The sequence below is a fragment of the Singulisphaera chitinilytica genome (assembly GCF_049331405.1).
GTDB lineage: Bacteria > Planctomycetota > Planctomycetia > Isosphaerales > Isosphaeraceae > PoT.
Window position 1 is genome coordinate 1,782,951 of the sequence record NZ_CP186274.1, and the last position, 57,671, is coordinate 1,840,621.

The 57,671-nt window shown below is 65.2% G+C and carries 47 protein-coding genes and 1 pseudogene (2 of these 48 cut by a window edge); 22 read left to right on the plus strand and 26 right to left on the minus strand.

Translation table 11 applies throughout. The features are described 5' to 3' along the window. Positions 1-139: the 3' portion of a DUF1559 domain-containing protein gene (locus ACOYYX_RS07115; RefSeq protein WP_422929236.1), read on the plus strand. The gene continues 809 nt to the left of window position 1, outside the view; only the last 139 of its 948 coding nucleotides appear in the window; its start codon lies beyond the left edge, outside the window; the stop codon is at positions 137-139. Between the two features lie 262 nt (positions 140-401). Beyond that, the gene (locus ACOYYX_RS07120; protein ID WP_422929237.1) at positions 402-1,343 is read left to right on the plus strand and encodes a DUF1559 domain-containing protein; all 942 of its coding nucleotides are present in this window, start codon (positions 402-404) and stop codon (positions 1,341-1,343) included. Between the two features lie 19 nt (positions 1,344-1,362). Here the strand turns inward: ACOYYX_RS07120 and ACOYYX_RS07125 are convergent, their stop codons facing one another. After that, positions 1,363-1,644, minus strand: coding sequence for a hypothetical protein (locus ACOYYX_RS07125; RefSeq protein WP_422929238.1), 282 nt, complete (start codon positions 1,642-1,644; stop codon positions 1,363-1,365). A 394-nt stretch (positions 1,645-2,038) separates the two neighbouring features. Between ACOYYX_RS07125 and ACOYYX_RS07130 the strand changes: the two genes are divergently transcribed. Both ACOYYX_RS07130 and ACOYYX_RS07135 read left to right on the plus strand, forming a co-directional pair. Then, a complete protein-coding gene (locus ACOYYX_RS07130; RefSeq protein ID WP_422929239.1) occupies positions 2,039-2,569 on the plus strand; it encodes a hypothetical protein in 531 nt (176 codons plus the stop codon). A 76-nt stretch (positions 2,570-2,645) separates the two neighbouring features. Further along, the gene (locus tag ACOYYX_RS07135) at positions 2,646-3,008 is read left to right on the plus strand and encodes a hypothetical protein (protein ID WP_422929240.1); all 363 of its coding nucleotides are present in this window, start codon (positions 2,646-2,648) and stop codon (positions 3,006-3,008) included. Between the two features lie 133 nt (positions 3,009-3,141). Here ACOYYX_RS07135 and ACOYYX_RS07140 read toward each other — a convergent pair whose 3' ends face one another. Both ACOYYX_RS07140 and ACOYYX_RS07145 read right to left on the minus strand, forming a co-directional pair. Further along, positions 3,142-3,648 carry a hypothetical protein gene (locus ACOYYX_RS07140; RefSeq protein WP_422929241.1) on the minus strand — a complete coding sequence of 169 codons (507 nt, stop codon included), beginning with the start codon at positions 3,646-3,648 and terminating at the stop codon, positions 3,142-3,144. Between the two features lie 304 nt (positions 3,649-3,952). Then, positions 3,953-4,405 (minus strand): hypothetical protein, encoded by a 453-nt coding sequence (locus tag ACOYYX_RS07145; protein ID WP_422929242.1) that lies wholly within the window; start codon positions 4,403-4,405, stop codon positions 3,953-3,955. Between the two features lie 152 nt (positions 4,406-4,557). On the opposite strand from ACOYYX_RS07145, the gene ACOYYX_RS07150 reads away from it, so the two are divergent. Both ACOYYX_RS07150 and ACOYYX_RS07155 read left to right on the plus strand, forming a co-directional pair. Then, on the plus strand, positions 4,558-5,388 hold the full coding sequence (locus ACOYYX_RS07150; RefSeq protein ID WP_422929243.1) for a J domain-containing protein: 831 nt from the start codon (positions 4,558-4,560) through the stop codon (positions 5,386-5,388). 155 nt (positions 5,389-5,543) lie between these two features. Beyond that, positions 5,544-5,804, plus strand: a complete 261-nt coding sequence (locus tag ACOYYX_RS07155; RefSeq protein WP_422929244.1) for a hypothetical protein — start codon at positions 5,544-5,546, stop codon at positions 5,802-5,804. Between the two features lie 25 nt (positions 5,805-5,829). Here ACOYYX_RS07155 and ACOYYX_RS07160 read toward each other — a convergent pair whose 3' ends face one another. After that, complete coding sequence (locus tag ACOYYX_RS07160) at positions 5,830-5,934, minus strand: hypothetical protein (RefSeq protein WP_422929245.1); 105 nt, start codon at positions 5,932-5,934, stop codon at positions 5,830-5,832. 147 nt (positions 5,935-6,081) lie between these two features. Further along, positions 6,082-7,137, minus strand: coding sequence for an efflux RND transporter periplasmic adaptor subunit (locus ACOYYX_RS07165; protein ID WP_422929246.1), 1,056 nt, complete (start codon positions 7,135-7,137; stop codon positions 6,082-6,084). Between the two features lie 615 nt (positions 7,138-7,752). Here ACOYYX_RS07165 and ACOYYX_RS07170 point away from each other — a divergent pair. After that, on the plus strand, positions 7,753-8,193 hold the full coding sequence (locus ACOYYX_RS07170; RefSeq protein ID WP_422929247.1) for a DUF4259 domain-containing protein: 441 nt from the start codon (positions 7,753-7,755) through the stop codon (positions 8,191-8,193). 210 nt (positions 8,194-8,403) lie between these two features. Here the strand turns inward: ACOYYX_RS07170 and ACOYYX_RS07175 are convergent, their stop codons facing one another. Then, a complete protein-coding gene (locus ACOYYX_RS07175) occupies positions 8,404-8,592 on the minus strand; it encodes a hypothetical protein (RefSeq protein ID WP_422929248.1) in 189 nt (62 codons plus the stop codon). Between the two features lie 635 nt (positions 8,593-9,227). Beyond that, positions 9,228-10,359, minus strand: a pseudogene (locus ACOYYX_RS07180) (IS701 family transposase); the annotation flags it as partial. 96 nt (positions 10,360-10,455) lie between these two features. On the opposite strand from ACOYYX_RS07180, the gene ACOYYX_RS07185 reads away from it, so the two are divergent. Further along, the gene (locus tag ACOYYX_RS07185; RefSeq protein ID WP_422929249.1) at positions 10,456-11,577 is read left to right on the plus strand and encodes a histidine kinase; all 1,122 of its coding nucleotides are present in this window, start codon (positions 10,456-10,458) and stop codon (positions 11,575-11,577) included. Between the two features lie 345 nt (positions 11,578-11,922). On the opposite strand, the gene ACOYYX_RS07190 is transcribed toward ACOYYX_RS07185, so the two are convergent. The 5 genes from ACOYYX_RS07190 to ACOYYX_RS07210 all read right to left on the minus strand — a co-directional run bounded on the left by ACOYYX_RS07190 (position 11,923) and on the right by ACOYYX_RS07210 (position 17,007). Further along, entirely contained in the window at positions 11,923-12,507 is a 585-nt protein-coding gene (locus ACOYYX_RS07190) for a carbonic anhydrase (protein WP_422929250.1), read from the minus strand. 128 nt (positions 12,508-12,635) lie between these two features. Further along, positions 12,636-13,127 (minus strand): DinB family protein, encoded by a 492-nt coding sequence (locus ACOYYX_RS07195; RefSeq protein ID WP_422929251.1) that lies wholly within the window; start codon positions 13,125-13,127, stop codon positions 12,636-12,638. 90 nt (positions 13,128-13,217) lie between these two features. Then, complete coding sequence (locus ACOYYX_RS07200) at positions 13,218-13,841, minus strand: HD domain-containing protein (protein WP_422929252.1); 624 nt, start codon at positions 13,839-13,841, stop codon at positions 13,218-13,220. 118 nt (positions 13,842-13,959) lie between these two features. Then, the gene (locus ACOYYX_RS07205; protein ID WP_422929253.1) at positions 13,960-14,964 is read right to left on the minus strand and encodes a GlxA family transcriptional regulator; all 1,005 of its coding nucleotides are present in this window, start codon (positions 14,962-14,964) and stop codon (positions 13,960-13,962) included. Between the two features lie 171 nt (positions 14,965-15,135). Further along, positions 15,136-17,007: a GDSL-type esterase/lipase family protein gene (locus ACOYYX_RS07210; RefSeq protein ID WP_422929254.1), complete on the minus strand. Its 1,872-nt coding sequence runs from the start codon at positions 17,005-17,007 to the stop codon at positions 15,136-15,138. 385 nt (positions 17,008-17,392) lie between these two features. Between ACOYYX_RS07210 and ACOYYX_RS07215 the strand changes: the two genes are divergently transcribed. The 7 genes from ACOYYX_RS07215 to ACOYYX_RS07245 all read left to right on the plus strand — a co-directional run bounded on the left by ACOYYX_RS07215 (position 17,393) and on the right by ACOYYX_RS07245 (position 24,969). Beyond that, on the plus strand, positions 17,393-18,220 hold the full coding sequence (locus ACOYYX_RS07215; RefSeq protein WP_422929255.1) for a hypothetical protein: 828 nt from the start codon (positions 17,393-17,395) through the stop codon (positions 18,218-18,220). Between the two features lie 90 nt (positions 18,221-18,310). Beyond that, positions 18,311-18,664, plus strand: a complete 354-nt coding sequence (gene hxsD, locus ACOYYX_RS07220; RefSeq protein WP_422929256.1) for a His-Xaa-Ser system protein HxsD — start codon at positions 18,311-18,313, stop codon at positions 18,662-18,664. 123 nt (positions 18,665-18,787) lie between these two features. Then, positions 18,788-20,176: a His-Xaa-Ser system radical SAM maturase HxsB gene (hxsB, locus tag ACOYYX_RS07225; RefSeq protein WP_422931600.1), complete on the plus strand. Its 1,389-nt coding sequence runs from the start codon at positions 18,788-18,790 to the stop codon at positions 20,174-20,176. A 28-nt stretch (positions 20,177-20,204) separates the two neighbouring features. Then, positions 20,205-21,365: a His-Xaa-Ser system radical SAM maturase HxsC gene (hxsC, locus tag ACOYYX_RS07230; RefSeq protein ID WP_422929257.1), complete on the plus strand. Its 1,161-nt coding sequence runs from the start codon at positions 20,205-20,207 to the stop codon at positions 21,363-21,365. Between the two features lie 14 nt (positions 21,366-21,379). After that, positions 21,380-21,583, plus strand: coding sequence for a DUF350 domain-containing protein (locus ACOYYX_RS07235; RefSeq protein WP_422929258.1), 204 nt, complete (start codon positions 21,380-21,382; stop codon positions 21,581-21,583). Positions 21,584-23,067: 1,484 nt separating this feature from the next. Next, a complete protein-coding gene (locus ACOYYX_RS07240; protein ID WP_422929259.1) occupies positions 23,068-23,736 on the plus strand; it encodes a hypothetical protein in 669 nt (222 codons plus the stop codon). Positions 23,737-23,961: 225 nt separating this feature from the next. Next, a complete protein-coding gene (locus ACOYYX_RS07245) occupies positions 23,962-24,969 on the plus strand; it encodes a hypothetical protein (protein WP_422929260.1) in 1,008 nt (335 codons plus the stop codon). 531 nt (positions 24,970-25,500) lie between these two features. Here ACOYYX_RS07245 and ACOYYX_RS07250 read toward each other — a convergent pair. Together ACOYYX_RS07250 and katG are read right to left on the minus strand one after the other, a co-directional pair. After that, a complete protein-coding gene (locus tag ACOYYX_RS07250) occupies positions 25,501-27,246 on the minus strand; it encodes a glycoside hydrolase family 16 protein (RefSeq protein WP_422929261.1) in 1,746 nt (581 codons plus the stop codon). A 1,220-nt stretch (positions 27,247-28,466) separates the two neighbouring features. Continuing rightward, positions 28,467-30,905: a catalase/peroxidase HPI gene (katG, locus tag ACOYYX_RS07255; protein ID WP_422929262.1), complete on the minus strand. Its 2,439-nt coding sequence runs from the start codon at positions 30,903-30,905 to the stop codon at positions 28,467-28,469. Between the two features lie 283 nt (positions 30,906-31,188). Between katG and ACOYYX_RS07260 the strand changes: the two genes are divergently transcribed. Continuing rightward, complete coding sequence (locus ACOYYX_RS07260; RefSeq protein ID WP_422929263.1) at positions 31,189-32,070, plus strand: LysR family transcriptional regulator; 882 nt, start codon at positions 31,189-31,191, stop codon at positions 32,068-32,070. A 301-nt stretch (positions 32,071-32,371) separates the two neighbouring features. Here ACOYYX_RS07260 and ACOYYX_RS07265 read toward each other — a convergent pair whose 3' ends face one another. Beyond that, entirely contained in the window at positions 32,372-36,571 is a 4,200-nt protein-coding gene (locus ACOYYX_RS07265) for a hypothetical protein (RefSeq protein WP_422929264.1), read from the minus strand. Between the two features lie 882 nt (positions 36,572-37,453). Then, the gene (locus tag ACOYYX_RS07270) at positions 37,454-39,466 is read right to left on the minus strand and encodes a leucine-rich repeat domain-containing protein (RefSeq protein WP_422929265.1); all 2,013 of its coding nucleotides are present in this window, start codon (positions 39,464-39,466) and stop codon (positions 37,454-37,456) included. A gap of 1,113 nt (positions 39,467-40,579) precedes the next feature. Here ACOYYX_RS07270 and ACOYYX_RS07275 point away from each other — a divergent pair. Together ACOYYX_RS07275 and ACOYYX_RS07280 are read left to right on the plus strand one after the other, a co-directional pair. Then, positions 40,580-41,413: a beta-1,6-N-acetylglucosaminyltransferase gene (locus tag ACOYYX_RS07275; RefSeq protein WP_422929266.1), complete on the plus strand. Its 834-nt coding sequence runs from the start codon at positions 40,580-40,582 to the stop codon at positions 41,411-41,413. A 582-nt stretch (positions 41,414-41,995) separates the two neighbouring features. Next, on the plus strand, positions 41,996-43,651 hold the full coding sequence (locus ACOYYX_RS07280; protein WP_422929267.1) for a hybrid sensor histidine kinase/response regulator: 1,656 nt from the start codon (positions 41,996-41,998) through the stop codon (positions 43,649-43,651). A gap of 1,063 nt (positions 43,652-44,714) precedes the next feature. Here the strand turns inward: ACOYYX_RS07280 and ACOYYX_RS07285 are convergent. Beyond that, positions 44,715-45,203, minus strand: a complete 489-nt coding sequence (locus ACOYYX_RS07285) for a sensor histidine kinase (RefSeq protein WP_422929268.1) — start codon at positions 45,201-45,203, stop codon at positions 44,715-44,717. Between the two features lie 12 nt (positions 45,204-45,215). On the opposite strand from ACOYYX_RS07285, the gene ACOYYX_RS07290 reads away from it, so the two are divergent. Continuing rightward, a complete protein-coding gene (locus ACOYYX_RS07290; protein WP_422929269.1) occupies positions 45,216-45,404 on the plus strand; it encodes a hypothetical protein in 189 nt (62 codons plus the stop codon). 219 nt (positions 45,405-45,623) lie between these two features. On the opposite strand, the gene ACOYYX_RS07295 is transcribed toward ACOYYX_RS07290, so the two are convergent. After that, on the minus strand, positions 45,624-46,406 hold the full coding sequence (locus tag ACOYYX_RS07295) for a class I SAM-dependent methyltransferase (protein ID WP_422929270.1): 783 nt from the start codon (positions 46,404-46,406) through the stop codon (positions 45,624-45,626). Between the two features lie 471 nt (positions 46,407-46,877). Here ACOYYX_RS07295 and ACOYYX_RS07300 point away from each other — a divergent pair, with 471 nt between their 5' ends. Then, entirely contained in the window at positions 46,878-47,276 is a 399-nt protein-coding gene (locus ACOYYX_RS07300; RefSeq protein WP_422929271.1) for a hypothetical protein, read from the plus strand. A gap of 109 nt (positions 47,277-47,385) precedes the next feature. Here ACOYYX_RS07300 and ACOYYX_RS07305 read toward each other — a convergent pair whose 3' ends face one another. From ACOYYX_RS07305 to ACOYYX_RS07315, 3 genes are all read right to left on the minus strand, one after another. After that, positions 47,386-47,673, minus strand: coding sequence for a hypothetical protein (locus ACOYYX_RS07305; protein ID WP_422929272.1), 288 nt, complete (start codon positions 47,671-47,673; stop codon positions 47,386-47,388). Between the two features lie 329 nt (positions 47,674-48,002). Then, a complete protein-coding gene (locus ACOYYX_RS07310) occupies positions 48,003-48,290 on the minus strand; it encodes a hypothetical protein (protein ID WP_422929272.1) in 288 nt (95 codons plus the stop codon). A 568-nt stretch (positions 48,291-48,858) separates the two neighbouring features. Beyond that, a complete protein-coding gene (locus ACOYYX_RS07315; RefSeq protein WP_422929273.1) occupies positions 48,859-49,944 on the minus strand; it encodes a hypothetical protein in 1,086 nt (361 codons plus the stop codon). 450 nt (positions 49,945-50,394) lie between these two features. Between ACOYYX_RS07315 and ACOYYX_RS07320 the strand changes: the two genes are divergently transcribed. Continuing rightward, positions 50,395-51,402, plus strand: a complete 1,008-nt coding sequence (locus ACOYYX_RS07320) for an alpha/beta hydrolase (RefSeq protein ID WP_422929274.1) — start codon at positions 50,395-50,397, stop codon at positions 51,400-51,402. A gap of 106 nt (positions 51,403-51,508) precedes the next feature. After that, positions 51,509-52,387, plus strand: coding sequence for an alpha/beta hydrolase (locus tag ACOYYX_RS07325; RefSeq protein ID WP_422929275.1), 879 nt, complete (start codon positions 51,509-51,511; stop codon positions 52,385-52,387). 98 nt (positions 52,388-52,485) lie between these two features. Here ACOYYX_RS07325 and ACOYYX_RS07330 read toward each other — a convergent pair whose 3' ends face one another. From ACOYYX_RS07330 to ACOYYX_RS07350, 5 genes are all read right to left on the minus strand, one after another. Further along, the gene (locus ACOYYX_RS07330) at positions 52,486-54,480 is read right to left on the minus strand and encodes an HD domain-containing phosphohydrolase (protein ID WP_422929276.1); all 1,995 of its coding nucleotides are present in this window, start codon (positions 54,478-54,480) and stop codon (positions 52,486-52,488) included. Then, positions 54,477-54,938, minus strand: coding sequence for a response regulator (locus tag ACOYYX_RS07335; protein ID WP_422929277.1), 462 nt, complete (start codon positions 54,936-54,938; stop codon positions 54,477-54,479). The genes ACOYYX_RS07330 and ACOYYX_RS07335 overlap by 4 nt, the downstream gene beginning before the upstream one ends. Before the next feature lie 4 nt (positions 54,939-54,942). Beyond that, positions 54,943-56,181: a sensor histidine kinase gene (locus tag ACOYYX_RS07340; protein WP_422929278.1), complete on the minus strand. Its 1,239-nt coding sequence runs from the start codon at positions 56,179-56,181 to the stop codon at positions 54,943-54,945. 739 nt (positions 56,182-56,920) lie between these two features. Continuing rightward, positions 56,921-57,142: a hypothetical protein gene (locus ACOYYX_RS07345; RefSeq protein WP_422929279.1), complete on the minus strand. Its 222-nt coding sequence runs from the start codon at positions 57,140-57,142 to the stop codon at positions 56,921-56,923. A 467-nt stretch (positions 57,143-57,609) separates the two neighbouring features. Then, positions 57,610-57,671, minus strand: partial view of a hypothetical protein gene (locus ACOYYX_RS07350; protein WP_422929280.1) — the 3' end only. The gene runs 418 nt beyond the window's last position; 62 of the gene's 480 nt are visible here — the last part of the coding sequence; its start codon lies off the right edge, out of view — the gene reads right to left on this strand; it ends in the stop codon at positions 57,610-57,612.

The window sequence follows — 57,671 nt, forward strand, 5'->3', positions numbered from 1 at the left end:
GAGCCTCCACCCCGGCGGCGCCAACTTCCTTTTTTGCGACGGCTCCGTCCGATTCATCAAGGAGAGCGTGAATCCGCAAATCTTCAGCTACCTCTCGACCCGCGCCGGCGGCGAGGTCATCAGCTCCGACCAGTATTGATCGAGGTATATCCTGCTGCTGACGTGCCGGGCGTCGGCCATAGTTCTCCCCGAAGCCCCCGGCAATGATCCCGCCGGCGGCTTCGCCGGCCCATTTTTTCTCCCAGTGAAGCGATTCTACAGGAATTGCCTGGCCCCTACAGTTGTGGTAGGATTGGTCTTGTGCGAGGGATTCGAGGCAGATTGGTGCGATCCTGAGATGAACCGAAGTCTCCCCGGACGATTCCTTTCGCGACAAGTCACGTCGGAGCAAGAACCCCATCATGCCGCGCATATCGGCGAGCCATCGTCCTGGCCTCACGCTCATCGAGTTGATGGTCATCATCGCGATCATCGCACTATTGATCATGTTGTTGCTGCCCGCGGTGAGGACGAGCGGCGAGGCTGCGCGACGGTCCCAATGCGTGGCCAACCTCAGGCAGATCGGCCTTGCGATACACGCCTATCATCAGGTCCACGGCAGCCTGCCGCCGGGCTACGTGAGCCGAACGAGAGGCGACATGCAAACGTCGGAGGAACTCGGCCCCGGCTGGGGTTGGGGAGCCCTGATCCTGAGCCAAATGAATCAGCCGGAACTCTTCCACGCCTGGAACCTGAGCCTGCCCATCACCGACCCCGGCTCGTCGACCGTCCGTGAGGCCAGGATGCTGTCTTATCTGTGCCCCAGCGATCGGAATGCCGCGAATCGGGCGGAAATCGTCGACACCTCGGGGCGCTCGCTCGCCTCGGACGTTTCTCCCGGCAGTTACGTCGCCTCGGCCGGGCAGCTCGACCCCGCGACGTCGCCGGGCGACAACAACGGCCTCTTCTTTCGCAACAGCCGGATTCGCTTCGATGACATCAAGGACGGCATCGACAGGACGCTGATGCTTGGCGAACGCACCTCGCCTGTCCCCGACACAACGTGGGTGGGTGCCATCCCCGCGGGCCTCATCTGCACCGGGACGGGCTCACCTTCGAAGCGAGATTGTCGCCCCTCGAACGTGATGGTGCTCGGATTCTCGGGGCCCGACTCGAAGGGAGGCCGCATCCATACGCCCAAGTCCAAGGATGCCGGCATCTACTCAAGTCAGCACCCCGGAGGCGGCAATTTCGCCTTCGCCGACGGCTCCGTGAGATTCTTCAAGACGAGCATCGACCCCAAGGTTTTCAGCCAGATCGCGACTCGCGCGGGCGGCGCGAACGTCGATCCCGACGGCTATTGAGCGCCTCGGCCGCCTCGTCCTATCTCCAGCCCGAAGCCCCGCCGTCGTCGGCCCTCGGGAGGTCGGAGCCGGGTGTCAGCATCGCGACCGCATCCATCTCGCGATCCCAGATGATGGGCAGCATCTCCGAGCCGGTCTCCTCGCTCGTGGCCTCCGACATCCCCTGGCATGCCCTCGTCAGCCACTCGAGGCCCTGATGACAGAGGAAGATGAGATTCGTCGCCGCCAACGCGATGAGGACCGCGCCCACGGCCATCGCCGCGAATATCGCGAGGGGACCAGCCCAGGTATCACCGGCCATGAGTTGAGCCTCCACTTCGTTTGCCCGAGCGGATATTCTCTTGAGCATATCCGCCCGGACGCCGGATCGCGATATGTCAAGCGGGTTCGCGCCGGTTGAGGGCGTCTACGTCACAAGATGACATGGGAACTCAAGAGCGTTGATGCTAAAGTGTTCAAAATCGAAGCAAGCGTAGGACCGTTAAGAAAAGATTGGCCGGGGTTTAAGTGCTATGGATGCCGACGACGCCCATCGCGAGCCAACCGTCTCGGACCTGGGCGAAGCGATGGAGCCTGCGGGGTCGCCTGATCTCGAAACTCCCCAAAATCTGAGCGTGGGGCGAGCGACCTGGCTCGGGGCGAAAATCGGACTGAAATATGTGTCCTACATGTTGTGTGGGATTACGATCGCGTCCATGTGCTTGTTTGGGTTGCCGACGTTCGTGGGCCTGGGTGCCGGCCGTGGCTTCTGGGTCCATTCGATGATCGTAGGGATCTTCCGATCGGATGTGTTCGCGGCGGTCATCGCGCTGATCCTCGGCGCTGCGTCGGGATTCATCCTCTCGTTCGGCGGTCGACGTTGGCCGGATAGTCGTCTCGGACGGGCCTGGGTACAGACGAGGGCCTCGCTTGAACGGCTGCGACGGCAATGGTTGAAGCCTGAGGAAGTCGCCAGACGTCGCTTCGCACGCCGGCTCCTGATCGGGTGGGTCCTGGTCCCCGCGATCGGAATGGCTCTCGCCGCATTGGGGTTCGGATACTACCTCGGTCGAGAGGCCGATCGTCGGATCGCCGCCGCGATCTCCGAGGCCAACCGCGACGATCCCTCCTGGCGCTTCGACGACCTGACCGGGAGTCGGCGTCGGGTCCCGGACGAACGAACTCGTCGCCATCGCGCGAGGCCCGGACACCGAGTGGCTCCCGCGATTGAGGGCCTGGCAGGATAATGCTAATCGAATCAAGAATGCATGGTATATGTGCTTCTATCCGAATATACCGGCGATGCTCTTGCCCGATGTCTCCATGATTGCCGATAAGTGCGTTCGATATCGGTGCGACCTGGGGACGACGGAGATCCTCCTGGCGGCCGAACGCCATCGCCGCAAGACGGGGCACTGGCCGAACTCGCTCGACGCGATCGATCCTCGGTTCCTCGCGAAACCACAGGTGGATCTCTATGCCCTTCAAGCGTTCCACTTCGAACATCGCGAGGGGCAATTACTCGTCTACTCCCCGGGACCTAACCACCTGGATGACCAAGGCCCCTCGAAGTCCGGCTGGAAGAGGCCGAATGATCCCGACGACGTCGGGACGATCGGCTGGGATCTCTCCCTGAGACGGCAGCCGGCCTCGGCTTCGACCACGAACGAGACGGACGCGAAGTGAAGCTGCCCCTCCTGGCACGCAGACTCGGTCGAAGGCTCGATCGGTCCGGACGGAATTCCGATCGTAGGGGCCGGGCCGCGGGAGTCGCCGGTTGACCCGACCGGCTCCCCCTCGCGACCTCGACGCTTTGGCCTTAGCTGAAGGTCTTGCCGATGTGGATGACAGGGCTCGGGACCGGGCCGCTGGCGTGCGGGGCGCTGTAGGTGTAGGTGACGGATCGGCCGACGTAGGGATAGCTCGGGCCGGATTCGTAGGAGACGGTGAGCGAGGGATTCTTGCCGGACGTCGACGCGACGTCGCCCGGCGTGAAGGTGATGCCGATCACCGTGGGAGTGGCGCCGTAGGAGATCGCCACGGGGTTGCCGATCGTCAGCGTGGTCGACGAGGGCTGCCCGGTCGCGGCGGACTCGGCGATGAGCTGCTTGACCGTCAGCTTCGCCAGGAGGTGCCCGCCCCCCGCGAGCCCGAAGTTGCGCGGCCCGACGAAGAACTGCGAGTCCTGCGACTGGCGGACGGCCGACCTGCCGTAGGTTGCGAGCTGGTCGGTGTTGCCGAAGAGGGTGGCCCCCGTCAGGGCCGGCGCCATCGTCGAAAGCAGGCCGCGTCCTTCCAGGACCTCGAGGCTGGGCTTCGTCTTCATCGGGGCATGTCTCAAGGGCGCCCGAGGATCGACGGCCGGGCCAGCCGTGGACCGAACGGCCCGGCCTCCTCAGGCCCATGGAGCCTTCGACCCTGATGTCGTTCACAAACTAATTTAGCGATCCTGGATGATACCGGCAACGCATTTTGCCTATTCCTCCTAGATTTTCAGCTTTGCCAGGATTGTCGACCTGGGCGCAGGAGTCCTCCTTGCGCCGCGGATGAATTGGCGATCGCTTCGGGCTTCGGGTTGCTTGCGCGACCCCCGATCGTTTCAATCGGGGCTGCAGTGCCAGGCGCGGGCGCTAGACGTAGTCGAAGAACCGGAACCACCAGGTCGAGCCCGCGAAACCGGGGTGCCGGCCCGTGTAGGGAGCGTCGAGGTCGGCCGGCGGGATGTAGCGGAACCCGCGACGCGAGACCGTCGCCACCAGTTCCTCGACGACCTCGGGCGGAAGCTGTTCGACCTCGCAAAGGCTCCAGGTGGTGAAGAGTAGCCCGAACCCCGAGAACCGGATCGCGAAGACCGTGTCGATCCAGTTCGGCTCCTGCCCCGGTCGCTGGATGGCCAGCTCGGTGAAGAAGCTGGCGTCCTGGACGTAGAGATCCTGGGCGAATGCCCGCCCCGCGACACGCTCCAACTCCGGCAGGAGGTCGGCGACGCCGGCGTGGATCGCGGGCCAGTCGAGGGTCGGATCCCCCTCGTCGTGAACCGGGTCGTCCGACGCTTCCAAGAGCTCGAGCACAGCCGGATCCATCACAACCTCCGCTCGGCCGGGGAGAAATGCACGAACGACACGCCCGTTCGTCCGCGATTCGACGGATACCCCCCATCACCTCTCGGCGAGTTTCGTCGAAATCCTTAAAATAGATCGGCGACGAATCATCCTCCAGGGGTATCGAGACGGTGATGGACGAGAAGGCCGCGGAAGACTCGGTGTTCGCCTGCTGCTCGGCCGGGATCGGGCGCTGGATGTGGGTCGCCTGGGAGAGCGAGGCCGACGCCAAGGACCTCGCGCCCGCCTTGAAGACGGGGTTCGCGAAGAACGCCGCCGAGGCCGAGAAGAAGGCCCTCGAGACGCTCGGCCCCGCCGCGAAACGCCTGCCGACGAAGTGGGCCTCTGCCTACAAGAAGGGGGGATCCTCGTCGGCCAGGAACCGGCAGGAGCCCTCGGACGATGGGGAGCCGACCGCCCCGGCCCGGCCCAAAAGTCGCCTGAGCCGGCAGATCGGCTCAGGCAGGAAGGGGCCCGCGCCGGCGAGGCTCGCGTTCCTGTACTCGGCATCCGAGAGCACGCAGCCGGGCGAGGTCGTGGTGGCCAGGCATCGGATCGTCCGGCAGAACCCCCGCAAGATCCTCGTCGAGTTCGAGCCGTTCCGCGAGGAGGAGTGGGCCGCTCGCGAGGAGGCCGGGTCCGAGGCGTCGAAGGTCCGCACGGTGAACGTCGACCGCACCACCCTGAGGGCCGAAGGGCGGTTCCGCACCGGGCGGACCCATCGCGAGCTGACCTTTTATGCGACCGAGGACGACGGCATCCGCGACATCGAGGCGGACCTCACCGCGAGGAACCCCTGGTGCGCCGACCTCGGCGTGCGGTTCCCGTGCTCGAAGGAGTCGATCAAGGCCGCGTACCGGCGCCTCGCCAGGCTCTCGCACCCGGACGTCGGCGGAGACCCCGCGCAGTTCCGGATCATCGAGCAGGCCTACCGCGCGGGCCTCGCCTTCTTCGGCGAGCGTTGACGCTCACCGAATCGAGGGGCTCCGACGTCGATTTGGAAGGATCGTGCCGGGCCCGTTGCACGCGTTGCGGCTGAATTTTAAGCTCGAACCTGAGCCGTCCGAGTCGACCTTCGATTCGCGGCCCTTGGAGGCTCGGCTCGCACGAGGAGAAATTCATGACATATCAACTCGTCCTGTCCATCGTCATGATTTTGAGTGTCGGGATTCTCGTCGCGATCGCGATGAGGCGCGAACGCGTCGCGTTCGAGGTGAAGTTCCCGCCGATCTCGGACGAGGAGTTCCTCGCGCGTTGCGCCCCCGGGACGAATCCAGAGATCGCCCTGAAGGTGAGGAGGATCGTGTCCAATTCGCTCGGCGTCGACTACGAGCGTATCCACCCGGAATGCCGCTTCGTGGACGATCTCGGTGCGGATTGAGCGAGGATGGTGCCGCGGCACAGCGTCAGGCGGCTCGGCGTTGCCTGACGATGTAGCGAATGGCATCCGCCACGGTTTCGATCCTCGCCGCGACCTCATCGGGGATGGCCACGCCGAACTCCTCCTCCATTTCGAGGATCAGTTCGGCGTGGCCGAGCGATAGGGCTGCCTTTCGGGGGTCCGCGAAGAAATGATCACGCGATTCCTCCTCCGATGGACCATCATAAATCGATTCGAGGACGCCCACGCGGCCGAAGCCTGATTGACCCGGCGGGGCTTACTTCCTGGGCTCCGGTTCGTCGATCTCGACCTTGTTGCCATCCTCGACCTTCCTGATCCCATCCACGATGATCGTGTCGCCCGCCTGGAGGCCGCCCTTGACGACGAAGCTGTCTCCCGTCTCCGCCTCGACCTCGACCTGGCGACGATGCGCGACGTGGTCCTTGTCGACGACGAAGACGTACGGCCGGGGGTAACGCTCGAAGGTCGCCCTCTGGGGGATGAGGATGACGTCCTTCATGGCCTGGCTGATTGACACCGAGCAGGATTGCCCGTGGCGCAGCAGACCTTCCGGGTTGGGGAAGTCCGCGCGGAAGGCGATGCCGGCGGCCTTGGCATCGAAGTCGGCGTCGATCGCGCCGATCTTGCCGAGGTGCGGATACTTGTTGCCGTCCGACAAGGTCAGCTCGATCGACAGATCTTCCTTATGGGGATTGGCCATGTAATCGAGATAAGGCTTCTCGGCCACGTTGAAGTAGACGCGGACGAGGCTGTTGTCGGACAACGTCGTCAGCGTCTCCCCTTTCAGGACGAAACTCCCCTGCTGGCGTTGCATCCGGCCGACCAGGCCGCTGAAAGGCGCCTTGTACTGGGCGAAGTCCAGCTCGACGCTCGCCGCCTTCGCATCGGCCGTCGCTTTCGCCAGCCTCGCCGCGAGTAGTTGCAACTCGTCGTTCGAGACCGTCTTCCTCTCGACCAGCTTCTGGGTCATGTCGTACTGCAACCGCGCGTATTGGACGTCCGCCTTCCTGGAGTCGAGCATCGCCTGCTCGAGGACCGGATTGAAGCCGAACAACAGGTCCCCCTCCTTGACCGGTTGACCCTCCTTGACGGAGATCACCCTGACATATCCGTCCGCGCGGGCCCGGACCTCGATGCGCCGCTGCGATTGGACATGCCCGTTATATCGCTGGACGACGGTGGTCGACCCCGGCTGGACGGTGGCGACGGAGACCCTGGGCACCTTGCCCTCGGGTGCCTGCCCGAATGCCTCGCACGCCAGGCCGAGAGGGCTCCACAGGATGACGAGCATCCGGCACCATGAGGCTTTCATCGCATCTCCCCCTTATGTACGGCTCGATCCACCCGTAAGTCCACCTTCAGCATCCTTGAAGGTTTCGACCTATCCCGATCACACCGACGAATCGCCGGCCCTCCGGCTCTCGTTCTTCGGCAACGCGCCGCCCGGACTCCGTCCGACGGCCGCTGGACGACGCCCGCAGGTCCGGGGCCTCGACGGAGGGGAGGTGGTCGAGGCGTCGGCTTCGTCGAGGCTCGCGAACCCAACTCAGGTAGGCCGACGGGCTTCCGCCGTTCGCATTCCCGGCCGGGGTTCCTCGCGGCATTTCTACATGAATCGGGTTTCGCGACTCATCGAATCGATCATCCCCGAGCGGCCCGCGAATGACAAGGGGATCAACATCATTCATGCCGCGTTGCCGGCGTCTGGACTCGAAGATGGACGGCGCTGCATAGTGAAGGCGGTTTCTGATATGATGGCCCCGTCGTCGGGAGATTTCGTAAGTCGGGCGGGCGAGGATGATGAGGGGCGTGCTTGGGCCGAACGATGTCGCGCCCCGCCAACCGCAGAATCGCGCGACGGCGGCGTCGAAGCTGAGGCGCAGCAAGCGGATCCGCCAAGACTCACTACGATGGAGCGGGAGTTCCGATGGGTACATGGGGTGTCCTGGCCTTCGATAACGACTCGGCCAACGATTGGGCGTACCGGCTCGATGAGATCAACGACCTCTCGCTCGTGGAATCGGCGCTGGATGAGGTCGTCGCCAGGGGGGAGGATGACCTCGACTCCGACTTCGCGGTCGAGGCGCTGGCGGCATGCGAGCTCCTGGCTCGGCTCAGGGGGAATCCCGGCTACACGAACGCGTTCACCGAGAAGGTCGATCGGTGGGCCGCCGCGCACAAGGATCGGCTCATCCCCTCGGCAAGCCTCTTGCAACGTGCGTCGGCCGCGATCGACCGCATCATCGGGGACGATTCGGAACTGCGTGAGATGTGGGAGGATGTCGACGCGGACAAATGGCTCGCGGCGGTCGAGGACCTCAGGCGGAGGATGCTCGCCCAGGCGGACTTGAAGAATGACTTCGGATGAAGCCCCTCCGGATGCCCATGATTTTGCCGCTCCGGCAACTCGCCGACCTGAGGACGACCCGCCGGGGATTGCAAGATCGCTTCGGCGAGCCGCACACGTCGAGGCCTCCGAACGCCGCCCGAACCGGGGCCGCTGCTCCCGGTCCTCGCCTCAACGGCCCGGCGAGGCAGGGGCCCGCGCCGCATCTTTAGGGATCGGATTAAGGCGGGGTCAACGCCTGAGCACCGAGTCGTTCAGGATCTTCTCGGCGGCGTCGGCCCAGGCGTCCTGCTCGGTCGGGCCCTTGCCGAAGAGGACGTCGCCGGCCTCGCCGGATCGATAGATGGCCCAATGGCCTTCGGAGTTTCCGTCGCCATCGGCGGCCGGATTCCACTGCGCCTTGGCTTGCGAGTGCGCCACCATAACCGTTCGTCTTGCATCGAGCATGGGAGGCGCTGCCTTCGCGGTGCTTCGTCACCATCGTGACGAGAAGTTATCCTATCTTAGCTACGCCGGCCAGGGGGGAAAGGGACGCCGGTGTGTCGTCGTTGCCGGATAAAAGAGCCCGGACGAGCTTGGATGGCCTGCATCGGACTCACTCCTCATGCGAGCCGAGGGCGTGATGTGCGGAGCCAGTCGTGCGCGATTCTCCCTCACGTTTGTCGGGGCCGTCGTGCTTGAGAGGGTCGGGTTTCGCCCGGCAAGGTTGAGTTCGGAGCGATGTCTAACTTCTATTGGCTCCGGCTTGGGAATTGCGTAAGTTGCAGGCGATCGCGTCGGTTGCGATCTCGATCTGGATGGACATCACGAACAAGTCACGTCGTTCGTAACCGTCCCAAACCCTTCTTAGTACTACAGTTGTATTTAATCAAGGAGGTCGCGCCCCGCGTTTCCTGTAGTGACACTCCTTGGCGTGCTGCTGGTGTGCCCTCCGCCAGTCCGACCACGCCAGCGCACGCTCGGCCGGTTCCAGCCGGCCCCACACCACCCGGAGCAGGAGGATCCTGACCTCGGGCACCGTCAGCGGGATCAGCCGCGGGCCCCCTTTCGCGCGGCGACGGCCGGGCCGACGACCGCGACCGGATCACCGCCAGCATCGCCAGCGCGAACATCGACAGCGTCACATGCCGATGCCAGCCGGGCCACGACCGCACCTCGTAGTCGGCCAGCCCGCAATCCCCCTTGGCCCGCTCGAAGCACTCCTCCACCGCCCACCTCGAGCCCGCGACCCGGGCCAGCTCCGCCCTCGGCGTGCCCGCCGGCCCGCGGCACAGGTAGTAGGCCCGCTCCTCCGGCCGGTCGCGGCTCCTGCGGACCAGCAGCCGGAGCTGCCAACCCCGGCCGTCGACCTCGCCGAACGGCTCGGCCGCCCAGTCGTACCACCGCGGCCCCTTCGACCCGACCCCGGCGCTCGCCCGGCGCCACGCGCGGGCCGGCAGCCGGTCGGCGATCGCGTCGACCCGATCTCGAGTCCGGCCGTCGTAGAGCCTCAGGTCGCTCCTGACCGCCAGCACGTACGGCTGGCCGGCCGCCTCCAACGCCCGACGGAGGCGTACGTCGCCGCCGTAGACCGCGTCGCCGGTCACCCAGGCCGCCACCACCCCGGCCCGCCGCGCCCGCTCGAGCATCCGCTCGGCCAGCCGCGGCTTGGTGGCGAATCCCTCCTCGGGCGGGATGTGGGCCGCCTTGCGGCGGTCGGGGTCGTCGGCCCACTCCTTCGGCAGGTACAACTCGCGGTCGATGAGCCGCCTGCCCTCGGCGGCCGGCGAAGGCCAGGAAGACCCCGATCTGGCAGTTCTCGATCCGGCCGGCGGTGCCGGAATACTGCCGCTGCACGCCCGCGGATTTCGTGCCCTTCTTGAGGAAGCCGGTCTCGTCGACGATCAGCACGCCCCGGGGGTCGGCCAGATGTTCCCGGGCGTAGGCGACCAGGTCGTCGCGGACGCGGTCGGCGTCCCAGTCGGCGCGGCCGAGGAGGTGCTGGACGCCATAGGGGGACTCGTCGCCGGCCTCCTCGGCGAGCTGCCAGCCGTTCTTGCGCCGGGCGTCGGAGAGGAGCCCCCGGAGATACGCGATGGCGCGGCGACGGGGCTCGGAACGGGGGAAGAAGCGGGCCAGGCGCCCGCCGATGGAGTCCATCTCGCGGGCCCAGCCGCGGATGTCCACGGCCGCAGGTTGTGCTTGCATAGCTCGGCCTCCGTGCGCAACATCCTACGGGGCCAGGCTTTCAAATACAACTGTAGTATTAGGCGAGGGTAAAGAGGGGGGGAAGCCGTTGTGCGCATGGGCGAAAATCTGCTGCGGCTGCTTCTGGAGCAAGCGACCGACTCCGCGATCGTCTGTATGGATATCGACTTATGCGTCAACCGCTGGAGCCCCGCAGCCCGGGACATGTTCGGATACGAGGAGTCGGAGATCCTGGGCCGGCGCTACGAGATCCTCTTCACCCCCGAGGATCGCGAGGCGGGGGCTCCGTCCGACGAGGCGAGCCGGGCCAGGCATGAAGGCCGGGCCGAGGGCGAGCGCTGGCACCAGCGCAAGGACGGCTTGCGGTTCTACGCGTCGGGCGTCCTGACGTGGGTGGGGGAGGGGGCCTCGGTCGCCTACGTCAAGGCCGCCCGCGAGCTGCCGCCCCGCGAGCGCTCGGGAGACGAGCCCGGGCTTCCTTGCGATGGCCTCGAATGGCGCAACACCCCGCACACGGCCGGCCGGACTTCCGACGATGGGGTTCTCCACGAACCGATCGACAATCGCCACGACCTGCTCCGCAGGCTGGTCAATGCTCAGGAGGGGGAGCGGCGTCGGATCGCCCGCGACCTGCACGATGGCCTCGGCCAGGAGCTGACGGCCCTGATGCTCGGGCTCGGGAATTTGAGGGAGGAGTTGCCGCGCGGCTCGACGCCCTGGGTGAGCGTCGGACGGCTCGAGGAGATCGCCTCGAGGATCGGCCGCGAGGCGCGATCCCTGGTGACCGAGCTGAGGCCCCCCTCGCTGGACGACTTCGGCCTCTATCCTGCGCTCCGGTCTTATATCGCGGGCTGGTCGGAACGCACGGGCGTCGAAGCGACCTTCCGCATCATCGGCACCGACGACCCGCTATCGCCCGACGTCGAGACGATGACCTATCGGATCGTCCAGGAATCCCTCAACAACGTCGCCAGGCACGCCGAGGCGCGACACGTCTGCGTGATCCTCGATCACGGCGCGGAGGTCCTGACCGCCCTGATCGAGGACGATGGCCGAGGCTTCGACCCTGACGGCGTCGCCGATCATCCCCCCGGCCGAGCCCGGCCCCTCGGCCTGATCGGCATGCGCGATCGCGTCGCCCTCCTCGGGGGCGACCTCGTCATCGAATCCGCCGAGGGCGAAGGCACCACCATCCGCGCCCGCATCCCGCTCGACTGACGCGGCGGAGCCCGGGACGGGGCGCGTGGGTTCGTTGCGAGGACCATCACGCGATGTCGCGCCCTCCTCTTGGCGTTTGTAGGGAAAGGCGGACGCCTTATCTGTGGATGATTGCCCGGAATTGGGCAGCGTGATTCCCGTCACGGCGCAAATGGGTCGACGTGTCCTCCATATCCCTACATGAACCTAGCCAGATACGCGACTGTCGCCATCGGGTCCGAAGCCTTTCCCGACGCTCGCGGGGGCCGGTCGGGTCGAACCGTTCGTTGAAATCTCGCCAATCGCCGGGCGTAGATCCCGGCTTGTCGAATCGTTCCCGGAGAGGCTCGACGGGCTGCCGATATCCTACGCGGGGATATCCCTGACGACCTCCGTCAGCTCTCCGGAATCGATATCGTAGAAGTAACCGAAGAGTTTGACATGCTTCGGAACCCCGGGGCTCGAGCGCAGCAGCTCGATGTCATACTTGAGCGACGCGTCGTAGTCCATGATCGACAGGCTTTCATGGTCGTATAATGCCGATATGTCCTTTCCGTGGTCATGCCGGAAGGTGTCGATCAGGACTTCGGGGGTGAACCCCGTCGCCCCGCAGAACGAGTGGTGGACCACGACGACGTTTTGAAGGTTGAAGAGATACTCCATCGTCGAGATCGATTGCAGGGCGGAGATGGCCCGCCCGCCAGCGTTGGTCACGGTGAACAGCGTCCTCGTGGAGCCGACCCGGTTGCCGGCGTCGTTGAGGATGTTCTCGCCGGGGTAGACCTCGTCCCCCAGGCGTTCGGCGACGGCTTTCGGGATCTCCGCCGCGCGAGGGTCGAAGCAGTAAATCACGATGGTCTTCATCGGGATGACCGAACGCACAAACCCCTGGATTTCGTCCTGTTTGAACCAGGGCTGGGTCCTGAACTGATATTCCTTGAAGTTCGCCATTGTCTCACTCCGAGGGTCGACCTTGAACCGGGACGAAGATGCTGCGTGGGGGGATCGGGGCGCTATCGATGCGTTGGATTCGTGGAGCCCATAACACGTCCCGAGTGCCGGAGAGGCGTGCGGCTCGCTCAGATCCCCAGGGCGGATGGCAGGCCCTTCATGCGTCGCCATGACGCGAGTTGGCCGAGGTGCAGGCTCGGGTGGGTCGTCATCAGGTGCGCGACGAGGTCCCCGACGGTCGGGAAGTCTTCGAGGTAAAATGGCCCGGGCTGGGGTCGCGAGAGCAGATCCGGCGTCGCTCGCCGGGCCGCTTCGACCGTGCGATGATAGCCCGCCTCGACAGCCGCCAGGAGCTCCACTTTGCTCGGGTAAATCCGGCGATCGGCCAGGACGGACGAACTCGGCCAGAATAGTTGGTGCCAGGAGGGGGGATATCCATGCGTGCCGCCGAGCAGGGTGACGGCGAAGCTGGAGGCGACTGTCAGATGCCCGAGTATCCATGCCGGGTGAGTCACGCCTTCAATCGGCTGGTCGGCGAGTTCGACGTCGGGTACATCATCGATCAGGAGGCGACAATATCGAAGGGTGAAGGCATAGAGGGTGCATTCACGTTCAAGCATCCCGGAATCCCTCGAGTTGAACCCATAGGTCGGCAATCCCGCGAGCGGGCACAGGTACGATCCCCGACTCCACGCCGGCAGGAGATCCGTTCATTCATCGAACGGGGCCGTGCCCAGTATGATCGGCGCGTCGGCGATCGCGATCGGGGACCGATTGTGGGCGATACGCGTGCAGATGTGGAAGAAGTGGGGATAAGGCTGCTTGATGTCAACCTCATGATTGAGCATCTCGTTGAAGCCGCGTTTGAAGTCGAGCCGCGGATAACGACGGACCACCTCCGAGACGTCGGCCGGGTCCAGGTTCGCGCCGGCGACGCCCACGACGTCGTACGCCAGGCCGAGCTGCATCAGGCGGCTGGTATCGTCCCTATAGTAGTTAATGTCCCAGGTGTGCAATGCGATGTTGTCCCAGACCTTCTGGGCCCGGTCGGGCGGCACGCCTTGCCCGAGCAGGAACTCGCGAGCCGCGCCCGCCCCCTCGATTTCGAAGCGATGCGGCCCGCCGGCATGAGCGGTCAGGCCCAGGTCGTGAAGCACCGCGGAGAGGAAGATCATCTCGCGATCGACCTCGGCACCTTCCCTCTGCGCGAAGAGCTCGGCGAACCAGTAGCAACGCATCACATGGTTGAAGAGCATGTCGCTGGAATAGGCCCGCGCGAGCTCCTCGGCCCGTCGTGCGATGCTGCTATCCGGCGCCTTGATATTTGAGATCATGAGAATGTCCTGTCCAGATGCCCGTCCGGCCCACTCATACACATGGTAGGAGCGTCCCGGCTTGGCAGCAATGACAAGATCCCCTCGTATCCTGCCAGGGATGCCGCGAAGTATGCGGTCAACGAGGCTGTCGGCCGAAGCGGCTCCGATAATCTTGAGGGGAGACGCCGTAGGACCTCAGGAAGGCTCGCCGCATCCGCTCATCATCCCCGAAGCCGGCCCGATGCGCGATGCGTTGGATGGTCTCGGAGGTCGACTCGAGCCATCGTATGGCGGCTTCCACTCTCATCCGTTCGACGGCAGCCGCGGGGCTCACGCCGGTCTCGCGTTGATAGACCCGGGCGAAGTTGCGGGGGCTCATATGTGCGACGGACGCCAGGGCGGAGACGGACAGATCGTCGTCGAGATTCTCGCGAATCCAGGAGTGGAGGTCGTCGAATCGTCCGCGGGCATCCTGCGTCTGACGCCTCAACTCGACGCTGAACTGCGATTGGCCGCCGGGCCGTTTCAGGAATAAGACCAGGAACCTGGCGAGAGTCAGCGCCGCGGCGTGACCGAGATCATCCTCCACCATGGCCAGGGCCATGTCGATCCCGGCCGATATGCCGGCGGACGTCCAGATCCCCCCTTCGGCGATGAATATGGCATCGGGCCGGACGCGCACCGACGGGAATTCGCGTTGGAGCTGTTCGCAGACTTGCCAATGCGTCGTCGCCTCGTGCCCATCCAGGACCCCGAGATCTGCCAGCATGAACGCGCCGACGCAAATGGATCCCAGCCTGCGGGGCCGCCCGATCGACCTGGTCAGGCTCGCGTGCATCGCTTTCGAGAGCTTCGGCAGCGATGTGGAGTCACCGCCGGTCAAGAGCAATGTGTCGACCTCGCCGTTCAAGGCCTCCTCAAGCCGTTCGGAGGCCAACACGATCCCGGAGTCGGTGGTGACGGGACCGCCTCCCTCGGATGCCAGGATCACATCATAGGCGTTTCGACCATCCTCATGTCGAGCATCGGTGAATACCTGGAGCGGTCCGGCGATATCAAGAAGCTTGGGCTGCCCGACGACCGCCATCACCACCTTGCGACGCCCTGGAGATGCGATCGGCGCGGCGGGTTTCTTAGCCATGATGCCATGCTAGAGTTGAAACATGTTCGGATAAGGTTGGATTTCGACTCCGGATTGGAGTGCGGTATCCGGCTCTCCGTGGAATGAATCGGCACCTTCGCTCCCGGTCCGTCCCCGAACGAGGTACGACGGACCAGGGCTGGTGCAGGGATGGGATGAGGGTGACACCCGTCAATCCGCCCCCGGTGCCGGCTCTCCCCAGAGGATTCGGGCCGAGAACACGGCGCCTTTCGCACCACGTCGGCGGGCGTCGTCATCCCAGATGCCCTCGGCGACGGTGACCCACGACTCGCGGTCGGTGATGCTCGACGCGCCGAAGTTCCCCAACTCGGCCCCGCGCTCGGGGACGAGCACCCGCTCGGTGGCGCGGATGACGCGGAGCCGCTCGGGATCGACCTGGGCGATGAAGAGCGGTGCGCGGTGGCGAGGGATGTGGTCGTTGCCCGCGCCTCGGCGGGTGTAGACGAGGAAAAGGCCCTGCGCGTGGGTCAGCCAGTGCTGCTGCGTGTTGTAGCTCCCCAGGTCCTCGCCGTCGTCGAACGTCCAGGCCTTCGCGGGGCGGAAGTGAAGGCCGTCGCCGCTTGATGTGACATACCCCTTGAGGTCGTTGCGGATCGTCAGGAAATATCGATCGCCGAGGCGCACGAGCGACGGCTCGTAGAACCCGCGCGCAACGTCCAGGGCGAGGACGTCGCCGTGCTCGCGATACGTCAGCGCGTCGCCGTCGAAGGCGCAGCGGACGACCGTGACGCGGTAGGGGACGTCGGCCGACTTCGCGACGTAGAACGGCAGGAGCACCGAACCGTCGGGTTCGACGACGAACTGGGCGCAGGCGCTGCGGGCGAAGTTGAAGGACTCGTCGGCCGGCATCTCGACCCGCCGCCAGGGCGTCCAGCGCCCCGACTTCGGGTCGAACACCGCGTAGGCCGTCTGGTTGGAGCGGGGCCGGTCCTCGAGCTGCTCCCCCTTTGAGCTGTAGCGGACCTGGGCGCCCACGGCGAGCACCTTCCCCGAGCGCGGGTGCAACATGGGGGTGACGTCGGCGACCGCCACGTCCACCCCGCCCGGCTCATGGGTCCAATCCAGCTCGGCCACGGGGCGGGGGCCTGCCCAGGTCTTCCCCAGGTCGTTGCTGCTCAATAGGCTCATGCCCGAATAATGATCCGATGTCCTCAGGTGCTTCTGGAGCGTGATGAGGACCCCCGGGCTCGCGGGGTCGGCGCCCGGGATGGCCGTCGCCCTCGGGTGGTACCAGAGGAATTGACCGTCGTCGTGCTCGAGGATCGTCCTCAGCTCGGTCGTGAACCGGACGGGCGCGGGCGAGGGGCCGAGGCTGGTTCGGAGCACCGGCAGCAGGGTCTCGGCGAGCACTCGGTGACCCTTCGGATCGGGATGGCAGCCATCGGTGGTCCAGGCGTGCAGGTCCTGGCCATTCGCGCGGGCCTCGGTCCATCGGGCGAAGTGGTCTACCAGCGGGACGCAGCACTCGGCGGCGACCTCGCGGCATGCCTCCATGTAGGGGGCGAGGCGGACGTTAGGGGCTTCGCCGAGCCCGTTGGCCGAGGCCTTGTCGGACCAGCGCGGCTCGGTCATGAGGATCGGCTCGATGCCGCGGAGGAGCAGGCCCGCGACGATCGCCCGGAGGTTCGCCTTGTACTCCTCGCGCGAGATCCGGCTCGAGGACGCCCCCTGATCGACATAACTGTCGTTCGTCCCGTACATCACGGTCACGACCCGCGGCCGGAGTTCGCCCACGGCGTCGAGCCGTTTCAGGGCCTGGTCGGTCCGCTCGCCGCCGATGCCGAGGTTGACGACCTCGGCGTCGATCCCGTCGGCCCTCAGGGCACGCTCCGCCAGCGCCGCGAACGTCTCCTCGGGAAGGACGCCCGGCCGCACCCCCTTCGTGATCGAGTCCCCGAGGACAACCACGCGCACAGCCCGCGCCTCGGGAGCGTCGGCCGAGACGGTCGATGGCATGCCGATCAGTCCCAGGCCGACGAGCAGACACTTGAGGCCGATCGCCGATGTCGAGAAACGCGCCATGGTTCGCCTCCGCCTCCTGCGTGCATTCGAGGTCCGCGATCCCAAACTCATAGCCCGTCGACGTCCGTCGTCGCATCATGCGGGCCCGACTCGCGTATTGCGCCTGTGGATAGGTTAACTGGGATCGGCGATGGAATCGAGCGGCTCGAGACCGACGCCTGAAGGCGTGCGGCGGGAGTCCGCGTTGAATCCGGTGCAGGGTGTGGACTCGCATGCCGGATTGCACGAGATGCTTGCAATCAAGCGGCGTACAGGCTAAAGTCGTGTTGATGGTAGATACGGATTCCGGGGCGAGGGCGTCGACGACGGCAGCCCGCCTCGGATTTTCGCGTTCGAGCCGGCCTCGATCTCGGTGCGTTCGCGACCACTGGCTTCGGAGTCGTCGATGGGTGAAGACGGGCGCCAGAAAGGACGACTCGCCAGGCTCGCGCTGAGGGTGGGGACCGTCGCGGGCGCGGCGGCGGCACTGCTCGCGGAGAACGCGGCGGCCGGGCAGGGGGGCGATGGGACGCCGCTTCCGGCGGCTCGGCCCGAGCCGATTGCAGGCGTCGCCAGGCCGGTCGAGGCCTCGGAGTCGCAAACCCCGCCGCCGCTGGTGCTCAGGCCGAGCCGGCTCGGGGCCAGGCTGATCCTGACCGGGCACAGGTCGCATCGGTCGCATTCCTCGCACTCGTCTCACGTCTCGGGGTCGTCCAGTTACTCGAGGCATTCCTCGCACACGTCGCACGTGTCGGGGGCGTCCAATTTCTCGACGCACCAGTCGCACTCGTCGCACTATTCCAGCTCGACGAGGTCGTTTGGCTCCGGCTCCTCGTCGACCTCCACGGCGCCTTCGATCGCCCCGTCGGCCCCGGCCTTCCGCCCGCCCGCGAGGCCCGTCGGCCCGCCGGCCGATGGGGACGCGATGAACCCGGCGCCCGCGATGGACCCGGGCGCGGCCGAGGCGAACGTCGCCGCGCCCGCCCCGGCCGAGGCGGCCAGGCCGGCCATCGACCTCAATGACCCGAAGAACCGCTTCCAACTGATCACCGTCAGCCGCGTCAACGGCGTGCAGAAGGCCTTCATCAAGGACCTCCTCCGCGACTACCGCAAGCTGATGAGGGTCGGCGAGACCATCGGCGACTGCAAGCTCACCTCGATCTCGAAGGACGGGCAGTGGGTCCGCATGAAGCCGCCGAAGGGCGACTACTTCACCGTCGAGCGGACGTACTGACGACGCGGGCCGCGCCCGGAGCCGGGGCCGGCAGGCCGCACGACCCGGATGCCATCCCGCCTTTACTGATCCTCAGGGTTTCATATGAGCATGCCCGACGTCACCGTCATCGTCGACCCGCGCATCCATCGGCTGTCGGCCGTGAAGAAGGCGGCCTACCGGGTCGGCGACCGCTGCTTCGTGAAGCTCGAGGCCCTCGCCGACGGCGGCATGCGCGTCGGCCTGACGGCGAAGTCGAGAGACTTCGACCCCGCCGCACTCGAGGGGGACTTCCTCAACGAGCTGCTCGACCAGGACCTCCGCGAGGCGATTGCCGAGGAGACCCAGGGCGTCCGCAACCTCCTGATGGCCCAGGCCTTCTCCGGCCTCGCCGGCGAGGCGGACACCGCCGACTTCCGCGACGACCCGCTCGACATCGGCCGGTCGCAAGGCCCCGTCCGCTGACCCCCAGACACCCGTCCCGCGACCCCTGGACCCGACCCCTTGCAGCTCCCCGTCCTCAACGACCGCTTTCGAAGCCCCGACCACTTCCGCGCCCGGGCGGGGCGGACGTATGCCCTGCTGCCGATGCGCCTCGTCGCACTCGACGCCGACCGATACGTCCTGACCAACTTCGCGGGGGAGTACGTCGTCCTGCCCAAGGAGACTGCCGCGAAGTTCGTCCGCCACGAGCTGGACGTCGACTCGGACGCCTTCCAGGACCTCGCGGCGCGGCACTTCGCGATGGCGGGCGACTCCGACGTGGCGCTCGACCTGCTCGCGGTGAAGTACCGCACCAAGCAATCGCTGCTGGCGAACTTCACGTCGCTGTTCATGTTCGTGGTCTCGCTGCGGTGCGACCATAGCTGCCCCTACTGCCAGGTCTCGCGGCAGTCGCTCGACCGCCAGGCGTACGACATGACCCCCGAGGCGGCCGACCGCGCCATCGACTTCCTCTTCCAGAGCCCCGCGCCCGCCATCAAGGTCGAGTTCCAGGGGGGCGAGTCGCTCCTGAACTTCCCCCTGATAAGCCGGGTCGTGGAAGGGGTCGAGGCCAGGAATCGGGCCGAGGGCCGCGACATCCAGTTCGTCATCGCCACGAACCTCTCGCCGATCACCGACGAGATGCTCGAATACTGCCGGGAGCACGGCATCTTCCTCTCCACGAGCCTCGACGGCCCCAAAGCCCTCCACAACCAGAACCGGCCGAGGCCCGGCGGCGATAGCCACGAGCTCGCCGAGAGCGGGATCCACCGCGCCCGCGAATTCCTCGGCCACGACGGCGTCGCAGCCCTGATGACGACGACCGCCGCGAGCCTCGCCTATCCCAAGGAGATCGTCGACGAGTACGTCCGGCTCGGCTTCTCCAGCATCTTCCTCCGCCCTCTGAGCCCTTACGGGTTCGCGGTGAAGACGGGGCTCGTCCGCAAGTACACCGTCGACGAGTGGCTCGCCTTCTATCGCACGACCCTCGACTACATCATCGAGCTTAACCATCGCGGCGTCCCCTTCCGCGAGGAATATTCGAGCCTGATCCTCCGCAAGATGCTCACCCCCTATCCGGCCGCGTATGTCGACCTGCAGTCGCCGGCGGGCATCGGCATCTCGGGGCTGATCTTCAATTATGACGGCGACATCTATGCCTCCGACGAGGCCAGGATGCTCGCCGAGACCGGCGACCGCCGCTTCCGGCTCGGGAACCTGATGACGGACAGCTTCGACGACGTGATGCTCTCCGACACGCTCCTGGACGTCCTCTCCGGGACGATGACCGAGGGGATGCCGATGTGCGTCGACTGCGGCTTCCAGCCCTACTGCGGCAGCGACCCCGTCTACCACCACGCGACCCAGGGGGACGCCGTCGGGTTCAAGCCGTCGAGCGGCTTCTGCCGCAAGAATATGGGCGTCATGCGACACCTGATCCGCCTCATCGAGGACGACGGGCGCGCGGCCGCGGTCCTCAAGGCCTGGATCTGACCAGGAAGGGAAGAGGGACGCCCGACCGATGATCAAGCTCCACGCCCGACTCCCCCGCCGCATCGACGCCGAGCCCTTCGTCGCCAGGGTCTCGCGCGGCGACTCGGGCCGCCCGCCGGATCCGAGCCGCGAGGTCCACTTCATCGATGAGGGAGGCCGCGCGAAACCCGGTTACCTCGGCCATCTCCACGCCGAGGGCTCCGAGCCCCCCACGCCCGACGCCTGGGCGATCCCGGGGCCCTTGCAATACCTCGACGACGGCGACATCATCCGGATCAGCCCCCGCTCGGGGGACCTCTGGGTCATGTACCGGCGCAACGCCAACAGCAACGCCATGCTGCTGACCGAGCGCTGCAATAGCTATTGCGTGATGTGCTCGCAGCCCCCCAAGGCGGCCCTCGACGACCACCTCGTCGACGCCTATCTCGAGGCGATCCCCCTGATGTCCCCCGAGACGAGGGAGCTGGGGATCACCGGCGGCGAGCCGACCCTGCTGGGCGACGGCCTGCTCGAGATCCTCCGCTCCTGCCGCGATTGGCTGCCCGACACCTCGGTGCACATGCTCTCGAACGGGCGGCTGTTCAACTACCTCTCGCTCGCGCGCGAGGTCGCCGCGATCGGGCATCCCGACCTGATGATCGGCATCCCGCTCTATTCCGACGTCCCCCACCGGCACGACCTCGTGGTGCAGGCCGAGGGGGCGTTCGACCAGACGATCCGGGGGATCATGAACCTCGGGCGCTGCGGGGTCCCGGTCGAGATCCGGGTCGTCTTGCACCGGCAGACCGTCGACCGCCTGCCGCAGCTCGCCCGGTTCATCGCCCGCAATCTCCCGTTCGTGGATCACGTCGCGCTGATGGGCCTGGAGATGATGGGCTTCGTGAAGATGAATCTGGAGGCCCTCTGGGTCGACCCCGTCGACTACCAGCCCCAACTCGTCGAGGCAGCTTCGCATCTCCAGCGAAACGGGATGCACGTGTCGATATACAACCACCAGCTCTGCGTGCTCGACCGGGTCCTCTGGCCGATCGCCCGCAAGAGCATCTCCGACTGGAAGAACGAGTACCTCGAGGAGTGCGGCCGTTGCGCCTTTCGCGACGACTGCGGCGGCTTCTTCGCCTCGTCGACGCTGCGCCGCTCGGCCCACATCCGTCCTTTCGCCGAAGCCCCGACCCTCATCAACCCTTGAGAGTGACTTCCCCCATGTGGATGAACCTCGCCTTCTCGGCCCTGTACGGCACGCTCGGAGTCCTGCTGAGCGCCTTCGGCTACAAGCTCTTCGACCTGATCGAGACCAAGGTGGATTTCGCCGAGGAGATCCGCAAGGGCAACATGGCCGTGGCGGTCGTCGTCGGGGCCTTCCTCATCGGCATCTGCTACATCATCGGCCGCACCGTCGGCGGCTGAGCCCGCCTGGCGGGATTCGAGCCGAGGCGCCGATCCTCGCCCCGATCGCCCCGAGGCCTGCCGACGAGCATTCTCGACGGGCTTCCGCCCGTGGGCCCGATGCCGCGAAGGCGAGCGGAGTGATGGGCGCCCCGGCCCGGCCAGAGAAGGGCCGGGCCGGGGTGCAGTTTCCCCGACACGGTCGTCAGGGTAAAGATGGAGGCATACCTGGCGAGTCACCTCGAGCGGCAACCCGACAGGTATTCCTAGGACAAGATTTCGGACACGTCAAGGCGATTCAGAATTTGTCATGAATGTTGCAACTCAAACCGTTTCGATCTGATGAATAATTGGCCACCGTCGTCGCGGACCTCGCCATACTTACCGCACTTCCGTCGCTAATCATTCGTGCTGCGACGGAGTCTCAGGATCATCGTCAGGCTTGCGACGCCACTCCCTTCGCGCCGATCCGGAGCGTCCGAATCTTATTGTTACCGTCGCCATGCAGGGACTATCGATTTTGTCGACGCGAGCCTCGGTTCGTCCTCCCGGCCGAATCGATGTAGCCCCGTGAACGAGGGCACCGGCCTCGAGCGTAGCCGGCCTGGGCGGTGATCCGCCTTTGCGGACCCAACCCAACTCGTGCGGAGACCTCACGCCTCCGGGGCTGAGGGTGTTGCAGATGACCGGCTTCCGTACATCCAGATTCCGCATGTCGAACGCCTGAGCATTTCCCGGCGCCGTCGAATAAGTTGACCATCGCCATAGTTAACATATCGACCATCATGGTCTGATCCTCGCCTCGTGCAATAGGGACGGCTTTCACGGTGACTGGAGGAGCCAGTGTGATAACACGGCTAGTGAATGTATACGGGCTCGGAACGATCGTTAGGCGTTAGACGGTCGAGGTTTCGCGGCATCTGGGTGTCGAGGGTTCCTCGAACTCGGGCTTCGAGGACCGGGCCGGGATGGATCACATCCGCGAACTCGTCAAAGCGATCGGGCGTCACTCGCCTCAGGCGACAAGGGTGGCAGCCGTCGGAACATCCGACTCGCAAAGCGACGCGTTGTCGACTGCTCTCTTTCCGGCGGTCACACCCTTCCCGGATCGCCCCGATCGTCACAATCGCGGCCGCCCGATGAGGGAGGCCCGTCCCCATCGAAGTACCGTGGCGCAACGGGAGGTGAGACCCGCCCGAATGATACCTCCGCCCGAACCAATCGCGGAGGAGTTCGTGCATACGGAGGAGATGGGGCAAATGGCCGTTGAAATTGAATCATAAAATTAAAAAATATTAATGTTCGAATTTATTGGGTGCTATTGATGCTGCTCTTTCCGTTTGTGATTCGATCGAGTAATGCAGGAAGTTGCGAAGCGTTTCATGGACCCCTCGGCAGGGGCGAACTGGAGCTTTTCTGAGCGTGCGGCACTATCGCGACGATAAGGGGGGCGGTAGTGTCGTCGAGGTTGCGTTGACGGTTTGAGAGACGCCGGAGTTCGAGGCATGCCGATGATGGATCGCAAGGATTGGCAAGACCTGGTCGAGCAACTACGTGGCCGCGATTTCGAGGCTGATTCTTTCGAGGAACAGGCACCACTTCAGCAGGTCGAGTTCGATGCGGGCATGTCCGATGGCGAGATCGTCGCGGCCGAACGCAGATTCGGTTTCCGATTCCCGCCCGACCTCCGCGATTTCCTCCAGACGGCGCTCCCGAAGGGGCCTGAATTCCCCGACTGGCGGTCGGGAGATGAGGCCGCGCTTCGAGAATGGCTCGACATCCCGCGATCCGGCGTCCTGTTCGACATCGAGCGAAACGGGTTCTGGTTGGACGAGTGGGGCCCGCGTCCCGCCACGATGGCCGAGGCACTTCGACGGGGCGAGGAAATCGTGCTGGCCGCCCCGAAACTGATCCCGATCTTCGCCCACCGCATGATGCCGGAGGAACCGCAGGAATCCGGGAACCCGGTCTTCTCCGTCCACCAGACGGATATCATCCATTACGGCTTCGACCTGGCCGACTACCTCCGCCACGAGTTCGACCTGCCCGGCCGCGAGGAGTGGCCCGACCGAGTGCGGCCGATCCGTTTCTGGGATATCGAGCGGTTCCAGGCCGTGCGCTGGGGGGCTGACGGCATTTACGACCTCGACGACAGCGAAGAGGAACTCCCCTGACGAGGGGCACTTGACCTGTCGCGACACTCGAGGCAGGAAGCGTCAACGATTGGAATTCGTGGCATTGGTTCACGCCGAGGCACGCCTTGCCCTGGGGAGAGTCCAACCCCCGGCCGATCTCAAGTTGACATGGTCCCAAGGAATTGCGACAAACTTTATCCCCCCCAATCAGTCTGAGACGGCACCCAATCTTGGAAGAGATGCACCGACTGGGAGATGGATCTCATGGGTTGGACAGGGATGCGCCGGGCGATTTTCTTCCTGGGATGGTTCGGGGGCGGGGTCTTCGCCGGGCCGGTTCTCCACGCGGACCCTATCACGTCCTGGAACGGCGGCAGCACCTCGGTCGAGTCGCTGGGCCAGACGTCCTCGGAGCAGGGGAGTCACTCCGAGTCAGCCGTCCGAGGCTCGACAACATTTTCCTACGCGAGCGTCTACGACCCGTTCCCCGGGGCCTACAAGGTCGACGCCGGAGGGACGGCCGACGCCCGGGTGAACGGCACGGCCGATAATCTCCTGCAGGTGAACGCGACGTACTCGGTCGGCAACCCCGGGACGTCGCCTTACGACTACCAGAGCCCCGTGCCCGCCCAGTCGATCGCCCAGGCCTCCTGGGACGGCGACCGGATTCACATCGGCCCCGACGCCAACGGGGTGATCCCGGATTCGATCCGACTCGGCGTCGGCATGGACCTGAGCCCGGTCTGGGGTTATACGCGAACCTTGTTTGATTCGCCGAGGGGAGGGACATTGGATGTCCAGATCGGGAATCAGCATATCCAGCTCAACGACCAGAGCACCTGGGGAGACCCGGCGTACCATTCCAGCGACATCTCGGCATGGTTCGTGAAGCAGGGGTTCGCCTCGGCCCAGAATGTGGTCAACTCGTCGAATCCTTGGTCCACGCCGATCTATCACGTCATGGCCTACCTGAACCTGCCGGTCGATGCGAATGGATGGACCTCGGCGTTCGACCTGGGCCTCAAGTCCACCATGGACGGCGGCTTCCCGCAGAGCAATTCCAGCATCGACATGGCCCCCGGGACTTTCTCGCTCTCGCTGGACGACATCACGCTGCCCGATGGCACCAGCGTCGTGGACGCGGGCCACGTCGTCACCTTCGAGTCGGGCCTGGCCTGGGCGACGCCCGTGCCCGAGCCGGGTTCGTTGGCGCTGGCGGCGTCGATGGTCCTCGGGGCGATCGGGCTTCGGAAGAGGCTGTTCCGGGACTGATTAGCGGAATCAAATTCAGGTGTGATTGCTCGTTGGGCCTTCATCCTCCTGGACGGGGTACTGCGAGAGCTCGATGCCCGGGCCAAGCTCGCCGGCGAGGCGGATCAGCGAGGGGGGGGAAGTAGTCGCACTGGACGTAGACATCTCGGCGGGCGATGCCGAAGTCGATGCACATCGACTCGATTCCGGGGTAAGTGCGGAGGCGGAGGAGGTCTTCCTTGTGGGCCCCAGGAAGGCCGTGGCCTCTTCGACCTGGCGAGGGAACTCGTCGAAGCCGGCGTCGCTCAGATCGAGGTTGATCCCGGAGAACTCTCGCACACACAACGTCGGGATGGCTCGCCCCGGCGGAAGGCTGCGCAGGGCTCGAGAGGGCTCCCGGAGCAGAAGCGATCCGGGGCGAAGTCTCTTCCTTGGGCTCGCAGAACCGCGGACATAATTCTCTCCGGGGATGGGGCAGGGGGCTCGGTGATCCGCCGTGGGACGGTGATGCGAACCCAAGACTCTCCCAGCGACGTCACCGGCACGCGTCGGTCATTTCTTGTAGACACGGATATAGTCGATATACATATCGGCCCGGCCGTCGTAGCGGGAGAGGTCGACGGGCCAGCCGCCGCCGGTGGCGAGGTCGACCATGAAGAAGAGCGGACGCTCCCGGCAGATCGGGAGCGTGTCGTGGCGCCCGACCTCGACGTCGTCGCAATAGTAGATGGTCACGTCTTCGAGGACCTTGCAGCCGTAGGTGTGGGGCGACTCGAACCAGGTCGAAGGCACGCCGAATTTCCGCATCCGGATGGGGTTGTTCATCCCCTTATAAGCCCGATCCTCGATCGCCTTGCCGGCGTCCCCCTGGTTCCAGCAATGGGGGGAGATCATGTAGCGATCGTCGGCGTTGGGCGAGCCGGGGCCGTCGCCGCCGTAGGCCTCGATGATGTCGAGCTCGTCGCAGGGAGTCTTGTCCCCCTTGAGCTTGTAGTCGCTCATGTAATCGGTCATCACCCAGAACCCGGGCCAGGCGCCGACGGCGTTCGGGCCGAGGAAGCGGGCCTCGAAGTAGCACGGCACGGAGACCTTCAGGCCGCTGGCGTCGTTCTTCATCGACGAGATCAGGCCCGCCGATCGCAGTCTATCGCTCGCGCGGATCCGGAGGTACGAATCGACCTGGAAAAACGGGTTTCCCGGGGCCTCGCGCCCGGTGAAGGCGTGGGCGCTGAAGTCCTGGGCGCCGTTCGGCGGCTTGTGGTCGTAGTACGTGGCCCTGGGGTCGGTGCTGGAGATCGAGAGCGGCCCCTGGAAGTCATCGGAGAAGGCCAGCGTCATCCCCCGCGCCGCGGGCGGCGGCCCCTCGGGGATGCCCTCGTTCCAGGAGATCCCGCCCTTGTTGTAGAGCTGGAGGTAGCAGGTGTCGTTGAGCGAGCCGCTCCGCCCGGAGATCCGCACGGCGATCGGCCCGTGCGGGTATCGGTCGGCGGGGAAGGTGAATGAGCCGGCGCCCTTGTCGTCCAGCTCGACGGCGGCGACCACGGAATCGGCGCCGAATTTCCCCCCCGGCTTCCACGACCGGGCCGTCAGCTCCTTGAAGCCCGGGGCCGAGACGGCAATGCGGACATTCCCCCGGACGTCGTCCCCATAGGCCGGTGAGCCGACGGCGATCCGGCTACCGAGCGTCTCATGTTCATTCGACTCGGAGTCCACGACCAGCGAGTCGATCGCGATCTCGCCCTTCGCGGCGAGGTTCTTCCCGCCCTCGGTCGGCTGGCCGATGTTGAAAATGACCTCGGTGATCGGGTAGTCGATCTTGCCGTTCTTGTCGCCGTCCCAGGTCTCGTGGCCGGCGTCGAGGTCGAAGGCGACTTCCTTCCACCCCTTGAAGTCGATGCGGCCCCCTTGCCCGGTGTTCGTCCCGTACTGGTGCGTCTCCCCTTTCGCGTCCAGGAGTCGGACGCCGTACGTGCAGCCGGAGCCGTCCCCGAGCAGCGCGAACCGGAGCTTGTGGACGGGCGCGAGGATGTTGACCTTATTGGTCAACCCCAGGTACTCGAACGGCCCCTCGGCGTTGAAGCGATAGCGGAGCCCGACGCATTGCTTCCCGCCGAACGGGGCCTCGGCCGAGAGCCTAACCTGCGCATTCTCATTCGGGATGTTGACCACCCAGATCGCAGGCAGCGCCGACGCCTTCTCGAAATCCTGGACCATGACCGGCGTCGTGCCCGCCGCATCCGCGACCTCCGCGTGGGCGAGCAAGGCCGAGAGCACCATCAATTTGAGCATGGGGCGCATCAGGTCGGTCCTCAACGATCCGGGAGGGAATCGGGAATGCCTACTTATCACGATTGTCGAGACGTCGACCTGGACGGGTCAAGCCTCGCCCGGCCGCCGATCGTCCGGATTCGGGCGAGACCCGGAAGAAGGCCCTTGGTCATCAAGCCCTTGGGGCAGAGGAGGGATCGCTTGGGTCGATGGGAAGGCTTATCGGTGGTGTCGCTGGGGTCGTGGCACGTTCTCTTTGCATTTCTACGTGACCCCGAGACCCGTTCGGGCTACTTATGGGCCAGTCACATAGGTTTCCGGGAGCCGCGAGGTTGCCAGGAGAATTGCAATGCGGGCGTCCGGCGATCGGCCGGGGTGGACTGCGGTGGGCCTCTTGTCGCTGCGCAACCCCGATTGTTCCAATCGCGACTACCCTATCGTGTGGCCTTGGCGACTTCGGATTTCATCCGCTTGACACACGATCCGAGGAGTCGTCTTCGGAAGGGAGTGACTCTTTTCGGCCCTATCGAAGGATCTCCACAAAAGCACGATCAATGTCGTCGATCACTGCGGGGCAACTTAATCCTTGCGTGGCCTGAGGAGTTTAAATCGAAGACTTCTTGCATATTGAATTATCAGAAAGTTCGCGATAACCACAAAAAGCTCAACCCCGACCCGATACGTTATTGGTATGTTCTGAGTGGAAAACAGGGCTGCAAAAGCCATGCTTGTCAGGTAGTCGAGAGGCGCATTCCTGTCGACTCTCGAGCGTTCCAGCGCAATCACAGTCACGGTAAGCACTGTCGATGAGATGAAAGCATGCAAAAACGGGGCATGATGTTTGTTGTAAAGCCCCAGGAGGACGCCTAAGACCAATGGTACGACGAAGATGACTGCTATCGTTTTTGCTCGCGTCGCCAACATGATTCTTGTTTATTTACCATGGATTTTGATTGGTCAGAACCGCCGCTCGCGGATCATTCAGAAAGTCTACATGAATCCGAGAGGTTACGCCATCGCTTGGTGGCTTGGGACGTTGACTTAACCAGGGTTTTCGGCCGGGCTGGTCGTGTGCAGCAGGGGTGATCGGTCGGCGGTTCGCGGGGCGTCCTCAATGTCACCGCGAAATCGAAGACAGGCGGTGAACCGCTCGGGGTTCGCCGCCTGCCGGGGATTACACGAACTGGGTCGCGTCGTTGGGTGAGGCCCGGTCAGGGTAGACCGGGCCGGGATGGCTAACTCTCTGAGGCTCACTTCTGCCCGGCCTGGGCGAGGGCCTTGGGGCCCTCGGTGAAGGCGGGGTCGAGGTCGTAGCGGTCGAGGTTCATCACCTTGGTCCAGGCGGCGACGAAGTCGTCGGTGAACTTGTCCTGGGCGTCGCTCGAGGCATAGGCCTCGGCGATGGCGCGGAGCTGCGAGTTGGAGCCGAAGACGAGGTCGACCCGCGTCGCGGTCCACTTCACCTTGCCCGACTGGCGGTCGCGGCCCTCGAAGACGTTGTCGTCGTCGGAGGCCTTCTTCCAGTCGGTGCCCATGTCGAGCAGGTTCACGAAGAAGTCGTTGGTCAGCGTGCCGGGACGCTCGGTGAAGACGCCGTGCTTGGAGTCGCCGGCGTTCGCGTCCAGGACCCGCAGGCCGGCGACGAGGACGGCGAGCTCGGGGCCCGAGAGGGTCAGGAGCTGGGCACGATCGATGAGGCGCTCCTCGGGCGGGCGGCCCTTGCCGTCGCCGAGATAGTTGCGGAAGCCGTCCGACATCGGCTCGAGGGCGGCGAACGACTTGACGTCGGTCTGATCCTGCGAGGCGTCGGTGCGGCCCGGGCTGAACGGAACGCGGACCTCGCGGCCCGCCTTCTTCGCGGCCTGCTCGACGCCCACGCCGCCGCCGAGGACGATCAGGTCGGCCAGCGAGACCTTCTTGCCGTCCTTCTGTGCGGCGTTGAAGTCGCCCTGGATCTTCTCATAGGCCTTGAGGACCTTGGCGAGGTCGGCCGGGTCGTTGACCTTCCAGTCTTTCTGCGGCTCGAGCCGGATCCGGCCGCCGTTGGCGCCGCCGCGATAGTCGGAGCCGCGGAAGGTCGACGCCGAGGCCCAGGCGGTCGAGACGAGCTCCGAGACGGACAGGCCGGAGTCGGCGATCCGACGCTTGAGCTGCGCGACGTCCTCGTCGGTGATCTTCGTACCCTTCGCGACGGGGATCGGATCCTGCCAGAGCTGCGCCTCGGGGACGTTGGAGCCGAGCAGGCGCTGGCGTGGTCCCATGTCGCGGTGGGTCAGCTTGTACCAGGCCTTGGCGAAGGCGAGGCGGAACTCCTCGGGGTGTTCGTGGAACCGCTTGGAGATCTTGCCGTACTCGGGGTCCAGCTTCAAGGCGAGGTCGGTCGTGAACATGATCGGGGCGTGCGACTTCTTCGGGTCGTGGGCGTCGGGGACGGAGCCGTCGCCCGCCTTGTCCTTCGGCTTCCACTGATAGGCGCCGGCGGGGCTCTTGGTCAGCTCCCACTCGTAGCCGAAGAGGTTGTCGAAGTAGTCGTTCGACCACTTCGTCGGGGTGGTCGACCACGCGCCTTCGAGGCCGCTGGTGATCGTGTCGTCCCCCTTGCCCTTGCCGAACGAGCTGAGCCAGCCGAGCCCCTGGGCGAGCAGCCCCGCGCCTTCGGGGGCGGGGCCGACGAACTTCTTCGGGTCGGCGGCGCCATGGGCCTTGCCGAACGTATGGCCGCCGGCGATCAGGGCGACGGTCTCCTCATCGGTCATGGCCATCCGGCCGAAGGTCAGGCGGATGCCGTGGGCCGCGGCGACGGGGTCTGGCTTGCCCTTGGGGCCCTCGGGGTTGACGTAGATCAGGCCCATCTGCGTGGCGCCGAGGGGCTTCTCCATGTCCTTGCCGTCGTAGCGTTCGCCGCCGAGCCATTCACGCTCGGGGCCCCAGTTGACGTCGAGCTGCGGCTCCCAGACGTCCTCGCGGCCCCCGGCGAAGCCGAAGGGCTTGAGCCCCATCGACTCCAGGGCGCAATTCCCCGTGAGGATCATGAGGTCGGCCCACGAGAGCTTGCGGCCGTACTTCTGCTTGATCGGCCAGAGGAGCCGGCGGGCCTTGTCGAGGTTCGCGTTGTCGGGCCAGCTATTGAGCGGGGCGAACCGCTGGGTGCCGTCCCCGGCGCCGCCGCGGCCGTCGCCGATCCGGTACGTCCCCGCGCTGTGCCATGCCATCCGGATGAAGAGGGGGCCGTAGTGGCCGTAGTCGGCCGGCCACCAGTCCTGCGAGGTCGTCAGGGCCTTGTGGATGTCCTTCTTGACGGCCTCGATGTCGAGGGTCTTGAACTCCTTGGCGTAGTTGAAGGTCTCGCCGAGCGGGTTGCTCCTCGGGGAGTTCTGGTGGAGGATCTGCAGGTTCAGCTCGTTGGGCCACCAGTCTCGGTTCGACATGGCCTTGGGGGCGGGGGCGTCGTAGGCCGGCGGGGCCTGGACGTCGCCTTTCGGCCCGTGCGCGGGGGCGGAGGCGGGGGCATCGGCCCTGGCGAGGCCGGTGAGGGCCCGGACGGCGCCCGTCACCGGGCACTTGGAGACGGGGGCCGCTTCCTGGCCCTCCGCTTCGGCGGGAGGCGAGTCGTGGGCGATCGCGGGCGCGGTGGCGCAGAGCACCGCGAGGCTCGTGAACGCATGGGCGAGGCGGGTAGTCGTCCTCATAGTCCCTCCCAGATGGCTGTTGAAGTTCGTTCTCTGCTGCCGGGACGGCTCGCCGACGGGTCGGGTCCGGCCGACCTCGCGTCTCTTCCGGGGCGCATCGTCGAAGGGCGACGACGGCCGGCGCGCGGCGACGATCATCCGGACGAGGAACCGGGCCAGACCCCTGGCTCGCTGAATCGTCGGCGACGCGTTGCAGTATCGCAAGAGGCTAATGGCTGGTCCAATGCGTCTCGCGGATCGGTATCATGCCTGGGGTGCATGATCACGGGCCTGGAGATTCGGGATGGAACTGGATCAGTTGCGGCACTTCCTCCGGGTCGCGAGCCGGGGTAACTTCACGAGGGCCGCCGAGGACCTGGAGGTCTCCCAGTCGACGCTCAGCCGTTCGATCCAGAGGCTCGAGGAGGAATTCGGCCTCCCGCTCTTCGAGCGCAAGACCCGATCCGTCGCCCTCACCGACGCCGGTCTCCTGCTCCAGAAGCGGGCCCAGCAGGTCCTCACGATCCTCGACGACACCCGCGCCGAGCTCACCGACGACGGCGAAACCGGCCGGATCCGCGTCGGGGCGATCCCCACGATCGCGCCCTATTTCCTGCCCGAACTCCTCGGCCAGTTCGCCGCAACGCACCCGAAGGCAACGGTCGTCGTGCAGGAGAACACCACCGACGCCCTCCTGAAGGCCTGCGCGCAAGGCGAGGTCGACCTGGCGATCGTCGCCTTGCCGGTTCGCGAGCGTTACCTCGAGGTCGAGCCCCTCTTCGAGGAGGAGCTCCTCCTCGTCCTCCCCCCCGACCATCCTTTAGCCTCCCGTCCGCAGATCCGCCTCGACGACGTGGAGCCATACCCCTTCGTCCTGCTGGACGAAGCCCATTGCCTCTCCGAGAACATCGTCTCCTTCTGCCGCCAGCGCTCGTTTCAGCCGGTGGCCGTCGAGCGCACGAGCCAGCTGGCGATGGTCCAGGAGCTCGTCTCCCTCTCCCACGGCGTCTCGATGATCCCCGCGATGGCCCGCCTCCGCGACCAGAGCGACCGCCGCATCTACCGCTCCCTCACCCGCCCCAGGCCCACGCGCACCATCGCCGTCGCCTGGAACCCCTACCGCTTCCAGAGCCGCCTCCTGCAAGCCTTCCGCGACCACCTGAAACGCGGCAGCATCGGCCGATGACGCCGCAGCCTTGTGCCTCTCGATCCCGTACGTAGGCTCCGAAAGACGAGTTTAAGCATGAAAACGTCTAATTTTATTATATGTTTTTTAATAATCGGGACGCAGCGACAGGAGGTTTGAGGCCGATTGCCCGGCCGGTTCGCGGTCCCCGGCGATCCTTCGCATCAGATCGAGGCTCGTCGCGGGATGGGCACATGTCCGAAAGATGGGAGGCCGAGATAAAGGCCACTTGCCCATGAAATTCCGGGTATGAACGTCAAGTTGGTCTGACCGGCTTATCAATCGGCCTGGCATCGTCGGTCTATCCACCCGTCCCGGACTCATCGCCGATCACGCCGGTCTTGCTTTCTTCCGGTCGGATCGCGGAGTGATCACCCGGTGGAACGGCCGCTTGCTCGCCCTGCGCCGCCGCTGATCCATCGGACTCGACCGAAGGGCTATCACTGCCAAGCATGGCATCCCCGTCCGAAGACTCGACCTGGGGCGCCAGGTCGGAACAAGCCCGGTCCGCTTGCGTGTCGTCGAACATGTGTTCCGCGGAGTATTGAAGGTCGAGCCGGGGTTCATCGAGAGGACCGAGGGCCTGGAGTACGTCGACGAAGTTGATGGTATCGACCACGTAATTCTCGACCTCAACGGCCGTATGCGACTCGGGTTTCGGCCCCGGATCCTTCGCGTGTCCGCTTCGGTGTCCTGGGGTAGGGATCAACCGGCAAAGCGATTCGACTTTCCCCAGGAGGGTGCCCCTCGCAATAACGGGGTCATCGGCATGCTCGGGGTCATCTCCTGGGGATTGCAGGAGCTGGCTGAATGCATTTCCGATGCATTCGCCGAGCTGGCGATAGGCCTCCACCCTCGCCTCGTCGTAAATCTGGTCGAGGTCGGTGTCGTGGGGGAAGTTGGAATTCTCGAGGAAATACTGGATCAGGGCCGTGTTGTCCGCCAGCTCCAGCGTGAGGGTCGGCTTGATGAGGATCAGTATCCCCTGGTTAGGGCCGACAGTGGAGGACTCGGTGTAGTCGACGCGGCCGACCAGGAAATTCTCGTTCGCCAGCCGGGCGCGGAGCGTCTTGGCCAGGGCCTCGGGGTCCTCGCTTCGGAAATGGAAGGGATCGAGCCGAGGGTCGGGATCCGGATGGGGATCGATCTTCGTGAGATTGAGCGTTTCGCGCACTCGGCTCATGGAGATCGAGGTGAACGTGATCCCCTTGAGGGCCGAGGCGCGACGGAATACGGCCACGAGGTCCTCGCATGAATATTTGGGATCATGCGAAACGTCGGACACGATCATCAGCCGACATCGACGCTGGAGCAACAGTTCGATACCCAGGTTGTCATAGTGGGCCCCATCCGAGAGGAAGCAGAAAGGATGGAGTTCCTTCACGATCGATGCTCTGGGCGAAGCCGTGGAATCCTCGTCGCAGGCTGTTGGGTGTTCCGGCGGGGACGCATCCACCTCCGACCCCCTTTGACGCGAGTCGCCTCCTTGTGAGAGGTGCGGACCAGATCCTCCATCGTCAGGCGATACACCCGGTCCAGCTCCCGACCCGGGCTTATCCCGGGTGTACTGAGGATGTCGCATGAGGAACGGCAGGAGCAGTTGGCGGTGCTCCCACAAGATCCGTCCGACCTTCGGCCTGGACGGGTACTTGTTCCGGTGTTCGGGGTCGGGGTTGGGATACCACTGGCCCAGCCTCATGTTGAGCACGAGCATGACGACGCGAGTCATGAGCGACTTGGCCTGCACCGGGCTGATCGCGGCCCCCGAGATCGCGACGGCGTCGGCCAGGTCTCCCCCGCCGAGATAGTGCTCGGTTCGGCAATATCCGGTCGGCTCCGAGCCGCAATAGAGTCGCGAAAAAATGAAGTTGTGCTGATGCTTCTTCCTCTCGTCCGTGGCGTGGAATTGGTTCAGGGTCGCCGCGATGATGTGCAGGGGGAATGCGACCCGACTCCCGTCCTGCTCGTGCAGCGGGATGTCGCGGCGGGGCTCGTTGGGGGACTCCGCGAAGTACGCCTCGTAGAGGCGGTCCCTGTAGAAGGTGTGGATCGACGTGCGGTTGAGGTCCACGACCGACGCCAGGAACGCGAACGTCAGGCCGCAGACCAGCAGGACCAGGAGCCTCACGATCTGGTCGTTCTCGATCAGGTAGGCCCGGGTCAGGAAAGGTGAGCCGGTGCAGAAGGCCAGGCGCGCGACTTGACGCGAGGTCCCACCGACGAGGGTATTCCCGGCCTCCGACCTGGAGCCGGACCATTGACCCCAGAGTGTCGGCACGAGCGTCGCCATGGACGATTCGACCGGAGATTTCTTGGAGGCCGGGTTGGGCGGGGCCGTTCCCGAGACATTCTCGCGAGCGAGGAAGGCGAAGGCGGAGAGCGGCAGCACGACGACGACCGAGCCGACGACCATCCGGAAAAGCCGGCCACGCGCGGGATCCTTCGGCTGCTCGGCACTCCGCATGAACTGGGCCCGCGAGACGATCGGGACCATCGCGAGCAGCGTCGTGAAGAGGGCCGGCACGGTGAAGATGATCGAGCGGAGGAAGGCGAGCGCGCCGGAAAGGGTCATTCGCGCGCCCGACACGGCACCGGTCACGGGATCGGCGATCGTCTGCACCCCGGGGACGCTCGGCATGAGATACTTGAGGAAGCCGATGTCGGTGTCGCCGTTGGTGAGCGTGAGGATGAATCCGAGGCCGGTGAGTATCCAGCAGAGCCCCCAGAGCTTCGAAATGACGTCGCCGGGGTGGCGCCCGCAGGCCTGGCCGATCTCCTTGTTCTGGATCAGGTGCCGGTAGGAGACCAGGCCGAGGTAACAGGTGCCGCATAAGACGGCCGGCAGCATCGCGCGAAGGAGGTCGGTGATGATCAAACCATTGATCTCGACGACACGCGCGAGGATGAGCCTCTCGGCCAGGACATTCTTCAGATCGAGATCATGGACGGATGGCTCTAGGGGGAGTTGATCTCCGGCTTGAACTTTGAGGTCGGAGAGGGACTTTTCGAAGTTCTCGATGGCCTTCGGGATGCTCTCCTTGACTTCCGCCTTCAGGCTCTCATCCGAGAGGTAGTCGTATTTCTTGCCATCTTGCTCGTCCAGGAGCTTGTCGAGCAGGGGGAGCGCAAATCGATATCGGTCCAGGTCTCCCGAAACGAGATAGAGCAGGATCTCGCCACGCCTGCCGGCCTCGTCGTTGAGCTTTACGAGTCGCGGCGAAACATAGATCTCGGAGCTGACGACCTGGGCCTGTGCAATGACCGTCTTGAGTCGATGGACCTCCTCGTCCCGCCTGTATTCTTCAACCGACTCGTCTTCGTCGGCTATCGGCCTTATGCAAACCTCATTGATGGCATCGAATCCTTCGTCAATCTCGGAATTCCTGGGCCAGTCGAGTAACTGTATCCCGCAGAGCGACAGCCAGAAAATAAAGTATGGCCACGGGATGGTCCCGGCGAATCGCATCAGGAAGTGGCGAGACCTCGGATGCCCAACGGAACGCATCAAGGCCGTCGTGGCCGATTGATTCAGCAGGCGCTCCCAGCGGCTTTTTAGATGCAGTAATATTATCGGAAATAAAACAATCAATAGGATAATTGATACTTTTGCGTTGAGGGACCAGCGACTCGCGCCGTCCTCGATGTAATCGAGATTCAGCCAGTGGAAGAAGAGTAGCACATTGCGGCTCAGGTATCGCATACCGAGGTCGACAGCGGGGTAGTCGATGACCCGGAAGGCGAAGGCTGCGAGCGCCGACAGCGTGATCAGCAGGCTCAGGAGGGTCAGCAGGTTGAGGATCGTGCCGGGTATCCACACGGACACGAACTGGGTCGATCGCTCGAGGTAATTGCCCTGGCTGAAGAAATCGAGGATCCTCTGGTGCTGCTTCCCTCCCTCACCCACGTGGTATGGGAACCAGTTGTCAACCCCGATGGATTCGCGATCGCTTTGGTCGCGCGCATCCGCCGTCGCCTGGAGCGTCGTCGCCTCGACGACCTCGGCCGGTCGGTGCGTCGTCGCCTGGTAAGTCGTCGGTTGGAGTGTCGGCACCTGGAGCGTCGACGCCTCGAAGGCTGAGGTCGGTTGGTGCGTCGTCGGCCGGAGCGCCGCCGCCTCAACCGCCTTCGTCGCGCCCGCGGGCCTGATCGATTCTTTTTCCACCTCGGCCGATTTTATCGCCGCCTGATGGGCGAGGTGCGAGCCTATGTATCCGCCGCCCGAAATCGTTATGAGATAGTCGATGTGCTTAAAGAATTTGTTCTTCTGCAATGCTTGAATCAGGCCCAAATTGAAGGTTGCCGAACGCAACCCACCCCCGGAGAGCGAGAGTCCGATGAGATCCTCGGCAATCTCGTGATCCTTGCCTTTATGGGAATAAGCGAACTCCCGTCGGATCCCGATCGCCTCACGTTCCTCTTTCAGTAGCGTTTGATCATCGGTGATGTGAGGCTCCTGTCCATTATCGGGGTCGGCTTGGTTCGACGGGTTCGGATCGCTCATGGTACTTACCTCCTTAAGGCGTCCAGCGGGGGTGATTCTCGGGGCCTGGCAACTCGAGGTAAGACTCGACTCCGAGGGCTTACAACTCATCGGATTACGTTGAACGATGGACGGGCAGGGCTCGGCCCATACGATTCGCGAGGATCCAGGTCGACACTCGATAAAGTGGCGACCACGATGCCCGGCTAGGTATAAGTCGAAGTCTAGGATTTCTTCGATTCAGAACGACGGCGACGATACGAAGACCGCACCCGATCCGATCGGGGATCGGATGGTGTGACCTGCTTTTGTGCGCGCAGGGAGCAGTCACGTCAGACGATAGGGCCAGCTCCCCGAGCGGAGCAAGAGAGGACGATGCCGCTCGCCCCGGGACCGAAGGCCGGCATTCGTCATCCCGCTTTAATACTGCGAGATTCACAATCGATACGTGAGCGAGCGAGTCAGACGCTGCCGGAGCATAATCAATGAATCGGCCCCCTGGGCCGCGGGCATCTTCGGCGAGGTCCAGGGTCGTGCGGGGCTACCGATTCCGTGGGAGCCCATTCGGCGCCTCCAAGCCTAGCCTGTTCCTGCTTGCAATACAAGCATGTGAAATTTATTAGCATCAAGAAGAAACGTTGTTTTACGGAATCATGAGGCCATAATGGTGTACAAAGAATCGTACGCGGTTCGTGCGTGATATGTCGTGTCTGACGACATCTCGCGATGCGGTAGGGCCATCGGATGTGCTGGGGCCTGCCGTGGCGGATCGATGCCGAGGGATTGCCCTCGCGGCGGCGCGATTCTTGTCGGTTCACGCAAGCATGTGAAATATGAGGCCCCGGCCGTGGGGCCCGGGGCTTTGCGATCCGAGGTGCGGCCTGTTTGATGGCCCGGGGGAGGTCAGAAGTCCCCGCGGTCGACGCGGAGCTCGGGGAGGGCTTTTTTCAGCTCCTCGATGCCGGCGTCGGTGGTCTTGGTCCAGGAGATGTTCAGGTAGCGGAGGCCGGTCAGGGGCTTGATGTGGACCAGGCCGGCGTCGGTGATCCGCTCGCCGGAGATGAAGAGCTGGCGGAGGTCGGGGAGATTCGTGAGGATCGAGAGCGAGGGGTCGTCGAGCTGGTTGTAATACAGGTTCAGCTTGTTGAGCTTGGTCAGGCCCCGGAGCTTCGCCAGGCCGATGCCGGTGATCTTGTTGTCGGGGAGCTGGAGCTGGTTCAGGTTCGTCAGGCCGGCCAGGTGGGCGACGCCCGCGTCGCTGACGTTCGCCTTGGTGATCATCAGGATCTCCAGCTCCTTGAGCGGGGAGAGCTGGGCCATCGCCGCCTCGTCGAGGTCGGAGTAGCCGAGGAAGAGGTACCTCAGCGCGGGCACGTCCTTCAGGTTCGCCAGGCCGGCGGCGGTCAGGGGGAGGGAATCGATCTCGAGCTGGCGCAGCCTGGGGAACGTCTTCAGGTGCGCGAGGCCGGCGTCGGTGACCTTCGTGTGCGAGACGTCGAGCAGGGCGAGCTGGGGCATCCCCTTGAGCCTCGCCAGGCCCTCGTCGCCGATCCCGAGGAAGGGCATGGAGAGGCTCTCGAGGTTCGGGATCTCGCGCAGCGAGGCCATGCCGGCGTCGGTGATCGGGCCGTCGACGTACGCGGGGTCTCGCCCCAGGGCCAGCGTCCGGAGCTTCGGGTGCCCCTTGAGCGCCGCCAGGCCGGGGTCGCCGACATCGGAGCCGACGAGCGTGAGGACTTCCAGGTTCGCGAGCTTGCGGATCGTGCGGAGGCCCTCGTCGGTGATCTGCGTCTGGTCGATGTTGAGCGTCATGAGGTCGGGGAGCCTGGCGACGACCTTGAGCCCGGCGTCGGTCGTGGGGGTGGCGATCAGGTCGAGGTCTCGGAGGTCGTCGAGCGCCCCGAGGTTCTCCAGGCCGGCGTCGCCGACGCGCGTGTTCCGCAGCTTGAGGGTCCGGAGCCGCTTCAGGCCCCGCAGGTGGACGGCGCCCTCGTCGTCGATCGGCTTGTCGGTGAGGTCGAGGCTCGTCGTCTCGGCGAAGTCGGCGAGGTCCGCGTCCCGGAATTCGCCGGTGAGCTTGCGGAGGTAGTCGAGGTCGGCCTTCGTCGGCCTCGCGGCGGCGAGGGCCCGCGGGCTGGGCCTGGTCAGCTTCGGCGCGGGGGGCGGCGGGGGGCTCGGGAAACCCTCGGGCTGGCCGACGGGCCTCGGCGCGGGCAGGGCCCCGGCATGGTTGAAGAGGGCCTGGGCGACCCCCTGCCGGCCGTCCTTCCTCGTGAAGCGGAAGAGGGAGGCGCACCAGCGCGAATGGCCGATCGCTTGCAGCGAGTAGACGAAGTAGAACCCCTTGGCGTCGCGCCTGACGTCGGAGACGCGGGTCTGCCCCTTGTCGAGGTGGCCCCAGTGGTCGCGGGCGTCGTTGCCCTCGCCCCAGGTCATCGCGAGGGTCATCTTCGTCCCCGACCAGTCGCCGGGGCCGAAGCGGAGCCTGTACGAGTCGTATTCGGGGACGTACCCCTCGTCGTCGGGCCCGAGCCTGCCGCCGAAGCCGAGGGCCTCGACCGTCTCCTGCGGGATCTTCGCCTTGCCGGCGTAGGGGATGATCGCGCCCGCGACGCCGTTGCGGCCGTCGCGCCGGGTGTAGCGGAAGTTGGCGACGACCCAGTCGGCCTTGTGCGTGGTCGCGAGCGAGTAGATGAAGTAGTCGCCGACATCGTCGCGGTAGACCTCGGAGGCGCGGACGTTGGAGCCGTCCGGCCAGTTCCAGTAGTACGCCGGATCCTTGTCGCCCCAGGCGCTCGTGATGATGATCCTGGTCCCCGACCAGTCGCCGGGGCTGTACCTGAGCCGGTACGACTCGAAGCCGGGGACGTAGCCAGGTTCCCTCGGCCCGACCTTGCCCCCGAACCCGAAGGCCACCGCCGAGCGCGGGATCGAGGGGTCGGCCGCCGAGGGCCTGAGAGTCGTCGCGGCCTTCGCCGTCGCGGCCCCTTGCCGGGGGTCGCGGCCTTCGCGGGCGCGGCTGTCTTCGGCGTCCCCGGGGGCCTCGCCGGCTTAGCGGCCGATTTGGTAGCGGATTTGGTGGCGCCGGCGGCGGGTTTCTTCGTCGCCTCGAGCGTTTGCGCCTCGATCCGTTCCAGGCCCGAGACCATCCCGATCGCGAAGGCCCAACACGCCGCCAACAGCCGAATTCGCCCGTCCATCCGTACGCCTCCCGTTGCTGAATCGTCCGCTTCGTGCCCGATGATACCAGGGGAGGCGGCTCGATCCATTCGGGAGCCTCGCCAAGGCCTGCCCCTGCCGACGGAACATCGAGGCCTCGGGGCGGCAGGACTCCCCGGGAAAAGGCCCGCCCGAGGGCCCATGCCCTCGCGGATATCGCTCGCAAGTGTGAGGCCGGGACGGGCCCCGAGCCATCGGGCTCGTGGGGCCCGTCGGCATTTCCGCCGGGGGCGAATCCCCACGGTTCATGGCCCCTTCCTGGGCGAAGGCCCCGATTCCCCCGCCACGCCGGCAACGTGGCCAGGGCCGAGGGCTTGCTCTCCGGCTCTCCGGGATATCGGCCGAAGCGAAGGCGGCGAACGGGAAGGGGCGTCGGCGTGGCCCCGCACGCCGATGTCGGCCTCAGGCATCGCTCGGATGCCGACCCCCTGATATGGGGGCGTAATCGGGCCGATCGCAAGATATTGCGTCGAGCAGGCTTGGGATACAGCGGAGTGATATATTTTAAAAAAATAAATTTACAAACAAAAAAGTTGTTTCATAGATGGTCGTTGCATATTAACAGGAGGGGGACGCCCGACGATGGGTCGTCGTATCCTCGGGCCTACATCCTCCAGATTGACGCGGCTCCCGAGCCATCCTCAGGCCATCCTCCGCGCGAGCGGGGACCGACGCGGTGGGCCCATCGCCGCAACGGGGCGAAACCGACGAAGGCTCGGGGGATCGCGGCGGATCGCCCGGCGACGAAGTCGCGTATCCGACCGGTCGGATCACTTCGAATGGCCGGGCGAATCATCCGGGAGTGATTTGATGGCGATATCGTATTTCATCATGGTCCGTCATGAGCCCGTGCAATTCCGATGGCTATGGAAGGCGATCTACTCGGAGGACGACGCGTTCTGCATCCACGTCGATGCGAAATCGCCCGACTCCTTCGCCTCGAAGATCCGCGCCATCGTGGGAGATGCCGGGAACGTTCGCTGGCTCCCTCGCCGCTCGCTCGTCGGGTCGCGCTGGTCCGTGGTGACCGCGGAACTCGAGGCGATGCGGCTCATGCTCTCGGAAGTCGGGGATTGGCAGCGCTGGATCAATCTCACCGGGCAGGACTATCCGATCAAGCCGATCGATCAGATCCGCGAATCCCTCGGGGCGAGCACGTCCAACCACATCCAATGCGCGTCGTTCGAGAGCCTCGCCGAGGAGGAGCGCGACAGCCCCCACCTCGGACGTCGGATCTACCTCGAATTCGGCGGCAAGGTCCACCGCACCCCGCTGCGGCTCCCGTTCCCGAGCGAGCTCAACCTGGAATGGAAAGGGTCGACCTGGCACATGCTGACGAGGTCGTTCTGCGAGTGGGCGACGACGACCCCGCTCAGCAGGGCCGTCGCGAAGTCCTTGCGGTTTTCCTTCTGCCCGGATGAGACGTTCTTCCAGGGACTCATCATGAACGGGCCCTTCGCCGAGACGGTGGACCAGCAATGCGGGCGACTCTCCCTCGGGCCGGGCCCGAAGACGTTGACGATCCGAGACCTCGACGAAATCAGGCGCTCGCCTTGCCTCTTCGGCCGGAAGTTCAACCATAAGGTCGACGGAGCGGTCTTGCATATGCTCGCATCCGAATGCTATCACGCGTCCCGGGCGTGATCCTGTCGCGTCGCGCGACGTCGGGTGCCGTCGGATCCCGGCCCGGCCCGATGTTCTCCCGCCTTTCATGGTCCCATCTCGCCTTGATTGCATCGGACCGCCGAGCCCCGACCGACGGCGACGGCCGGCGGGCTGCGATCGGCAACCGGGCGCCGATCGTCGTACGCGCGAGGCTCGGCGTGGGCCCTTTCGGGGCAACGCGAGGGTGTCGACCCGAAGCTGGCTCGAGGAGGCCAGCCCCTGGTCTCGCGGACCCAGGGCCGGGCGGTGGCGCCCGGATCGAATGGCTCGCCGTCCGGCCTGCCCGGGCTCGCCGCGGTTGGCATGCGACTCGGCGGGGCGGCTCGTCCGGTCGCACGCCGCCTCCTCTCCTGCGGAGGCAAGCCGGGGCCTGGCTGTCCGTATTCCTTCATAACGGCGAGCCGGCCGCGGCGCGTCGGCCAAAGAGGAGGGAAATTGGCGATCGGCATCGGTATTGCCTGAATGATCGGCGAGGCCGCCGGGAGTGGATGGGTTCGCCCTCGCTCGCAGCCGGATTCGGCCGGGGATCGGGCGTCATTCGGGGGTTACACGGGGGCGAATATGGCTGATCCCGAGGGTTCGGAGTCGAGGCCCGTCCGCATCCTCGCCCAGGGGAGGGACGGGCCGTTGACCTGCGATATCCTCGTCGCGGCGCGGATCGAGTGCGAGGTCGTCGCCACCGTCGAGGAACTTTGCTTCGCCCTGGAGGATGCCCAGGTGCTCGTCGTCGCCGAGGAGCGGCTCGAACTGCCGCACGCCGAGGTCCTCCGAAACGGCCTGGAAGGTCAGCCGGCCTGGTCGGACCTGCCCATCATCATCGTGGGGAAGCCGGGGGGTAAGCGGGTCCGGGCCGCCGAGCTCCTGGGCAACGTCACGGTGCTCGCCCGTCCGCTGAGCATCGAGGCGCTCGTCACGGCCGTGCGCTCGGGGATCCGCGCCCGCAGGCGGCAGTTCCAGGTCCGCGACCTGCTCGGCGAGCGCGACGACGCCGACCGCCGCAAGGACGAGTTCCTCGCGATGCTCGCCCACGAGCTGCGCAACCCGCTGGCCCCGATCCGCAACTCCGTCGGCCTGATGCGTCGGCTCAAGGCGGGAGACTCCGGCCTGGACGAGGTCCGCGACGTCCTCGACCGCCAGGTCGGGCACATGTCCCGGCTCATCGAGGACCTGCTTGACGTCGCCAGGATCACGCGGGGCCGGATCGAGCTGCGCACCGAGCCCGTCGAGCTCGTCGCGGCCGCTCGCGACGCTGCGCGTTCGGTCGTCCCCACGATGAAGGGAAGGGGGCAGTCGTTCCTCGCCGACCTGCCCGACTCCCCCCTCATGATCCGGGCCGACCCCACGCGGATCGAGCAGGTCGTGACGAACCTGCTCGCCAACGCGTCGAAGTACACCGAGCGCGGGGGGACGATCCGGCTCTCGGTCGAGCGGAGGCCCTCGGAGGCGGTCGTCCGGATCCGCGACGACGGCGTGGGCATCGACCCCCGGATCCTGCCCAGGATCTTCGACCTCTTCGCCCAGGCCGACCGCACGCTCGACCGCTCGCAAGGGGGGCTCGGCATCGGCCTGACGATCGTCAAGCGCCTGGTCGAGCTGCACGGCGGCACCGTCGAGGCCCTCAGCGAAGGCCCCGGCACCGGCACCGAGATGCTCATCCGGCTCCCGCTGGACGAGGCCTCGGCTTCGTTCACGCGTGAGGCCTCGGCCTCGGGTGGAGTTTCGACTTCATCGTCGGGTGAATCGTCCTCGTCGGCCTCGGGCACTCCCTCGACAGCCGCGACGGCCGGCGTCTCGCCGTCGCCCGACGTGATCGAGGCGCCCGATTCCCCGCCCCCGCCCCCACGATCGCTGCGGGTGCTCGTGGTCGAGGACAACCGCGACGCCGCCGACCTGATGGCCCAGATCCTCCGGCTCGATGGGCACGAGCTTCACGTCGCCTACGACGGCAAGACGGCCCTGGCGGACGCCCCGGATTTCCACCCCCAGGTGGTCTTCTCCGACATCGGCCTCCCCGGCCTCGACGGCTACGAGCTTGCCCGTCGCCTCCGCCGCGAGCCCGCCCTCGGCGGCGTGATGCTCGTCGCTGTCACCGGCTACGGCAGCGCCGACGACGTCCAGAGAGCCTATGACGCCGGCTTCGACCACCACCTCGTCAAGCCGATCAACTTCGAAGTCCTGACCGCCCTCATCTCCCAGGCCGCCTCCCACACGGCTTGAGAGAACCGACGGATCTGCGGCATGATTATGAGTCAAGGTGGAAGGCGATCCATTGGCTGGAGATCGTATTTCACGCTCTTCCAGCTCTCCCTGGCCGGCTACACGGATGGGGCCGTCAACGTCGTTTCGTCGGCGATGCGTCTTCTCGCCGAGTCGATGAAACTAGCTGGGCGAAGGTTCCCAATATGTTCGACTGATGCCTATTGTGGGCAGATTTGGAACAGGGTGTAACTCGCCTCCCGCTGCGCCGCGACACTTCGATGGGGATTGCGAGGGGCCGCGACTGGGCAAACGGGCTCGCGCAGCGACGCGAGGCCAACTGTAATAGGCACCGGCCGAATGGAGAGGTCGTTCACGGTTTTCTGCCGATCCGCAGGCTCGGGATACGCCGAGGGAATGCCCGAAAACCTCGGCCGAATTACCATGTTTCGGGTGGCCCAGGTTGGTACAACCTGGGTCGCGCAGCGACAAGAGGTTCTTCGTGATGACCCCGGCCCTCACCAGAGGCCGACCGCGGCTTTTCGGCCGAGTCGAGATGCCCGGTCGAATTGTTTCCTTCGAAAACGACGCGTGATCGCCCCCTCTTTTATTCATCCCTCCTTGCTCTCACAGAGGCCGCGACTGGGACAATCGGGGCCACCCGGAAACGAAGAATCGGACGGGGTTTGCGGTCGGCCACTCGTCGTTTCAAGTCGCCGCGATTTGACCGATAAGGACGCAAATGGCCTCCGGTTTCAGCCGGGGCTATTGCGGTTGACCTCTTGTCGCTGCGCGACCCAGGTTGTGCCAACCTGGGCCACCCTTAAATATGAAGAAGCCACGTGATAAGAGCGGTCGGCGCCTTGGCTCGGCCGGGGACGACGCGGACGGCCTCCGGTCTCGGCCGAGCAGACTCCAGTTGGCCTCGCGTCGCTGCGCGAGCCCGACTGCCCAGTCGCGGCCACCCGGCATTCCCATCGAAGTGTCGCGGCGCGGCGGGAGGCGAGTTGCGCCCTTTCGAATAAAATGATTTTGTTGATTGTTAAGATATAATTCGGATTAATATATCTTAAGATTTTTGGTATTAAGTGGTATTTGGAATGAAGGACTCGGGGTGCTTGGCGGGAGACGCACGGTCTTCATCGGCCAGGGGCAAGCGTAGCTCGAAGCGGCTGCCGTGGGCGGGGGTGCTGGTGGCGGTGAGGCGGCCGGCGTGGAGGGCGGCGATGCGGTGGGCGACGGCGAGGCCCACGCCCGAGTGGCCGAGCTTGCGGGCGGATTCGGAGCGGTAGAAGGGCTCGAAGATGCGCGGGAGGTCGGCGGCGGAGATACCGGTGCCGAGGTCCTCGACGGAGAGCGAAGCGGAGTCGGGAGAGGAACCGACGCGGACGACGATCGGGGTGCCGGGATCGATGTATTTGCAGGCGTTCTCCGGGAGGTTGCCGAGGAATTGGCCGAGGAGGGAGGGTGGGCCCGGATCAACGGAACACTGGCGTCGGCTGCCTCGGTGATGAAGCGGAGGTCGGGGCCCCGGTCGTGGGTCGACCAGGCGCGGAGGTGCTCGGAGGCCCATGAAGAGAGGTCGATGCGATCGAGAACAGGGTGGGCGGCATCGCCCTCGGCCGCGTGGTCGACGACGAAGCCCTCGTCGGTCAGGCCGTCGATCATCGACCTCGCCAGGCTCGCGTCGTCCTCCACGAGCAAGATATGCTTCCCCATGCCAGTACCTCGGCCGCTCGGCACCATACCCGGCATCATCGCCCGCAACCTTTGACGAGGGCGCCGCTTAACGACAACATGCCCGGCAGATCCGGGAGAAGTGCTTCCGCCGGAACACTCTCGAGCGACCGTCACTGGCCTCCCGTTCCGCGATTGACGCCTGTTGGTGCAGCCGACCAGGCTGTTCGTGATGACCTCTGTCGAATCGTGGCCCCGGAACCTCAAGGGGCTTGCCGCGAAGAATGGCGGGGGCGTCACCAACCGCCGACAGGCATCACCTCGGCTTGATCGCCCTCGTGGCGAGGAACGAGGGGATGTGCCGGCCGAGGACGTTGTCGGGGTCGACGTCCTCGTACAGGCCCGCGAGCAGGAACCCGGCCGCGAGCTGGCCGCCGATCTGGTCGTCGAGCGTGTGGCCGAACTCCCAGGGGGCGTCGTCGGCCTCGAGCTTCGCGCGGGCCTCGGCGTCCAGGCTCTCCAAATCGGAGTAGGGGATCCGGTGCGCGACGCGGAGATGACCCTTCTCCATCTCGAAGAAGTCGAAGAGGTAATGCACCGGGTTCATGAAGCCGGCGAGCATCGAGCCCCTCGGGCGTAGGACGCGGAAGGCCTCGCACCAGACGGGCTTCACGTCGGGGGCGAAGACGTTCGAGACGGGGTGGACGATGAGGTCGAAGCGGGCGTCGGGGAAGGCCGAGAGGTCGGCCATATCCCCCTGGACGGTCGCGATGTGTAGACCCTCGCGGTCGGCGACGCCCCTGTCCCGGGCGAGCTGGTTCGGGCTGTTGTCGAAGACCGTGACGTTCGCCCCGGCCGCCGCCAGGATCGGCCCCTGCTGCCCGCCGCCGCTGGCCAGGCAGAGCACGTCGAGGCCGGGCAGGGGGGGGAACCAGTCGTCGGGCACCTTCTTCGTCGGCGTCAGCACGACCTGCCAGTCGCCCTGCCTGGCTCGCTCGACCTCTTCAACCCCCACCGGCACCGTCCACCGATTCCCCCGCTCGACCTGGCGATCCCAGGCCTTCCTGTTGTACGTCACGATGTCGTCGGCGTCGCTCATGCGTCGGCTCGCTGCGTGTGTGTCGGATCGAGATGACGACCACCCTCGCAGACGCGAACGCGAGGGACCAGGCGTCGACAGACTGGACAGCTCTCACGTCTTCCAGGTTCGCCCGGACGCCGAGGCTGGGCGTCTTGATGCGTCCAGTGGGCGTAAAGCGGACGGAAGCCGGGATAACTGATAGTGGTGGTACCTCCCTACGTCTCCGCTTGCGACTTAGTGGCATCACGGCAGCAAACCGGCGATTCATCGCCTGATCGTCATCGCGATCGGACAGAGAGTGCTGTGTCAGCAGGAAGGTTTTACCGATGGAATTTGATCGAAATCATGCGAAGATGGGTCGTAGGTTGGATCGCGAAGGAGGACTTCCTAATCAGGGCGTTGAACTCACGAATGAGTAGAGACTGACAAAGGTTCGCGTTCCGAGTGGCTCGCCTGCATTCATCGAGCGAATGAGGAGAAGGATCTCATATGCGAGTACCCAGGTTGACGATCCGACGGATGATGTTCGTGGTCGCGGCGGTTGCGATGGCCATGTTCTTCGGGAGTATGATCCATCGCGCTCGAGTCTATCGAGAGAAGTCTCGATATCATCTCACCTGGCAAGAGAGCGACCTGCGGATCGCCGAGGAATGCCGCAGGGCCGCCGAGATCTATCGAGTTCATCCCGATGTCATCGTGATGGATTCAGCCATGCCGACTCCCGCCCACCGTGCTGCGCTCTCGCAGCAACTCGCGGCGGATATGGTCCGGGAGGCGGAATCTCGCGGGGCACGCGCCCTCTATCACCAATCCATGGCGTCCAAGTATTCTCACGCCATGTGGCGGCGCTGGAATAAGCCCAGAGAAACAGTTTCAAAAAACAATTAATGCAAACCTGATGATCGTCCAGGCGATCATCAGGTTTGCATGCGAGTGTAAAGGGGCCGTGCCTGCCAGGGGGCTATCGCATCACTCCGGGCCTGGCACGGCAAGTGGTTCAGGGGCTGGCGGGAGAGATCCGTCTACGTGACGCGTTCCCGAGGCCGACGGCCGCCACGACGCCTCCCCAGGCGAGGAACGTGGCCGGTTCCGGGACGGGGACCGCGGGCGATGGGTCGATCGACAGGCTGACATCCCAGTAAGCCTGAGCACCACCGCTGATGGCGCCACTCAGGTGAATTCGCTCGGGATGTCCCACCAGGTCGGCGAGGGCCAGGGGCAGGGGGGCGCTTGAGGAACTCGTGTAAGGATCGAGCGACACCGAGGTGATCGTCGTCGTGAACATGCCGGAATTCCGTATCGGCATGCCTCCAACATCATGCGTACCCGAGATCGTGCCTTGAACAAGAATGTCCTCTTGCCCGCTCACGAATGGATAGATGGTCCGGGAGGCGGAATCTCGCGGGGCACGCGCCCTCTATCACCAATCCATGGCGTCCAAGTATTCTCACGCCATGTGGCGGCGCTGGAATAAGCCCAGAGAAACAGTTTCAAAAAACAATTAATGCAAACCTGATGATCGTCCAGGCGATCATCAGGTTTGCATGCGAGTGTAAAGGGGCCGTGCCTGCCAGGGGGCTATCGCATCACTCCGGGCCTGGCACGGCAAGTGGTTCAGGGGCTGGCGGGAGAGATCCGTCTACGTGACGCGTTCCCGAGGCCGACGGCCGCCACGACGCCTCCCCAGGCGAGGAACGTGGCCGGTTCCGGGACGGGGACCGCGGGCGATGGGTCGATCGACAGGCTGACATCCCAGTAAGCCTGAGCACCACCGCTGATGGCGCCACTCAGGTGAATTCGCTCGGGATGTCCCACCAGGTCGGCGAGGGCCAGGGGCAGGGGGGCGCTTGAGGAACTCGTGTAAGGATCGAGCGACACCGAGGTGATCGTCGTCGTGAACATGCCGGAATTCCGTATCGGCATGCCTCCAACATCATGCGTACCCGAGATCGTGCCTTGAACAAGAATGTCCTCTTGCCCGCTCACGAATGGATAGAATGACGTGCCCGGTAAGGTTGGAGATGAAGGGGAGATGGGATTCAGGGTTGTTCCGGAGTTGGCGACGCCGAGATAGAAGGCGAAATGACCTTCCAGTGGAGTCGACGTCGAATAGTACGTCGAGCCTGGTGGCAGGGTGGCATAGGGCGGATAATTGCCGAAAAACTCCGTGGTATGAGGTCCCGTCGCAGACGAAGGGTCGGTGATCGGGATGACCTCGGAGTAATTGATCGGAGCCTCGGTCGAGGATAAGTCGCTGAAACTAAACTGGCCCGCGGCATAGTTGACCGGGTCGGCCTTTGATAGATGCGGCCATAATAACAAGACTGCGAGTGCGAGGCGACGTAGCATCTTGAGACTCCGTTCACTCTGGGATTTCAAACGCGCGGGCCATCCGAGGGCCACCCTGCCTGAAATCCGTCAGAAAGTCTGGTGAAGATGTAGCCTGATGGCTCCTCGAAGACCGACGACGTCAATCGAGTCTTGCATCGACCCGGGTCTGGCATGGCCCCGAGGTCCAGGCTTCGTAACGTGTGGCCCGCCGGCGCGAAGCCTTCGCGAGGCCCCCGAGCGATAGGACGAGTCCCCAGGCGAGGAACGTGGTTGGCTCGGGCACGGGAGCGGCGAGGGTGCCGGGGGCCTGGAGTCCGGACAGGAATGTGACGGAATCGCCGAGGGCGGAAAGGGGCATGCCATCGGGGAGCGTGACGCTTGTCAACGCCAGGTTGCCATAAAGGTCGACAGGATCGCCGGCGAGGGTGCCAAACCTGATTTCACTATTAGCTACCAGGGTCATCGCAGGTGTTAACTCGAGCTTGAGATTCAACGGGTCGCTCTGGCCCTTCGCATCGAGATGCAGGTCGACGTGGAAGGTGTCGGTCAGAAATGTGGGGCTGTCTCTGTTGTTAATCGTCGTCGAATCGATCGGTAATGGTAGTTTTGTGTAGCCATCTATGTTGTGCTGGAATTGCTGCGATGTGTAGCCAGTGACACCCGTATTGCTGACGGAATCCTGTTGGCCATTGTACGTCGCGCGAATACCGGACGGGGTAATTTCTCCGGGCGTAGCATAAGTTAATGTGAAATTGAGTCGTATGGAATCCGGCGGCGCTGATCCTGAAGAATTCGAGACCGTCACCACATCGTTTGACCAGGATGCAGATATGCTCGTCCTGTTGGTTGGTGGTTCGATACCATTCGACCAGAGCGAACCTGTGTATTCGGGGGCGTTGAGAGAAGCCGACACGTGGAGGAGGTGGGCCGGGTCGGCACTGGACGAGGCTTCGATCTTCCAGGAAGTGGGTACCGACCTGACGTATCCATAAGGAAGGTTGGGGTTCGCGACATTCGTGAGGGGCGTCGGATCCTGGCTGGATACAGATGACGAAGCCGTAGTACCTTGCTGGGAATCGCTTTTGTTTATTTGGTAGGACGAGAACGAAGTTGCGGTCGAGGCTCCCGACCAACTTTCGCCAATTTCGGAGGCCCGAATCAGGCCGACCTGGGCGATGAGAAATCCGAAAGAGATGAAGAGCCACCGTCCCTGATAGCCGTACATAGCGGGTGCTTTCCTGCGACGAGGGGGCATCGGCGCAATCGTCCGAGATCGCGCGAGGTCGAGGTGGGGGGGATGATCAGGATACCAATTCCGGCGCGATTGGCAAGGACGACTTTGTTCGTAGATATCTAGCAGGATGATCCATGATGCTCGCGGCGTCGTGAGGGATCCGCAGGAAAAATGCCGGAGGATGCGGCGGGGCCTCGCCTTGCGCGGCGGGGATTGGCAGGATGGGGGCATCCCGCCCGGATGCGAGGAGAGCGGCGAGGGGCTTGGCCGCGTTCGAGCCAGAGGGTGCGACGCCGCTCGGAGGCGGATCGGATCGGAACCGATCGGATCGGTCCGCATCGCATCAGGGACGAGGCGAGGTGAGAGGTAGAGATCGGCCGGAGGGCCGGCGAGGGGGTTGCCTCGCGATGACCCGAAGGCCAAGGGATCGAGGGATACACCATGGATCGACTGTCGAAGTTCTGCCTCGCGATGGGGCTGGCGGCGCTGATTGGCGGGGGGGATGCGAGGGCCCAGGAGTCGAAGACGGGGAATGCCGATGGCGCATCCCTCGTCATCCCCGTCTGGCCGGGGGATGCGCCGGGGTCGGAGGGGTGGACGCAGAAGGAACTCGAGTACAGGAACGAATGGGACAAGAAGGCGATGGTGCGGAACGTCGTCAGGCCGACGCTCACCGCGTATCTCCCCGACCCCGCGAAGGCGACGGGGGCGGCGGTGATCGTCTGCCCCGGCGGAGGGTTCAAGTTCCTCTCGTGGCAGAGCGAGGGGACGGAGGTCGCCGAGTGGCTCCGCGATCGCGGGGTCGCGGCGTTCGTGCTCCGGTATCGGCTCAACGAGACGCCGGCGGGCGAGGATGAGTTCCGCAAGGAGATGGTCGCCTTCATGGGCAGGATCGCCGCGCTCGGCGAGCGGCGCGCGGCGGCCGCCTCCTCCTCCAGGCCCGGCGAGGCGCCGCGGCCCCCCGAGCTGCCCGAGGAGATGAAGAAGATCGCCCCCCTGGCGATGGCCGACGGCAAGCAGGCCATCAAGGTCGTCCGCCAGCACGCCGACGAGTGGGGGATCAAGAAGGACCGCGTGGGGATCATCGGGTTCTCGGCCGGAGGGATGGTGACGATGATGACCGCCCTCGGCAAGGAGCCCGAGACCCGCCCCGACTTCGCCGCGCCCATCTACGGCGGCGACACCGGCGGCAACCCCGCCCCCGCCGACGCACCGCCGCTGTTCATCCTCTGCGCCTCCGATGATGACCTCGCGGCGGCCGGCAGCCTCCGCGTCTACGAGGCCTGGAAGGCCGCCAAACGCCCGGCCGAGCTGCATCTTTATGAAAAGGGGGGCCACGGCTTCGGCATGAACAAGCGGGGCCTGCCCGTCGACCGCTGGATCGAGCGCTACGGCGACTGGCTCTCCCAGCGCGGCCTGATCGTCGACCCGGCATCGATCAAGAAGTGAGTGGCCGGCTCCGGGTCCGAAGGAGGGCCCGGGGCCTTCCGATCGACACATTGACAGCCGAATCCCCGTCGCCCTCGAGGCCGGGGATGGATCGAGGGAGAATCCGATGACGATGAAAGCGATCCGCTGGCCTCTCGCCGGCCTCTTGCTGACGTGCGCCGGGATGGCCTTCGCCGAGACGCCCGCCGCGGCGCCTGCGAAGGAAATCCCGCTCTATCCGGGGGCGGCCCCCGGCTCGGAGTCGTGGGACTGGACCGAGCGGACGATCACGACCCCCTCGGGTATGCCGATCGCGATGGACGTGGTCAAGCCGGTGCTCCTGCACTATCCGGCCGATCGCGATAAGGCCGTGGGCGCGGCGATGATCGTCGCCCCGGGCGGCGGGTTCCAGGCCCTGATGATGAGCTATGAAGGTGTGGACATCGCCAAACGCCTCAATGCGATGGGGGTCGATGCCTTCGTCCTCAAGTACCGTCTGATCCGCAACACGAAGGACGCCAAGAAGGAGGATGACGCGTCGAAGAAAGGGCCGGGCCGCGAGGAGGTGATCAAGCTCGCCGGCGAAGACGGCCGGAACGCCGTGAAGCTCGTCCGCGAGCGTGCCAGCGAATTTGGCTACAAGGCCGATCGCGTCGGGATGATCGGATTCTCGGCCGGCGGGATGGTCACGTCCGACGCCCTCTTCGGCCCCGCCGAGACCCGCCCGGATTTCGCGGCGATCATCTACGGCGCCCGCGAGCCGAAGGAGATCCCGAGCCCCGCGCCGCCGCTTTTCCTGGCGGTCTCGGCCGACGACGCCGGTTCGGTCACACGCACGGTCGACCTCTTCGAGGCCTACCACAAGGCCAAGGGCCCGGCCGAGCTGCACGTCTTCCAGATCGGCGCGCATGGCTTCGTGAACAAAGGGGGCGGCGCCGATCACTTCATGGATCGTCTCGAGGAGTGGCTCTCGGCCAACAAGCTCCTGACGAAGCCCGCGAAGTGATCGGGGCTTGAGGTGCCCTTTGCTGCGCCGCGTCTCTTTCATGGAGCTTGGTCTATCGCCCCGAGCCGCCCCGATCGGGGGCGCGGGGCGACGACGGGTCAGACGGGGACATCGACTTTCGGCACGAGGACTTCGAGGAAGACCTCGACGACCCTGGGATCGAGGTGGGAGCCGGCGATCTCGCGGAGGTAGGCGTGGACCCGTTCATCCGGCCAGGCTTTGCGATAGGGGCGGTCGGAGCTGAGCGCGTCCCAGATGTCGACGGCCGCGAAGAGGCGGGCGGAGAGGGGGATCTGCTCCCCCTTGAGCCCACGGGGGTAGCCCGAGCCGTCCCACTTCTCGTGATGGCAGTAGGGGATCTCGATGGCCGCGCCGAGGAAGGAGATGGACGAGAGCATCTCGAACGCCAGGGTCGGATGCTTGCGCATCAATTCCGTCTCGGCGTCGTTGAGCGGGCCGGGCTTGAGCAGGATCGCGTCGGGGATCGCCATCTTGCCGATGTCGTGGAGCAGGGCACCGCGGCGTGCGTTGACGAGGTCGGCCCCCTTGAGCCCGTAAGCCCTGGCGAGCCGCATGGTCATCTCCGTGACGCGGACGCTGTGCCCCTGCGTCTCGCGGTCGCGGAGCTCGAGGGCGTGCGACCAGCCCTCGATCGTGGCCTCGTAGGCCGTCGCCAGCTCGAGGTTGGAGCGCTGGAGGTGGTCGAACATCGACGCGTTGTCGATGGCGATGGCCGTCGAGTTGGCCAGGGCATCGAGGAACTCGAGCCACTCCTCGTCCGGCTCCATCGGCTCGCGGTGGAAGAGCTCGAGCACGCCCACGACCTGCCCCTTGATCAGCAGGGGGACGGCGAAATGAACGCGGAACCCTTCGTCGTCCGGCCCGTCGACGCCGAGGGACGACATCTCGCCCGGGGCCGGCTCGGGATTCCGGATCATCCGGCGCTCGAACGCCGCGCGCCCCGCGGGCCCTTCCCCCAGCCGGATCGCCTTGCCCGCGGGACCGCCGCCGCGGAAGCCCCGGCCGTTGACGTACTCGAGCGCATACGAGTGCGGGTCGTAGAGCCGGACGCACGAGGCGTCCACCTGGAGGAGCCTGAGCGCCTGCTCGAGGATCACGCCGAGGGTCGGGCGCAGGGCCTTGCTGCCGGTGATCTCGAGGTCGATCTGCCGGAGCGCGGCCAGCTTCTCGACGCGGCGCGCGAGCAGGCCGTTGAGGACGTGGACCTGCTCCTCGGCTCGCCTGGGCGCGGTGACGTCCATCGCGATGACCCCGACGAGCCGCCGGCCCGACGCCTCGGTGATCGGGAACCGATAGCACTGGAGGAACCGCTCGGCCCCGCCCGGCTCGTCGATCGAGATCAATAGCTCGGCCGAGTTCCCGGTGCGGAAGATCTCGGCGTCGGCCTCACGGATCCGCCGCCAGGTCTCCTCGGGCAAGGCCGAGGCGTACTCGCCGGGGTGCGAGGCCCCGAGGGCGCGGAAGAGCTCCTCGCACTTCTTGTTGATGAAGAGATATTGGCCCTTCTCGACATCCTTGATGCAGGCATAGTGGATGCCGTTATTCATGAACGAGAAGAATCGATCCTCGCGCTCGCGCAACTCGTCCTCGATCCGCCGGCGCTCGGCGACCTCGGCCCTGAGCGCGGCGTTGGCGGCCTCGAGCTCGTAATGGGCCTGCTCGAGCGCATACTGCGACCGCTTGCGCCAGACGGCGTAGCGGAGGGAGCGCTCGAGCTGCCTCGCGTCGAACCGCCCCTTGGCGAGGAAGTCGGACGCCCCCGCCTTCATGGCGCGGACGTCGATGTCGGGGTCGGTCTGCCCGGTCAGGACGATCAGGGGGGCGTCGCAGCCCTCGGCGATCGCCTCCCGGATGATCTCGAGGCCGTCGCGGGCGCCGAGGCGGTAGTCGATGAGGATCGCGTCGTACCCTTCTCGGACGATCTCGCGAATGCCGGCCTCGGGGTCGTTGACCCACTCGAGGACGTAGGCCTCGCCGGGGATCTCCTGGAGCAACTCTCTGGTGAGCAGGTAGTCATCCTCGTCGTCGTCGACGAGGAGCACCCTGATCTCTCGTCCCTCGGCCGCGTTCATCTTAAGGGGTCCTCGGTCCCGGGGGGGAGCTCGACGATCTCGAACCAGTAGCGGCCGAGGTCTTTCATGATCTGGACCAGGCCGGAGAAGGAGACCGGCTTGGTGATGAAGGAGTTGGCCCCGAAGTCGTAGCTCCGGAAGATGTCCTCCTCGGCCTTGGAGGTCGTCAGGACGACCACCGGGATCTGACGCAACTCGACGTGATCCTTGAGGATCCGCAGCGCCTCGCGCCCGTCCATCCGGGGCATGTTGAGGTCGAGCAGGATGAGGTCGGGGCGGACCGTCGGATTCGCGCCCGTCCCCTCGCGCAGGAGGAACTCGAGCAGGGCCTCGCCGTCCTCGACGACGTGCAGCTCGTTCACGATCCGGGCCTGTTCCAGGGCCTCCCGAGCGAACTGGCAATCGTCCTCGTCGTCGTCCGCCATAACGATCGTGATCGGCTTTCCTTGCCTGGGCATGGGTTCATCCCCCTCGTTTGGAATTCAGGGTTGGGCGCGAGTTCTGGTGGCGGAACGGCAGGATCACGGTGAAGACGGCGCCTTCGCCTGGGGTGCTGGTCGCGGTGATCGAGCCCCGGTGCCGTTCGACGATCTTCCGGCCGATGGCCAGGCCGATGCCGTTCCCCTCGTAAGCCTTTTTGCCGTGCAGCCTTTCGAAGACCTGGAAGATCCGCGAGGCATACTTCGGGTCGAAGCCGATGCCATTGTCCTCGACCGTCAAGACGCAGACCTGCCGCGGGCCATGCTCGCCTTTCGACGACCCCTCGGAGACGACCCTGGCGCGGATCTTGACGACGGGGGGGACCCCCTGGCGGCGGAACTTGAGGGCGTTGCTGACCAGGTTCTGGAGGAGCTGGCCCATCTGCGTGCGGTCGGCCTCGACCGTCGGCAAGGGGTCGACCTCGACGATCCCCCCCGACTTCTCGACCTCGACCTCGAGCGCCCGGAGCACCTCCCGGGCGACGGAGCCGAGGTCCACCGGGAGGAACGGCCGCTCGTTCGCGCCGAGGCGGCTGTACGAGAGGAGGTCGTTGATGAGCGCCTGCATCCGCTCGGCCGACTCCCGCATCCGCGCGAGGTAGTCTCGCCCGCGGTCGTCGAGAGCCTCGCCGCAGGACGTCTGGAGCCGCTCGCCGAACGCGAGGATCTTGCGGAGCGGCTCCTGCAAGTCGTGCGAGGCGACCGAGGCGAATTCCTGGAGCTCGCGGTTGCTCCGCTCCAGCTCGATCGCCGCGGCCTCGGTGAGCCGCTCGGCCGTCCGGCCCGCCGTGCGGTCCTCGATCGCGAGGAGGGCGAGGTCGGTGAGCTCTCCACTCCCTTCGATCTTCGTCGCGCTGAGTAGCATGATCCGGAGGCCGATCGCCGGGAACTCGCGCTCGACCTCGTAGTCGTCGAAGGGCTCGCCGCCCCGGAGGACGTCCTTGAGCCGCTGCTCGAGGTCGGGGATGTCCCACAGGCCATCGCCGATCGCGGTGAAACTCCGCCCGACCGTATCCTCCGGCCGGGTGCGGAAGGTCCGGTAGAAGGCGTGGTTCGCCGACTGCACCGTCAGGTCCGGCCGGAGGACGAGGAGCGACTCGCGGATCGTCTGGAGGATGGCCCTGGCGAGGGGATGATTCTCGTACAAGGTCAGTCCCCCCGGCTCATGCACGCCGGCCTGGAGCCCCCGGGGAGACTTCGCGCGTGGTGCGGACGTCGGCAACCTCGCGCGGTCGTCGACGGCTCGCCTTGGGCCCGTGTTTCGGCTTCCGGCCCGGCGTCGGGCCACGTCGAGGACGCGGGGCCGCTCAGGACCACCGCAACGATTGTGCGCATTCCGGCCCGAGCTTTGGCTCGGCCCTTTCTTGGTGTGATTGAGGAGGTCGCCCCTGCTCGGGTTTTGCGGCACGTACGACGTCGGAGTGCCGCGATACCTGAGTCATGACGGGACAACATGCCCATTATGCATCATGATGCGATCTCATGCCATACCAAAGATTATTAAAGAATACGATTTCACTATCGCGGCCCGACTATCGGGGGCATTAAGACCCGATCATGCCCTCGCGGCATGGGCCGTTCGTTTGTCGGAACCCCTCTTCGGGACATGGGTTAGCGATGATTATGGCCCGCCGTCATGCCCGGCAGGTTCATCCTGCAAGACCCATGCGATAGAGCCCGATGTTTAACATTTCCGACGTCGTCGCCTCGGGAATGACACGGATTGGGGAATCGGCGGCTTCACGCAAGAACCCGTCGTCGGCTCAATCGGCGGGCATCGGCAAAGCCGGGGCGGGGAGCTTCCCCGTGCGTCCGAGGAGCTTGCAAGCGAGCCGCCGCCGCTCGCAACCATCGAATGTTAGATTTTTGATCAAATTCGGCGGCGTAGCCGGGTCGGGCGCGATGGCGATCAGGAAACCGGCCGAATCGGAGGCGAGAGCCTCGTTGTCATCGTCAAGGGCTCACATCAGGGTGTGGGTCGCGTCTTTGGCGTCATCACCCAGGCCGTTCAGCAACTTGAAGACTGTTTTACCGACCTTTTCCTCTCGATCCACCTCGGCCTCGAGGCTGTTCGCCTTCACGAGGGCGGCGGGGCGTCCCCACGCCTTCAGGGCCTCGATTGCGACGATGCGGATGTCCCGGAGGGCGTCCGACCTCGACACCTCCCAGGCGTCGGCAGACACTCCTCATCTCGCAGACCCCGCAACGCCTGATGAATGACCCGGGATTCTCGAGAAGCGGGAGGATTTCCTGGAGGATCGCTCGCGTTTGGAACTCGTCCGCAGGCGCCACCATCGCATCCCAGCTTGTAGGTTGTCTCGCTTCAAGTCGCCTCGCCCGGAGAAGAGAGGTTACAAAGCCAAGAATCCGGAGGTGATTCAATGGGTAATATGTAATCCTGTGCAGTAAAAATGGATGTGTTGGAATAAATTTGGAATTTATTTGCGCCTTATGCTTGAGGTTCGACTCTCGTGTTTTGCGATCCGGGCTCGTCGATCTCGAAGGGTTCGCAGGCAGGGCGGCCTGGCCGCAGCGGGGTCGGCCATCGCAGGCTTGTCGAAGTCCTCTGCTGATTTCGTCGGGGGAGATTTCGGAGGGCATGGCCCGAGAAGCGATGCGCCGCAAGGGTCGGTGACTTGTAGCTTTCCTCTCAATAAACGGCGAAAAACTTGGGGCTGATCGGGCCCTGGCCGGAATGGAGCAGGATCATGG

Excerpts from the sequence above, each read along its gene's own strand:
- katG (WP_422929262.1), bottom strand. The coding sequence starts at position 30,905 with ATGAGGACGACTACCCGCCTCGCCCATGCGTTCACGAGCCTCGCGGTG.
- ACOYYX_RS07310 (WP_422929272.1), bottom strand. The coding sequence starts at position 48,290 with ATGTTCACGACGACGATCACCTCGGTGTCGCTCGATCCTTACACGAGT.
- ACOYYX_RS07205 (WP_422929253.1), bottom strand. The coding sequence starts at position 14,964 with ATGGCTAAGAAACCCGCCGCGCCGATCGCATCTCCAGGGCGTCGCAAG.
- ACOYYX_RS07125 (WP_422929238.1), bottom strand. The coding sequence starts at position 1,644 with ATGGCCGGTGATACCTGGGCTGGTCCCCTCGCGATATTCGCGGCGATG.
- ACOYYX_RS07250 (WP_422929261.1), bottom strand. The coding sequence starts at position 27,246 with ATGCGCCCCATGCTCAAATTGATGGTGCTCTCGGCCTTGCTCGCCCAC.
- ACOYYX_RS07130 (WP_422929239.1), top strand. The coding sequence starts at position 2,039 with ATGTGCTTGTTTGGGTTGCCGACGTTCGTGGGCCTGGGTGCCGGCCGT.
- ACOYYX_RS07265 (WP_422929264.1), bottom strand. The coding sequence starts at position 36,571 with ATGAGCGATCCGAACCCGTCGAACCAAGCCGACCCCGATAATGGACAG.
- ACOYYX_RS07210 (WP_422929254.1), bottom strand. The coding sequence starts at position 17,007 with ATGGCGCGTTTCTCGACATCGGCGATCGGCCTCAAGTGTCTGCTCGTC.
- ACOYYX_RS07335 (WP_422929277.1), bottom strand. The coding sequence starts at position 54,938 with ATGCCCAGGCAAGGAAAGCCGATCACGATCGTTATGGCGGACGACGAC.
- ACOYYX_RS07320 (WP_422929274.1), top strand. The coding sequence starts at position 50,395 with ATGGATCGACTGTCGAAGTTCTGCCTCGCGATGGGGCTGGCGGCGCTG.
- hxsB (WP_422931600.1), top strand. The coding sequence starts at position 18,788 with ATGCGCCTCGTCGCACTCGACGCCGACCGATACGTCCTGACCAACTTC.
- ACOYYX_RS07325 (WP_422929275.1), top strand. The coding sequence starts at position 51,509 with ATGACGATGAAAGCGATCCGCTGGCCTCTCGCCGGCCTCTTGCTGACG.
- ACOYYX_RS07280 (WP_422929267.1), top strand. The coding sequence starts at position 41,996 with ATGGCTGATCCCGAGGGTTCGGAGTCGAGGCCCGTCCGCATCCTCGCC.
- ACOYYX_RS07170 (WP_422929247.1), top strand. The coding sequence starts at position 7,753 with ATGGGTACATGGGGTGTCCTGGCCTTCGATAACGACTCGGCCAACGAT.
- ACOYYX_RS07200 (WP_422929252.1), bottom strand. The coding sequence starts at position 13,841 with ATGATCTCAAATATCAAGGCGCCGGATAGCAGCATCGCACGACGGGCC.
- ACOYYX_RS07150 (WP_422929243.1), top strand. The coding sequence starts at position 4,558 with ATGGACGAGAAGGCCGCGGAAGACTCGGTGTTCGCCTGCTGCTCGGCC.
- ACOYYX_RS07300 (WP_422929271.1), top strand. The coding sequence starts at position 46,878 with ATGCGAGTACCCAGGTTGACGATCCGACGGATGATGTTCGTGGTCGCG.
- ACOYYX_RS07260 (WP_422929263.1), top strand. The coding sequence starts at position 31,189 with ATGGAACTGGATCAGTTGCGGCACTTCCTCCGGGTCGCGAGCCGGGGT.
- ACOYYX_RS07185 (WP_422929249.1), top strand. The coding sequence starts at position 10,456 with ATGGGCGAAAATCTGCTGCGGCTGCTTCTGGAGCAAGCGACCGACTCC.
- ACOYYX_RS07235 (WP_422929258.1), top strand. The coding sequence starts at position 21,380 with ATGTGGATGAACCTCGCCTTCTCGGCCCTGTACGGCACGCTCGGAGTC.
- ACOYYX_RS07315 (WP_422929273.1), bottom strand. The coding sequence starts at position 49,944 with ATGTACGGCTATCAGGGACGGTGGCTCTTCATCTCTTTCGGATTTCTC.
- ACOYYX_RS07135 (WP_422929240.1), top strand. The coding sequence starts at position 2,646 with ATGATTGCCGATAAGTGCGTTCGATATCGGTGCGACCTGGGGACGACG.
- ACOYYX_RS07285 (WP_422929268.1), bottom strand. The coding sequence starts at position 45,203 with ATGGGCCTCCGAGCACCTCCGCGCCTGGTCGACCCACGACCGGGGCCC.
- ACOYYX_RS07145 (WP_422929242.1), bottom strand. The coding sequence starts at position 4,405 with ATGGATCCGGCTGTGCTCGAGCTCTTGGAAGCGTCGGACGACCCGGTT.
- ACOYYX_RS07215 (WP_422929255.1), top strand. The coding sequence starts at position 17,393 with ATGGGTGAAGACGGGCGCCAGAAAGGACGACTCGCCAGGCTCGCGCTG.
- ACOYYX_RS07305 (WP_422929272.1), bottom strand. The coding sequence starts at position 47,673 with ATGTTCACGACGACGATCACCTCGGTGTCGCTCGATCCTTACACGAGT.
- ACOYYX_RS07155 (WP_422929244.1), top strand. The coding sequence starts at position 5,544 with ATGACATATCAACTCGTCCTGTCCATCGTCATGATTTTGAGTGTCGGG.
- ACOYYX_RS07245 (WP_422929260.1), top strand. The coding sequence starts at position 23,962 with ATGGGTTGGACAGGGATGCGCCGGGCGATTTTCTTCCTGGGATGGTTC.
- ACOYYX_RS07275 (WP_422929266.1), top strand. The coding sequence starts at position 40,580 with ATGGCGATATCGTATTTCATCATGGTCCGTCATGAGCCCGTGCAATTC.
- ACOYYX_RS07295 (WP_422929270.1), bottom strand. The coding sequence starts at position 46,406 with ATGAGCGACGCCGACGACATCGTGACGTACAACAGGAAGGCCTGGGAT.
- hxsC (WP_422929257.1), top strand. The coding sequence starts at position 20,205 with ATGATCAAGCTCCACGCCCGACTCCCCCGCCGCATCGACGCCGAGCCC.
- ACOYYX_RS07160 (WP_422929245.1), bottom strand. The coding sequence starts at position 5,934 with ATGGAGGAGGAGTTCGGCGTGGCCATCCCCGATGAGGTCGCGGCGAGG.
- ACOYYX_RS07190 (WP_422929250.1), bottom strand. The coding sequence starts at position 12,507 with ATGGCGAACTTCAAGGAATATCAGTTCAGGACCCAGCCCTGGTTCAAA.
- ACOYYX_RS07330 (WP_422929276.1), bottom strand. The coding sequence starts at position 54,480 with ATGAACGCGGCCGAGGGACGAGAGATCAGGGTGCTCCTCGTCGACGAC.
- hxsD (WP_422929256.1), top strand. The coding sequence starts at position 18,311 with ATGCCCGACGTCACCGTCATCGTCGACCCGCGCATCCATCGGCTGTCG.
- ACOYYX_RS07140 (WP_422929241.1), bottom strand. The coding sequence starts at position 3,648 with ATGAAGACGAAGCCCAGCCTCGAGGTCCTGGAAGGACGCGGCCTGCTT.
- ACOYYX_RS07120 (WP_422929237.1), top strand. The coding sequence starts at position 402 with ATGCCGCGCATATCGGCGAGCCATCGTCCTGGCCTCACGCTCATCGAG.
- ACOYYX_RS07165 (WP_422929246.1), bottom strand. The coding sequence starts at position 7,137 with ATGAAAGCCTCATGGTGCCGGATGCTCGTCATCCTGTGGAGCCCTCTC.
- ACOYYX_RS07290 (WP_422929269.1), top strand. The coding sequence starts at position 45,216 with ATGCGATCGAGAACAGGGTGGGCGGCATCGCCCTCGGCCGCGTGGTCG.
- ACOYYX_RS07195 (WP_422929251.1), bottom strand. The coding sequence starts at position 13,127 with ATGCTTGAACGTGAATGCACCCTCTATGCCTTCACCCTTCGATATTGT.
- ACOYYX_RS07240 (WP_422929259.1), top strand. The coding sequence starts at position 23,068 with ATGCCGATGATGGATCGCAAGGATTGGCAAGACCTGGTCGAGCAACTA.